The sequence below is a fragment of the Zunongwangia profunda SM-A87 genome (assembly GCF_000023465.1).
In the GTDB taxonomy this organism is placed as follows: domain Bacteria; phylum Bacteroidota; class Bacteroidia; order Flavobacteriales; family Flavobacteriaceae; genus Zunongwangia; species Zunongwangia profunda.
Genome location: NC_014041.1, coordinates 4,012,843 through 4,070,513 on the forward strand (window position 1 = coordinate 4,012,843; position 57,671 = coordinate 4,070,513).

The 57,671-nt window shown below is 35.3% G+C and carries 51 protein-coding genes, 2 tRNA genes and 1 pseudogene (1 of these 54 running past the window's edge); 29 read left to right on the plus strand and 25 right to left on the minus strand.

Going from position 1 to position 57,671, the window contains the following annotated elements; translation table 11 throughout:
* Window positions 1-440: 440 nt before the first annotated feature.
* The 4 genes from ZPR_RS17555 to ZPR_RS17570 all read right to left on the minus strand — a co-directional run bounded on the left by ZPR_RS17555 (window position 441) and on the right by ZPR_RS17570 (window position 3,549).
* Window positions 441-1,025 carry an NAD(P)H-dependent oxidoreductase gene (locus tag ZPR_RS17555; protein WP_041580094.1) on the minus strand — a complete coding sequence of 195 codons (585 nt, stop codon included), beginning with the start codon at window positions 1,023-1,025 and terminating at the stop codon, window positions 441-443.
* A gap of 63 nt (window positions 1,026-1,088) precedes the next feature.
* Window positions 1,089-1,697 (minus strand): Crp/Fnr family transcriptional regulator, encoded by a 609-nt coding sequence (locus tag ZPR_RS17560; protein ID WP_148211766.1) that lies wholly within the window; start codon window positions 1,695-1,697, stop codon window positions 1,089-1,091.
* 85 nt (window positions 1,698-1,782) lie between these two features.
* The gene (locus tag ZPR_RS17565) at window positions 1,783-2,325 is read right to left on the minus strand and encodes a DUF3575 domain-containing protein (RefSeq protein WP_013073106.1); all 543 of its coding nucleotides are present in this window, start codon (window positions 2,323-2,325) and stop codon (window positions 1,783-1,785) included.
* An 87-nt stretch (window positions 2,326-2,412) separates the two neighbouring features.
* A complete protein-coding gene (locus tag ZPR_RS17570; RefSeq protein ID WP_013073107.1) occupies window positions 2,413-3,549 on the minus strand; it encodes a helix-turn-helix domain-containing protein in 1,137 nt (378 codons plus the stop codon).
* 858 nt (window positions 3,550-4,407) lie between these two features.
* Here ZPR_RS17570 and ZPR_RS17575 point away from each other — a divergent pair.
* Window positions 4,408-5,115, plus strand: coding sequence for a hypothetical protein (locus tag ZPR_RS17575; RefSeq protein WP_013073108.1), 708 nt, complete (start codon window positions 4,408-4,410; stop codon window positions 5,113-5,115).
* A 527-nt stretch (window positions 5,116-5,642) separates the two neighbouring features.
* On the opposite strand, the gene ZPR_RS17585 is transcribed toward ZPR_RS17575, so the two are convergent.
* The 11 genes and pseudogenes from ZPR_RS17585 to ZPR_RS17630 all read right to left on the minus strand — a co-directional run bounded on the left by ZPR_RS17585 (window position 5,643) and on the right by ZPR_RS17630 (window position 15,666).
* Window positions 5,643-5,728: transfer RNA gene (locus tag ZPR_RS17585), tRNA-Leu, on the minus strand.
* Window positions 5,729-5,746: 18 nt separating this feature from the next.
* Window positions 5,747-5,819: transfer RNA gene (locus tag ZPR_RS17590), tRNA-Gly, on the minus strand.
* A 91-nt stretch (window positions 5,820-5,910) separates the two neighbouring features.
* Complete coding sequence (gene mutS, locus ZPR_RS17595) at window positions 5,911-8,511, minus strand: DNA mismatch repair protein MutS (protein WP_013073111.1); 2,601 nt, start codon at window positions 8,509-8,511, stop codon at window positions 5,911-5,913.
* A gap of 590 nt (window positions 8,512-9,101) precedes the next feature.
* A complete protein-coding gene (locus ZPR_RS17600) occupies window positions 9,102-10,373 on the minus strand; it encodes a gliding motility protein GldB-related protein (RefSeq protein WP_013073113.1) in 1,272 nt (423 codons plus the stop codon).
* A gap of 373 nt (window positions 10,374-10,746) precedes the next feature.
* Window positions 10,747-11,985 carry an ATP-binding cassette domain-containing protein gene (locus ZPR_RS17605; protein WP_013073114.1) on the minus strand — a complete coding sequence of 413 codons (1,239 nt, stop codon included), beginning with the start codon at window positions 11,983-11,985 and terminating at the stop codon, window positions 10,747-10,749.
* A 3-nt stretch (window positions 11,986-11,988) separates the two neighbouring features.
* Window positions 11,989-12,900: an alpha/beta hydrolase gene (locus tag ZPR_RS17610; protein WP_013073115.1), complete on the minus strand. Its 912-nt coding sequence runs from the start codon at window positions 12,898-12,900 to the stop codon at window positions 11,989-11,991.
* Between the two features lie 204 nt (window positions 12,901-13,104).
* On the minus strand, window positions 13,105-13,386 hold the full coding sequence (locus ZPR_RS17615; protein WP_013073116.1) for a hypothetical protein: 282 nt from the start codon (window positions 13,384-13,386) through the stop codon (window positions 13,105-13,107).
* 418 nt (window positions 13,387-13,804) lie between these two features.
* Window positions 13,805-13,960: pseudogene (locus tag ZPR_RS23480) on the minus strand (hypothetical protein); the annotation flags it as partial.
* A gap of 108 nt (window positions 13,961-14,068) precedes the next feature.
* A complete protein-coding gene (locus tag ZPR_RS23895) occupies window positions 14,069-14,191 on the minus strand; it encodes a hypothetical protein (RefSeq protein WP_013073119.1) in 123 nt (40 codons plus the stop codon).
* Between the two features lie 205 nt (window positions 14,192-14,396).
* Complete coding sequence (locus ZPR_RS17625) at window positions 14,397-14,816, minus strand: hypothetical protein (RefSeq protein ID WP_013073120.1); 420 nt, start codon at window positions 14,814-14,816, stop codon at window positions 14,397-14,399.
* Complete coding sequence (locus ZPR_RS17630; RefSeq protein ID WP_013073121.1) at window positions 14,797-15,666, minus strand: hypothetical protein; 870 nt, start codon at window positions 15,664-15,666, stop codon at window positions 14,797-14,799. The genes ZPR_RS17625 and ZPR_RS17630 overlap by 20 nt, the downstream gene beginning before the upstream one ends.
* A 171-nt stretch (window positions 15,667-15,837) precedes the next feature.
* On the opposite strand from ZPR_RS17630, the gene ZPR_RS17635 reads away from it, so the two are divergent.
* The 3 genes from ZPR_RS17635 (at window position 15,838) to ZPR_RS17645 (ending at window position 18,150) form a co-directional block, all read left to right on the plus strand.
* Window positions 15,838-16,224, plus strand: a complete 387-nt coding sequence (locus ZPR_RS17635) for a helix-turn-helix domain-containing protein (protein ID WP_041580095.1) — start codon at window positions 15,838-15,840, stop codon at window positions 16,222-16,224.
* Between the two features lie 106 nt (window positions 16,225-16,330).
* Entirely contained in the window at window positions 16,331-17,377 is a 1,047-nt protein-coding gene (locus ZPR_RS17640) for a hypothetical protein (RefSeq protein WP_083759791.1), read from the plus strand.
* A gap of 224 nt (window positions 17,378-17,601) precedes the next feature.
* A complete protein-coding gene (locus tag ZPR_RS17645; protein ID WP_013073124.1) occupies window positions 17,602-18,150 on the plus strand; it encodes a hypothetical protein in 549 nt (182 codons plus the stop codon).
* Window positions 18,151-18,460: 310 nt separating this feature from the next.
* Here ZPR_RS17645 and ZPR_RS17650 read toward each other — a convergent pair whose 3' ends face one another.
* Entirely contained in the window at window positions 18,461-18,976 is a 516-nt protein-coding gene (locus tag ZPR_RS17650; RefSeq protein WP_013073125.1) for an ABC transporter ATP-binding and permease component, read from the minus strand.
* Window positions 18,977-19,103: 127 nt separating this feature from the next.
* Window positions 19,104-22,349, minus strand: a complete 3,246-nt coding sequence (locus ZPR_RS17655) for a S41 family peptidase (protein WP_013073126.1) — start codon at window positions 22,347-22,349, stop codon at window positions 19,104-19,106.
* A 247-nt stretch (window positions 22,350-22,596) separates the two neighbouring features.
* Between ZPR_RS17655 and ZPR_RS17660 the strand changes: the two genes are divergently transcribed.
* Window positions 22,597-23,166, plus strand: coding sequence for an RNA methyltransferase (locus ZPR_RS17660; protein ID WP_013073127.1), 570 nt, complete (start codon window positions 22,597-22,599; stop codon window positions 23,164-23,166).
* Between the two features lie 651 nt (window positions 23,167-23,817).
* On the opposite strand, the gene ZPR_RS17665 is transcribed toward ZPR_RS17660, so the two are convergent.
* Window positions 23,818-24,105 (minus strand): deoxynucleoside kinase, encoded by a 288-nt coding sequence (locus tag ZPR_RS17665; RefSeq protein ID WP_394329750.1) that lies wholly within the window; start codon window positions 24,103-24,105, stop codon window positions 23,818-23,820.
* Between the two features lie 312 nt (window positions 24,106-24,417).
* Complete coding sequence (gene folK, locus ZPR_RS17670) at window positions 24,418-25,545, minus strand: 2-amino-4-hydroxy-6-hydroxymethyldihydropteridine diphosphokinase (RefSeq protein ID WP_013073129.1); 1,128 nt, start codon at window positions 25,543-25,545, stop codon at window positions 24,418-24,420.
* 110 nt (window positions 25,546-25,655) lie between these two features.
* Here folK and ZPR_RS17675 point away from each other — a divergent pair, with 110 nt between their 5' ends.
* Entirely contained in the window at window positions 25,656-26,363 is a 708-nt protein-coding gene (locus ZPR_RS17675; RefSeq protein WP_013073130.1) for a queuosine precursor transporter, read from the plus strand.
* A gap of 127 nt (window positions 26,364-26,490) precedes the next feature.
* Complete coding sequence (locus tag ZPR_RS17680; RefSeq protein WP_013073131.1) at window positions 26,491-29,190, plus strand: AsmA family protein; 2,700 nt, start codon at window positions 26,491-26,493, stop codon at window positions 29,188-29,190.
* A gap of 640 nt (window positions 29,191-29,830) precedes the next feature.
* Here the strand turns inward: ZPR_RS17680 and ZPR_RS17685 are convergent.
* A complete protein-coding gene (locus ZPR_RS17685; protein ID WP_013073132.1) occupies window positions 29,831-32,461 on the minus strand; it encodes a valine--tRNA ligase in 2,631 nt (876 codons plus the stop codon).
* Between the two features lie 132 nt (window positions 32,462-32,593).
* Between ZPR_RS17685 and ZPR_RS17690 the strand changes: the two genes are divergently transcribed.
* The 3 genes from ZPR_RS17690 (at window position 32,594) to murB (ending at window position 35,477) form a co-directional block, all read left to right on the plus strand.
* A complete protein-coding gene (locus tag ZPR_RS17690) occupies window positions 32,594-33,010 on the plus strand; it encodes a DUF1573 domain-containing protein (protein ID WP_013073133.1) in 417 nt (138 codons plus the stop codon).
* Between the two features lie 262 nt (window positions 33,011-33,272).
* Window positions 33,273-34,466: a pyridoxal phosphate-dependent aminotransferase gene (locus ZPR_RS17695; protein ID WP_013073134.1), complete on the plus strand. Its 1,194-nt coding sequence runs from the start codon at window positions 33,273-33,275 to the stop codon at window positions 34,464-34,466.
* A 3-nt stretch (window positions 34,467-34,469) separates the two neighbouring features.
* On the plus strand, window positions 34,470-35,477 hold the full coding sequence (gene murB / locus ZPR_RS17700) for a UDP-N-acetylmuramate dehydrogenase (RefSeq protein ID WP_013073135.1): 1,008 nt from the start codon (window positions 34,470-34,472) through the stop codon (window positions 35,475-35,477).
* Here murB and ZPR_RS17705 read toward each other — a convergent pair.
* Entirely contained in the window at window positions 35,474-36,055 is a 582-nt protein-coding gene (locus tag ZPR_RS17705; RefSeq protein ID WP_013073136.1) for a fasciclin domain-containing protein, read from the minus strand. The genes murB and ZPR_RS17705 overlap by 4 nt on opposite strands.
* A 132-nt stretch (window positions 36,056-36,187) precedes the next feature.
* Here ZPR_RS17705 and ZPR_RS17710 point away from each other — a divergent pair, with 132 nt between their 5' ends.
* From ZPR_RS17710 to ZPR_RS17735, 6 genes are all read left to right on the plus strand, one after another.
* Complete coding sequence (locus ZPR_RS17710) at window positions 36,188-36,391, plus strand: hypothetical protein (protein WP_013073137.1); 204 nt, start codon at window positions 36,188-36,190, stop codon at window positions 36,389-36,391.
* Between the two features lie 6 nt (window positions 36,392-36,397).
* Window positions 36,398-37,501 (plus strand): glycosyltransferase, encoded by a 1,104-nt coding sequence (locus ZPR_RS17715; RefSeq protein ID WP_013073138.1) that lies wholly within the window; start codon window positions 36,398-36,400, stop codon window positions 37,499-37,501.
* Window positions 37,492-38,061 carry an RNA polymerase sigma factor gene (locus ZPR_RS17720; RefSeq protein WP_013073139.1) on the plus strand — a complete coding sequence of 190 codons (570 nt, stop codon included), beginning with the start codon at window positions 37,492-37,494 and terminating at the stop codon, window positions 38,059-38,061. Before ZPR_RS17715 ends, ZPR_RS17720 begins: the two co-directional genes overlap by 10 nt.
* A gap of 75 nt (window positions 38,062-38,136) precedes the next feature.
* Window positions 38,137-39,015: a lipoyl synthase gene (lipA, locus tag ZPR_RS17725; protein WP_041579062.1), complete on the plus strand. Its 879-nt coding sequence runs from the start codon at window positions 38,137-38,139 to the stop codon at window positions 39,013-39,015.
* Between the two features lie 4 nt (window positions 39,016-39,019).
* Entirely contained in the window at window positions 39,020-40,018 is a 999-nt protein-coding gene (gap, locus tag ZPR_RS17730) for a type I glyceraldehyde-3-phosphate dehydrogenase (protein ID WP_013073142.1), read from the plus strand.
* Between the two features lie 43 nt (window positions 40,019-40,061).
* Window positions 40,062-42,293, plus strand: coding sequence for a tetratricopeptide repeat-containing hybrid sensor histidine kinase/response regulator (locus tag ZPR_RS17735; protein WP_013073143.1), 2,232 nt, complete (start codon window positions 40,062-40,064; stop codon window positions 42,291-42,293).
* Window positions 42,294-42,405: 112 nt separating this feature from the next.
* Here the strand turns inward: ZPR_RS17735 and lpxK are convergent, their stop codons facing one another.
* Window positions 42,406-43,407 carry a tetraacyldisaccharide 4'-kinase gene (lpxK, locus tag ZPR_RS17740; protein WP_013073144.1) on the minus strand — a complete coding sequence of 334 codons (1,002 nt, stop codon included), beginning with the start codon at window positions 43,405-43,407 and terminating at the stop codon, window positions 42,406-42,408.
* Between the two features lie 184 nt (window positions 43,408-43,591).
* Between lpxK and ZPR_RS17745 the strand changes: the two genes are divergently transcribed.
* The 5 genes from ZPR_RS17745 to ZPR_RS17765 all read left to right on the plus strand — a co-directional run bounded on the left by ZPR_RS17745 (window position 43,592) and on the right by ZPR_RS17765 (window position 48,498).
* On the plus strand, window positions 43,592-44,686 hold the full coding sequence (locus ZPR_RS17745) for a Nif3-like dinuclear metal center hexameric protein (RefSeq protein WP_013073145.1): 1,095 nt from the start codon (window positions 43,592-43,594) through the stop codon (window positions 44,684-44,686).
* A gap of 2 nt (window positions 44,687-44,688) precedes the next feature.
* Window positions 44,689-45,468, plus strand: coding sequence for a zinc ribbon domain-containing protein (locus tag ZPR_RS17750; protein ID WP_013073146.1), 780 nt, complete (start codon window positions 44,689-44,691; stop codon window positions 45,466-45,468).
* 165 nt (window positions 45,469-45,633) lie between these two features.
* Window positions 45,634-46,206 carry a hypothetical protein gene (locus ZPR_RS17755; RefSeq protein ID WP_013073147.1) on the plus strand — a complete coding sequence of 191 codons (573 nt, stop codon included), beginning with the start codon at window positions 45,634-45,636 and terminating at the stop codon, window positions 46,204-46,206.
* A 7-nt stretch (window positions 46,207-46,213) separates the two neighbouring features.
* Complete coding sequence (gene msrA / locus ZPR_RS17760) at window positions 46,214-46,876, plus strand: peptide-methionine (S)-S-oxide reductase MsrA (protein WP_013073148.1); 663 nt, start codon at window positions 46,214-46,216, stop codon at window positions 46,874-46,876.
* Window positions 46,877-47,016: 140 nt separating this feature from the next.
* The gene (locus tag ZPR_RS17765; RefSeq protein ID WP_013073149.1) at window positions 47,017-48,498 is read left to right on the plus strand and encodes a potassium/proton antiporter; all 1,482 of its coding nucleotides are present in this window, start codon (window positions 47,017-47,019) and stop codon (window positions 48,496-48,498) included.
* Window positions 48,499-48,507: 9 nt separating this feature from the next.
* On the opposite strand, the gene ZPR_RS17770 is transcribed toward ZPR_RS17765, so the two are convergent.
* Window positions 48,508-49,863, minus strand: coding sequence for an FAD-dependent oxidoreductase (locus ZPR_RS17770; RefSeq protein WP_013073150.1), 1,356 nt, complete (start codon window positions 49,861-49,863; stop codon window positions 48,508-48,510).
* A 271-nt stretch (window positions 49,864-50,134) separates the two neighbouring features.
* On the opposite strand from ZPR_RS17770, the gene ZPR_RS17775 reads away from it, so the two are divergent.
* The 8 genes from ZPR_RS17775 to ZPR_RS17800 all read left to right on the plus strand — a co-directional run bounded on the left by ZPR_RS17775 (window position 50,135) and on the right by ZPR_RS17800 (window position 56,166).
* Window positions 50,135-50,380: a hypothetical protein gene (locus ZPR_RS17775; protein WP_013073151.1), complete on the plus strand. Its 246-nt coding sequence runs from the start codon at window positions 50,135-50,137 to the stop codon at window positions 50,378-50,380.
* Between the two features lie 112 nt (window positions 50,381-50,492).
* The gene (locus tag ZPR_RS17780) at window positions 50,493-51,149 is read left to right on the plus strand and encodes a flavin reductase family protein (RefSeq protein ID WP_013073152.1); all 657 of its coding nucleotides are present in this window, start codon (window positions 50,493-50,495) and stop codon (window positions 51,147-51,149) included.
* Window positions 51,146-51,295, plus strand: coding sequence for a DUF2256 domain-containing protein (locus ZPR_RS23095; protein ID WP_013073153.1), 150 nt, complete (start codon window positions 51,146-51,148; stop codon window positions 51,293-51,295). The genes ZPR_RS17780 and ZPR_RS23095 overlap by 4 nt, the downstream gene beginning before the upstream one ends.
* A complete protein-coding gene (locus ZPR_RS17785; protein WP_013073154.1) occupies window positions 51,295-52,584 on the plus strand; it encodes a DASH family cryptochrome in 1,290 nt (429 codons plus the stop codon). The genes ZPR_RS23095 and ZPR_RS17785 overlap by 1 nt, the downstream gene beginning before the upstream one ends.
* Window positions 52,569-54,116, plus strand: a complete 1,548-nt coding sequence (locus ZPR_RS17790; protein ID WP_013073155.1) for a cryptochrome/photolyase family protein — start codon at window positions 52,569-52,571, stop codon at window positions 54,114-54,116. Before ZPR_RS17785 ends, ZPR_RS17790 begins: the two co-directional genes overlap by 16 nt.
* 165 nt (window positions 54,117-54,281) lie before the next feature.
* Window positions 54,282-54,437, plus strand: a complete 156-nt coding sequence (locus tag ZPR_RS23285; protein ID WP_139219220.1) for a lmo0937 family membrane protein — start codon at window positions 54,282-54,284, stop codon at window positions 54,435-54,437.
* A gap of 228 nt (window positions 54,438-54,665) precedes the next feature.
* Entirely contained in the window at window positions 54,666-55,424 is a 759-nt protein-coding gene (locus ZPR_RS17795; protein WP_013073156.1) for an SDR family oxidoreductase, read from the plus strand.
* Window positions 55,425-55,464: 40 nt separating this feature from the next.
* Window positions 55,465-56,166 carry a hypothetical protein gene (locus ZPR_RS17800; RefSeq protein WP_013073157.1) on the plus strand — a complete coding sequence of 234 codons (702 nt, stop codon included), beginning with the start codon at window positions 55,465-55,467 and terminating at the stop codon, window positions 56,164-56,166.
* 88 nt (window positions 56,167-56,254) lie between these two features.
* Here the strand turns inward: ZPR_RS17800 and ZPR_RS17805 are convergent, their stop codons facing one another.
* Both ZPR_RS17805 and kynU read right to left on the minus strand, forming a co-directional pair.
* Window positions 56,255-57,235, minus strand: a complete 981-nt coding sequence (locus ZPR_RS17805; RefSeq protein ID WP_013073158.1) for a leucine-rich repeat domain-containing protein — start codon at window positions 57,233-57,235, stop codon at window positions 56,255-56,257.
* Window positions 57,236-57,248: 13 nt separating this feature from the next.
* A protein-coding gene (gene kynU, locus ZPR_RS17810; protein WP_013073159.1) for a kynureninase crosses the window boundary here: on the minus strand, window positions 57,249-57,671 show its 3' portion. The gene runs 855 nt beyond the window's last position; the window shows 423 of its 1,278 coding nt (coding positions 856-1,278); the start codon falls outside the window, past its right edge; it ends in the stop codon at window positions 57,249-57,251.

Genomic DNA, 57,671 nt, shown 5'->3' on the forward strand with positions numbered 1-57,671 from the left:
CATACTGATAATAACTTCCTGATTCATTTTACCGCCTCTTCACAAATGGCTTTTAAGTTCTGCATTGCCGTTCTTTCGAGATAAGCAAACCAATATGTGATAGATCTAAAGAAATAGAAGAATGTAGATGATTTTTTTAACTGCCCTGGCAAAATTCATAAATTCAGCGGTCGCTTCGTTAGCATCTTTTTCATTCCATTCCTGAACCGACAAGAGCGTTTCCTTTATCGTTTCCCCACCAATATATCGATTCGCTGCTTTCTTTAAAACCTTAAATACGACTTCATTATTTAATATAAAATTTTTCGCTTCTTCATTTAAGGCTGCTTTTTTCAGGCTATCTGCCCCAAGCCTTAATAAGTTTTATTCATGTTTCATGACACTTGAATATTTTATGGGATTATACTTTTTAAAAACCGATTTAAAATCGCCTAATACCTCTATTTATTGTTCTTCCCTAATTGCTCTATTTTGGACAAATATTTTTTTCTGAATTCCTCACTCGAACTCTTTATAGGAGCGATATAACTAACTTTAACCGGATTGACTCCACAAAACTGAAGGGTTCCTTTTTTAAACTGATTCAGCGCCGGACTTTTCATAAAAAGACGATCATACCACTTTGGCGTATCGGCCGTCATGATGATCCTTGCTGTTTTCCCTTTTAATAGCTTTTTGGGGACCGACTTTCCCGGTTCATAATCAAACATAATTCCGGGTAAAAAAGTCCGATCAATAAAACCTTTCATCAGCGCAGGATAACCATACCACCACATCGGGAATACCCATACCAAATGATCTGCCGCTTTAATTTTTTCTATGGAAGACAAAAGATCTGGCTCTAAACTTACCCGCTTACGATAACCGAATTGCAGATTGGGATTAAAATCCAATTCCCGAATATTAAGTAAGTTTACTGAGGCATTGGACTCTTTCGCACCTTTTTGGTAAGCTGCTGCCAATGCACTATTAAAACTTTCCTGATCTGGGTGCCCGTTTATAATTAAAACCTGTTTATTTTTCATATCCTTCTTTCTTTGATGCAATACTACAGACATCAGGAAAGTGTAGAAAGGACAAATGTCTAATTATGAAAGTTGACTTCGAAGCCTACTTAAATGTCTTTGCGTGATCCCAAGGTAAGAGGCAATATACTTTAAAGGCACCTGCTGAATGATTTCTGGATGGTTGGCTATTAAATCGGCATAACGTTTTTCGGCAGATACCATTTGCAGCATCAATAAGCGTTCTTCCATTAAAACATAGGATTGTTCCGTAAAATGATTTGAAAACTTAAGCCATCCGTAACTAGAACGTATTAATTCCTGATACTGCTTTTTTTGTATCACTAATACCTCAACATCAGTTAAGGCCTGAATATATTCGAATGTCTTTTTCCCTGTAAGAAAAGAAGAATAGGCCGTAATAAATGTATTAGGAAAAGTTAAACAATAAGTAACCTCTTCATCCTTGCTGGAAAAATAGTAGTTTCTAAGCGTCCCGGAACTTATAAAAGCGATCCAGTCGCAAGTTTTCCCGGCTTCTATAAGCAGTTCATTTTTCTTGTAAAATTTAGGAGTAAAAACCGCTAAACCTCTTTCTATATCATCTTCCGATAAATCATTAAAAGATCTAAAAATTTTTTCCAGCATTTCTTTCATCCTGATGGTATTTCGGTTAACACGAACCTTTTTCAACTACTCTTTAGTGGTTTAAGCACATGTTTTTATGAGCCTCGCCATCTGAATTTTCAATAATTATTTATTCTCCTATTTATATACATTAAAATCGATAACCTAATTTAATCCCATAGCGAATAAGCTGGTCGTGATCCGTTTTATCAGCATTAAAAAGTTGTCTTCCATAACCAAAATTAAATTCAAAAATAAATCCACTTTTCGTAATCCATTTGCTACCTAGCCCTATACCTAGAGATAAATCATACACATCTGGATTTTCAGTATATGTGAGCGGCTCTTCAGTATCATAGACTTCTTTACCGTCAATTGAACTGAACGTTCCAAAACCTTCCAGGAAAAACCCTGCTGCATATTTCTTACCAAAATACCTTCTGTAATAAGGTGTAAGGGAATAATTCATATCCTCATCAATTTTGTCCGTAAACATATAAAGACCTGAAACCCCTAAAGATGATTTACTATTTAAATTCCTCTCATAAACTGCTTCAACTGATCCACTAATTAAAGGTTGAATTATATCAACTTTTATTTCGTTTTGTTTCTTATACTGATTGCTCGTACCATTCTGCGCATTAGTAGCAAAAAATGAAAATAACAATGCTAAAATAAATAGGGATTTTTTCATAAGTATGATTTAAATTATTTGAAGGCAAATTTCAAATATCGTGGATTAGAAAATGTTCCAAAAGCTTAAAATTCTATAAATTGGGACTTATTTTACTGAGTTCTTATACTCATTTGGTGTCTGACCAGTAACTTTTTTAAAGGCTTTGTAAAAAGTAGTTTTCGAAGTAAACCCAGCTTCTAATCCTATGGCCAACAAACTATAGTTTTCATATTCAGGATTTGAAATCATTTCCTTTACAGCCTCAACTCGATATTGATTGATGTAAAAAGCAAAGTTGTCCCCTGTTACCGTGTTTATAATTTGTGAAACATATCCTGTACTTATACCTAGTTTTTGAGCAACTTTTTCTCTATTTAATGTATTATCGGTATAAATGTGATCATCTTTGCAAAGTATTTCTAGTTTTTGAAAATAAAGATTATCTGCCGTCATAGATTCCCTATATGCTGCTGGCTCACTATTTTCTACAAATTCCTTATTGGTATACGAAAGAGCTAAATCTTTATTCAGAAAATTATGAATTGCATCTTTGTTTTTGGCTAGTTTGCATTTATAAATACCTATATAGGCTGTCCAATGAACTATCAAGGTAGCAGCTATCGCTAGTACATTCATAGTAGAAGAAATATCATATTGAAAAAATAAGCCGGCTAGGCAGGTCATAAGCCAAGCAAATAACAATGTAGAAACAATTGTCAATAAAGTAATTATCCACTTTTTTTCCTGTGAATTTTCTAAATATCTTATCATAAAATAAGAGTACAGCGGCAGGAATGGAATAAAAATAATGGCTAAAATAAGATGAATCAAACCGAGTATTTCGATTAGATCAATACCAGGCCCAGGAATGGTATAAAGCCCTGTAACGCGATCAAGATCGTATGCAATATTAAGGATAGCAGAATAGGCAAATGGAATAAAATACAAATATCCTTTTTGTATACTTTTCACAGTATCATCAATCCTGTTTATCACAAACAGGAATAGGAAAGCAGGGATTAGAAACACCCACTCGATGTGCTCAATAAAGCGCAGCATAGGATAAAAACTAGATGCTTTTTCGATTTCAAAAACATGATTCAATAAAATAATTGAAAGCGTAAATATCAGATATGCCAGATATTTATTTGAATTACTATTGAATAAGGAAGACTTTAAAATAAGTAAGCCCAGAACAATCCCCTGAAATATTGCAATATTTAAAAACGTTGTATAAATCAAATTTTAATAGAAAAGTTTTTTGAGATTTGTGTGGAAATATTATTCTTTAATCGGTAGCTAATTTAAGTCGAATTGACAAAACGAGCATATTTTATACTATGACTTCCTTAGAAGATTAAGAAATGATTAAATCAAATAATCCATTTTTAGCTTCAAATTTATTCCAGAAACTAATTATAAATCTAGATAAGTAACTAAAAATCAAAAAACATAAAAAAAGCTATTATTTAAGGAGCGGGACTTGAACCCGCACGAACGTTGCTGTTCATTGGATTTTAAGTCCAACGTGTCTACCAATTCCACCATCCGAGCATAACATTATATATACTGAGCGAAAAATCAAAGAAACATAGAACGGATAAATGTGCCAATCCAAAATGGAGGTAAATGCGAAGGGTAAACACCACAAAGCTTCTTTACAATTTTAAGCCAGGCATCTATCTATTTGCCTCTTAGAGGTACCAATCTTTTACTTTTATATGCACTACGTAAAAAAACATTGCAAACGGTGAAATTTCAAACCTTAAAGGGCTCAGAAATATAAACTTTTAATGGATGGGTTACAAAAATCATTCACTGTATATAAGATAAGGTACTTAAAACTACCCAGTAACCAAAAAGTAAGAGCCCTAAACGCATCACTCGCTAAATGCAAAGCAAGTAACCCGATTATTTGAACTAGCGGCATCTGAAGATTCTAAACCTAATACAATACGCACCTAAGTAAATTTAAAAAAATTAATCAATTGATTCATTAAAAAGTAAAACATTTCACCTTAGGGTATTTTTCCATTTTTCTTAGTCCTTTTGCTCCTTATTTATATAATGCTAGATTTACAAAAATTCATAAAATATACAATGGGAAAAAAATATTTTTTAATTACTTTAATCACTCTAATAGTATCCTGTAGTTCTGACGATATTACAAATAAAAGCAACCAAAATGAAACTGAAACTGGGTTGACGGAAATAAGTAAAGTTTTAACTAATAGAAAATCTGATTCTGATTTATCACCGTTATTCTTACGATTGGGTGTTACGTCAGTTACGACTTCAAATAATAAATTATCTGCCAAAACTCAGAAAACATTTAATTTTAGGGGGAAGCATATAGACTTTTCTGTATTCTCGGTCAAAATTGAGAAAAATTTCATTACTTTAGAACAAGATGATGAGTTTAAAATAGGCATTCTAAATAAAAAATCTTATTTAATAACCACAGACTATAAAGGTCTTTTAAAAAAAGCAAGTGCTGAAATTTTAAAACAGAAAGAAGTATTTGCGTTGATCGCTTATTTAAATGAAATCACTTACAACCAGGATCAAAGGGTTTCTTCTAAAAATAGTAATTCAACAATGAAATCTGAAGGTTGCAATTTTTTCACAGAACAAGGGTTTAGCGTTGGTGTGGGAGTTAATGAAACATCAGCAAAAGCTGATTTAGCCTCATCAATGGAAGACGATATCGCATCAGGTGCCACTGAAGGCTGTACTAAAATTGGAGAACCAGAAGCTGTTGCATGGACTAATGGTACAGTTTGGGTTCAAACTTGGTGTTGTAAATAAAAAATAAAATGAATATGAGACTTTTAATGATTTGGCCATATCAAATTGTACTTTTTATAGTCGCTATTTTAGGATTGTTTCTACTTGCTTTTACGCTATTAATGAGAAAAGAGAAAAAATTAAATTTTTTTCTTTGGCTTATTTTAATAATCGTAATTCCTATTTTTGGCCCACTAACATATATCGCTAATTATTTTTATATAAAAAAATCTAGCATAAATCAATTTCATGAACTATAGAAAGTTATGAATCGTCGTAAAATTTAATAGGTTTTAAAGATTTCATTGAATCCTGTGAAGCTAGCTTCACAGGATTTTTGCTATGTATTAAGTATAAACCTAGGTATTTTTAAATGAAGACCCTGGATGTGGTCTTTTATTATTATAAGTATCTATCGATTGCCTGATTAATTTTTTGAATTGTTTCAAGCGGTACTGCATTTATTAGGCTTGATCCGAAATACCGGAGAAAGAAAAGCTTATAAAAACAAAAAACCCTCTAAATCAAAAAGATAAAGAGGGTCTTTGTACTCGGAGCGGGACTTGAACCCGCACGAACGTTGCTGTTCATTGGATTTTAAGTCCAACGTGTCTACCAATTCCACCATCCGAGCATAATATTATATATACTGAGCGAAAAACGGGATTCGAACCCGCGACCTCCACCTTGGCAAGGTGGCGCTCTACCAACTGAGCTATTTTCGCGTATTTAAAAGAACTTTCGGTTTTTACCGATGCGCAATTGTTTATTGCGGATGCAAATTTAGCACATTTCTTAAAACGACAAAGCTTTTTTTTAATTTTTTGCGTTTTCTTGCTTCTTTTTTTGTTTTACCGAGAGCATTCGCTTGATCTCATTTAGTTTCATCAAGGCTTCCACCGGCGTAAGTGTATCAATATCAATATTTAACAATTCATCACGCAAATCTTCCAATAGAGGGTCATCCAGATTAAAAAAACTGAGCTGCATTTCTTCTTCAGCAGATTTTTTTAAAACCTCACTGCTTTCTTCCATTTTATGGGTTTGTTCGAGCTTCTGTAAAATTTTATTGGCACGATGTAAAACTTGCTGTGGCATTCCCGCCATTTTTGCTACATGAATTCCAAAACTATGTTCGCTCCCACCGGGAACCAACTTCCGCAGAAAAAGGACATTATCCTGTAATTCCTTTACAGATACATTATAATTCTTAATTCGGCTAAAAGTATCACACATTTCATTTAACTCGTGATAATGTGTGGCAAATAGCGTTTTTGGGCGTGATGGATGTTCGTGCAAGTATTCACTAATCGCCCAGGCAATCGAAATCCCGTCATAAGTACTGGTACCACGACCAATCTCATCTAAAAGCACTAAACTACGCTCAGAAATGTTATTAAGGATATTAGCGGTTTCGTTCATCTCTACCATAAACGTAGATTCACCCATCGAGATATTATCGCTGGCACCAACTCTGGTAAAAATTTTATCCACTAAACCAATATTAGCCGATTTTGCCGGCACAAAACTTCCCATTTGAGCCATAAGTACAATAAGTGCCGTTTGACGTAGAATAGCCGACTTACCACTCATATTAGGCCCGGTAATCATAATCACCTGCTGTTCCTCGCGATCTAATAAAACGCTGTTGGTCACATACGATTCTCCAATAGGCAATTGCTTTTCGATCACCGGATGGCGACCGTCTTCAATTTGTAACTCGAATCCCTCTTCAATTTCAGGCTTGCTATATTGCTCGATTTTGGCCTGCTGTGCAAACGAGCATAGACAATCCATCTGCGCGATCAACTGCGCGTTTTGTTGTACCGGCTGAATATAATCGTTCATCCAAAGCACCAGTTTCGAAAATAATTCCTGCTCTAATTGCAGAATCTTCTCTTCAGCACCTAAAATTTTCGCTTCGTATTCCTTTAATTCTTCGGTAATATAACGTTCCGCATTTACCAGCGTTTGTTTTCTTACCCACTCGGCCGGCACCTTATCTTTGTGCGTGTTTCGCACTTCGATATAATAGCCGTACACATTATTATTCCCAATCTTTAGCGAAGTAATCCCGGTAGCAGCACTTTCACGCTCCAACATATTATCCAGGTAATCTTTTCCTGAAAATGCAATATCCCGCAATTCATCTAATTCTTTATGAAAACCTCTGGCGATTACATTTCCTTTCTGAATCAAAACCGGTGCTTCCTCATTAATACTTTCGGTTATTTTAGACCGAAGTAATTCGCAAGCATGTAAATTATCACCAATAACTTTTAAGGCTTCGTTATCACATCCTAAAGCAGTTTCTTTAACCGGAATAATGGCTTCTAAAGAATTTTTAAGCTGAATGACTTCTCTTGGTGAAACTTTACCGGTGGCCACTTTGGAAATTAAACGCTCTAAATCGCTCATTTCCTTGATCTGCTCTTGTATTTTATATAAGACCTCAGGATGATCTAATAGAAAACCAACAACTTCGTGACGTTTTTTTATTTTTTCTGAATTCTTTAAAGGCAACGCCAACCAGCGCTTTAACAACCGACCGCCCATAGGCGAAATCGTCTTATCGATTACCTCTAAAAGCGTTACCGCATTAGCGGCTGTACTGTGATATAGTTCAAGATTCCTGATGGTAAATCGATCCATCCAGACATACTCTTCTTCCGCAATCCGGCTAATCGCTGTAATATGCTGAAGTTTGTTATGCTGCGTTTCTGCCAGATAATGTAAAATAGCTCCTGAGGCGATAATTCCTTCTTCCAAGTGAGATACCCCAAAACCTTTTAAAGAAGCGGTTTTAAAATGATTATTTAGCGTTTCACTTGCAAAATCATTTTTAAACACCCAATCTTCAAGATAGAAAACATGGTAATCTTCGCCGAAATCTAATGCAAAATTCTTTTTATATTTCTTCTGAATTAAAACTTCACTCGGACTAAAATTCTGAAGTAATTTATCGATATATTCCTGAGTTCCCTGCGCGGTTAAAAATTCACCTGTTGAAACATCCAAAAACGAGATTCCAAGGTTTCTTTTTCCGTAGTGAATCGCACAAAGAAAATTATTCGATTTACTGTTTAATACCTCATCGCTTAAGGCTACACCCGGAGTTACCAGTTCGATCACACCACGTTTAACGATTTTCTTGGTCATTTTTGGATCTTCTAACTGATCGCAAATCGCTACCCGTTGTCCGGCCTTTACCAGTTTTGGTAAATACGTATTTAAAGAATGATGTGGAAAGCCCGCAAGTTCACTACGCTCACCGCCATTATTTCTATTGGTAAGTACAATATTTAAAATTCGGGCGGCCACCACAGCATCTGCTCCAAAAGTTTCATAAAAATCCCCTACTCTAAACAATAACATTGCATCGGGATATTTAGCTTTTATCGCCAAATACTGCTTCATTAAAGGGGTCACTTTTGCTTCTTTTTTTGCTGCCAAACCATGAAAATTTTAGAACCGCTAAAATACAGAAACCTGCTTGCCAATCGATAAATTGAAGCCTCATTTTTATTCACAAGTTTTTTACAGTTAGATGTTGTGAGTAGTGAGTAGTGAGTAGTGAGTAAGGTTTGCATTCTTAGCTGAATTACAAACCTGAACAAGAATTTTATCAACCGCCTGTCGGCAGCCAGGCTTGATTTCTTGCTCCTGAGTTTTGATTCTCTATTTCCTAACTCCTAATTAAAAAGATTTCTCGACTTCACTTTGTTACGCCCACCTGCCGGCAAGGCAGGCTCAAAATGACGAAGAACTGTTTTTTTGCTTTCCCTTATTCTATTGAAATCTATTCATTATTTCACGAAATTACCATTCACAAACATAGGATGACATACATTGAAGTCATTTCGACTGAAGCGCAGCGCAATGGAGAAATCTCTTTAAGGATTTAAATTCAAAATAATGTCATAAATCATTATTCCCACGTCTTGCTTTTATTATCAATCCTCTCACATCTCTACTCTTATTCTCCTACTAAAACATTTCAGATTACATCACAGCTGCTGTAGTTTCGATTCCCATTTGCTATCGGCTAAGAACTTTCGATAATCCTGAATGGTAAGCATATCCTGAATCGCCTGCTTTTTATCTTCCGCATTTTCGTAATAGGATTTACAGATTTCATAACCAATCCAATATCCTAAATCTGGATAACTATCTTTTGAAGCTTTACTATAATTGCCAATCCAATTGCTGTAGCGATCGTAGTACATATCCTTATTAAAGTCGGCCCAAATTTGTTTTTCTTTCCCTTTGGCCCAATCAAATATTTTCCTATTTGCAGTTTCACCGCTAATTAATTCTCCTATAAAATCGGCCATACCTTCACTTATAGCATAACCAAGGGTAATAGTATCATTTTTAAGGCCATCTTGCTGAAAATGTATTAATTCATGTGAAACGATATACGGAATATTTTCTGATTGATTCATCAATAATTTATCTCCAAAATCCAGTTCTTGCGTATTCACATCTTCTCCATCACTCATCTGGTTTATTCCAATAAGCAAACCAGCAGATGAAACTGTTCCTCCACTGGTAAATGCCCCCATAACAAAATAAACATCCGGAAATTTAGCCGATGGGTAAATCTCCTTAAGTTCTTTAAAACTTTTTTGGATATCCTTTTTATACTCATCTACTTTAAGCGTATTCTGTCTTATGGTTTGATAAAGTTTAGGATGACTATTAATATGCTTTATAAAATAATCTTTAGACCTTACTTTCAATCCCATATAATCCTGCATTCCTGGACTAGCTTTTTCGAAATAATATTGGTTATAAATGCTCGCTGCCTGATTTGAGCTATCCTGCGCTAAATCATAAGCCTCCCAAAAATTGTGGACATCCTGTACTACAATATTTGCCAATTCTGGATCTGTATTAAACGTATCTGATTCTGAAAGTCCACTAATCAATTTTTCCCATCTCTGGTCTTGATGTAAAATCTCCAAATCCGAATCTGATAAAAGATGAGATTTCTCTGCTAAACCATAATCAATTGCTTTATCTAACATTACAAAAGCACTATCTATGCTTTCCTGTAAAGCCAAACAGCACGCAGCATTATAAGCTGCGCTCTTTTTCTGAACTTTGAAATCGGCAACTTCAATAAATTGAATATAATTTTTAGTTGCTAACGCATAATCCTTGGATTGGTAATTTCTATCTGCTTCTTTTTTAATCCTGAAAGGATCTATTTTCTCTTGAGCGTTTAATTGATTGATTAAAATTGAAATAAATAAAAGAAGTACTATTTTCTTCATAAGATGTTTTTTCTAAAGACGCACAACTATCAAATTCGTTACAACTAAAAACTGCATGGACCACATAATTTATTGCCTACGATTTCTAATACAAATCAAAAACCAAATGTAATATCAGGAGCCGAACTCAGCATGACCAACCTTTCCAGATTAGGTTAGCGCTTCGTTAACTTTCAATTTTACGAGAAATTTTCGATAGACCAGGTTTTATTCAAAATTCAATATTTTTGATCCTGTTTCCAGGTTCTTGCTTCGTGATCTTTTCTGTAACAGCGAAGCGGTCTAATTCCTCATCACCCAATTCTAACGCTTACATCTGCACATCACCGCATTATCAAATCAGCACATTTTCAAATTGATCATTGATCATTGTTTATTGAATCTTGATTTTTCCAACAGATCCGTTTTCCGTAGGAAATAATTCATATTCAAAATCGGGATGTAGTCCTTTTTCTTTACGATGTGAAACATAAATAATTGCCGTATCACTTTGTGCCGCAATATGATTGATAAGATTAGTAATTTTTAAGGCACTTTTATCATCCAGCCCGGTAGAAGGTTCATCCAAAATCAATAATGGTGGATGTTTAATCATCGCGCGGGCAATTAGCAACATCCGTTTTTCGAGATTCGATAAATCATTAAAGACTTTTTTTGCTTTCTCCTGAAATCCTAAAGTCTCCAACCATTGCTTTGCCAATGCTCTTTGTTTATCTGAAGGTTTTTGATACAATCCAATACTATCTACCAATCCGGATATTAGCATTTCCTCTACGCTATTTCTACGAATAAAAAGTTCAGTAATCGAAGGTGAAAAATAGCCGATTTTCTTTTTGATTTCCCAAACCGATTCACCGCTACCTTTTTTCTTTCCAAAGAGAAAAAGATCGACGCCATAAGCTTTTGGATTATCGCCATAAATCATACTTAAAATGGTGGTTTTACCCGATCCGTTTGGTCCGGTAAGCTTCCAGAATTCGCTGCGTTTCACTTCCCAGCTAATATTGCTTAAAATTGGCCGATCTTCATAAGCAACATTTACATTTTTTAATTGTATCAAACTTTCCGGAATACCTTCAAAAACCTTTGGAGCCGCCGGAATCCTTTTTATTTCTTCTAAAAATCCCTGCTTGTTTTCAATAAAATCAGCTTTATTTTTAAAAACCGTATTTCCGGCTCCATCAAAATCGAGAATAATATCTATAAAAGGGAGAATATCTTCTTCTCTTCTAAAGATTTGCACAAGGATGAAATCTGATTTTACTTCAGCAAGCCGCTCTTTAAAATTCGCTACAGATTGCACATCTAAACAATCAAAAGGATCATCTAAAATTAGATATTCCGGCTGCTTTTTCAGTAAATATTCTAATAGCGCTTTTCGCTTTTCACCACTGGAAAAAGTACGCAGACTGCGGCTTTCATCTTTTACTAAAACCGAATTTCCATGCTTTTGATCGTCCTTTATAAAATTTTGCAGAACAGCTTCAGAATGTTCAAAACCATTTTTGTGTTGCAATCCCTCAAATCCGGGTACTTTTTTATCTTTTTTAAGATCGTCTATCAGTCTGGAAACCAGTTTGTGATCTCTCGCATAAATCGCTAAATGTCTCATAAATTAATTTAAATTCCGCAACCAATCGGTTAATCGATCACTCCAGCTTTGCAGGTAATAAATTTCGTTTGCCAGCGAGAATCCATGACCACCTTTGGGGTAAATGTGCATTTCGGTGGGCACCCCATGTTCTCTTAAAGAGGTATACATCCTAAGACTATTTTCTACCGGCACCACATCATCATCGCCGGCATGTATAAGAAATACAGGAGGCGTATTTTCGGTTACCTGAAGCTCATTGGAAAATTGTTTTTCTAATGCTGCAGTTGGTTTTTTACCTAACAAATTATCATGAGAGCCCTGATGGGTTATTTTTGAATCCATGCTAATTACCGGATAGACTAAGACCATAAAATTGGGACGAATTTCTTCGGAATCTGTACTATCTATTGCGGAATAAAATGCTTCCTGATAATGCGTTCCCAAAGTGGAAGCCAAATGTCCACCGGCCGAAAATCCCATAACACCAACTTTGTTTTTATCGATATTCCAGTCTAAAGCATTTGCTCGAAGTATTCTAATACCCCGCTGCGCATCCTGAAGTGGTGCTTTAAAACTTTCCTTTACTGAAGCTGAACCTGGTAATCTATATTTTAAAACTCCGGCTGCAATTCCTTTTGAGTTCAGATATTTAGCAATCTCGGTACCTTCCCAGTCATAAGCCAGACCAGCATAACCACCACCGGGACAAACCAAAACTGCCTGCCCGTTAGCGGATGCTTTTGGCGGAAGATAAACTTCTAATGTTGGCTTTTGGACTTTTGTAATCCAGGTGATATCATCCTGATTTATGTCTTCCTTTTCATCAGATTTTTGCTTATTAGGCATTTCATCTTCCGGCCAAAGAGGAAGGGTTGATACTTGTGCGGCCAAAGAAAAGCTAAAAAACAGAACGAGAATACTAAAAGTTTTCATTAAAAATTGAATTGTTTAGTATAAATGTAATTAATTATCCGGGGATAAGGTAAAAAAACGGAAGCAAGAAGTAAGAATTACGAAGTTAGAAATAGAACTTAACGCAAAATTCAGGATCTAAAATTACTGCCTTTTATACTTGCTCGATTGTCTCTGAGGGATTCAAAACCGCATTTGTTATTGTGTATTATTTTATGAGTTTTTTTATCTATCCCAACCATCTATCACATAGTTTTTTTCAGTCAGTTTTTTTTCAATTTCGGAACTTTCTGATTTAAACCATAATTCAAAGCGAGTGGGATAGTAGTTTTTAAAAGTTCCTTCGTCAATTACAGTATTTCCATCGTAAAGTTTATAATTATCGCCTAATTCAGATATTTTATTTCTCGTCCGATTACTTAATTTCCATTCCGATAATTGTATGTTTTGAGTCAATTCAAACGCTTTTATATAAATTTCTCCTTTTTCTGTTGGTCTATGCCACATATAAAAATCATAACCACTATATCCGTCTCCAATAACAAGAATTTTTTCCTCAGTTACAGTGATTTCTTTCAGAGAATCTATTTGTTGATTAGTTAGAAATTCAATTGGTTTTTCAAAGGCTAGGTTTTTTGGAATTTGAATATTATAAAATTTTGTTTCTTCATAATCTTCTACAAAAAGTACAATAATAATCCAGCCGATAAAAAGTCCAATTAGGATTAAAATTCCGAAAATTATTTTTTTTTGTGATGGTCATATTAAATATTGTAGAACTACCAGTTACCGAATCTAAAACTCAAATTGGGCATTTTCAAACTCTTTTTAGCAGAAACCTCACAGGTTTTGAAAACCTGTGAGGTTTGATTTTCAATTTAAATACTAAAATTAGCTTCAGTTTAAATATCAAACTTTCAACGTCTTACTGATAACCCGCTGCCTGAAGATTAAATAATTCGGCATATAATTTATCGTTTTCCATCAATTCTTCATACGTACCAATTTCTAGCACCGCGCCATTTTTTAAGACCATGATTCGGTCGGCAATTCTCACCGTACTAAATCGATGCGAAATCATGGGGCGCAAACAAGATTGTGTCCACAGACACACATCTTGAATTAGCACGCAATTTGATAAAAAGTACCTATTTCAAATTCGTGTACACTTCTTATCCGAAAGCCAATTCTAGGAATTTTCCGTAGTAACTTTATTTTCTAGTTCTATATCTTCCAATAATTCCGAGAGCTTATCGACTAAAGCCAATTCTTCCGATGGTATAAGCTGGGTTACAAAACGAAGTACTTCCATAACATTTTATTTGGGATTGGGTACTTCTAGATCACATAATTGTTCATTCTCTTCTAAGGCTACAATACATACCTTAATTAGGTTTATGATCAAAAACATGAGATCCAAGTAGCTATCAACTCTATAAGTGCCCTTATAACATTTTCCTTTTCTACTGGTGTCAGGGGTTAAATGCATCATATGATGTTGCTTCAATTCCAGAAGCTTATTGATGAGTTTTTCCTTTTTCATAAGGTTCTTGGTTTTTAATGATTTGTTTTTTGAGTTTCTTAGGGAAATGAATGTAGTCCGTATCATTTTCCAGTATGGCTATAATTTGTTCCAATTGAAACATATCACCATCGGGCATTAGTTCAATGACCATTTCTATAACTAATTGAACACTGGAATTTTTACTTTGGTGGCTTAAGTTTTTAGAATGAAAATCACCTTCACCATCTAAGGCTAAGACACAGACTTCCAGTAGTGATGTAATGCGCATGATGTAATCGGTATGATCTCCAAAGCGAACGGTGGCGTTTCTAAAGGTATGACGCTTCGTTTCTTCTTTTTTTAAACCATAGGCTGTCGCTCCGATTCTCTTTAGCTGTTTTAATTTTAGTTGATCAAGTTTTCTCGTTTTCATGGGATGCTGTTTTTAAAGTTTGTAATTGGTGATTAACAATGGGTAAGAGATAATCTAAAAGACATTGGCAATAAGAATACGCCATGTGAAGGTCTGTTACTGAAAATAAAGAGCTACTTCGGTAGCGAAGTTCAGTATGATGAAAGCAAAAGATTCTTTTTAGTGGGGACTGTTCAAAAAGTTGTTCTGAAAAAATATTAGGTGGTATTTCATGGCAAAATTGAACAAGTTTAAATAAATAAACGGGATGATGATGTTGCGGATGATAATGCAGAAACGCATAAATACTGCCTAAGCAAAGTTGCTCAAAAGATAATCGTATTAAATGAGCGCTTAATAGTTCAGTGTTTTCATTAATAACACTAAAATTTAGACAATGCTTGGCTATTGCCATTCGATCTTGTGTGTAGTTGGTTATGCCCTTAATATCCAGTTCAGGGATTTGGCTGAGTTGTAAAGGAGCTAATTCAAAAAGAGAACCCTCAACCAAACCACCTGATTGGATTATTCTAAAAAAGAAGTATTTATTATGATCAGAAGCTGCTATAAGTTGCTTCGGCATATAAAGTAGCAAGCTAATGGTATATTTTCCGCCGGAATCTTGACGAACAATATCTGAAAGGTTAGCAACCGAATTGGAGGGAATATGCTTGCTTAATAGCAGTAAATAAAAATGATAGTGTTGCTGTTGCTTGGAAGCATCATTATTCAAAGAATTATGAATTCCCTGTGCCGATGATAGCATACCGAAATAGTATAAACTTGTAATTTCGATATGCTTTTTGAGGATTTCCGTAATTTGGGTTAACGCAAATTCTATAACTTTGGATGGATGCAAGTTGGTAAGCATAGATCAAAAGGTGTTAAAATGAAACTTTAGTGATGATCAATGAGCCTTCAAGTTTTAAAAAGAAGCGACCGTAGCGAACCAGAATAACCAGTAAAAAACAATAAAGAACTTGTTTTTTACTGCAAAGAGTGAGGAGTGCAACTTTTAAAAAGAATGTTTATCTTTGAGATTATGAGCACAGCAACAAAAACCAGTCATATCGGTAGAAAAATCAGCCGAATCAGAGAACTTCGAGGAATGAAGCAAGAAGCCCTTGCCGCAGAATTAGGGATCAGCCAACAAAGTGTGTCAAATCTCGAGAAAAGCGAAAACGTTGATGAGGGTACACTAAAGAAGATATCTGAAGTTTTAAATGTATCGCCTGAAGCAATTCGTCATTTTACAGAGGAAGCTGTTTTCAACATTATTAATAATACATTTAAAGATAATAGTGCAAATAATAATAACTATTTCTGTACCATAGATCCAGTTGAAAAGATAGTGGAACTTTACGAACGTCTAGTTCAAGCAGAAAAAGAGAAAAATGCTTATTTAGAGAAGTTGTTAGATAAGAAATAGTGAAGAAGAAAATATTTAAGATTTGAAAAAGTGTCGATAACCAGATAATATTCCGGTAAATCGGCACTTTTTTATTTTTAATAACTGTTAGGCACAAGCTAAAAAAATGACAGATAGTTCAATTAAAGACTTATATCTATACGATGAATTAACAGCTTCAATTAAGTTGATTAAGCTTGGTTTCGGGGAGTTTCAAAATTTAGATTCTATAAATGATTTTTATCACTTACCGTTTCAGCTACTTTCAAGTGGGTTAGAAAGGCTTATGAAATGTTTTATTTGTTTAGGGTATTATGAAATTCATAATGAATATCCTGACAGTAAATATTTAAAAAAATGTGGAGGGAGAAACGGCCACGATTTAAATGAACTTAAAAACAACATTCTTTATAATTATTTTAAAAACAGAGAAATAACTGCACTAAAAATTGATGAAAAATTTTTAAAAGAAGATAGTGATTTAAAGGAATTAATCTATCTGCTCTCAGAATTCGGAAAATATGCTAGATACCATAACTTAGACATCATTACATCTGCATCCAAACCAAGTATTGATGTTAAAAGACTTTGGGAAAAATACGAAACTGATATTCTTCTTGCTGATCCAAGTTTATTAGAGAAATTATCTGATTTTGAATATCAAAAAGAAGTTCATTCATATGTAACACAATTTATTATAAGCAAACTCGAAAAATTTGTTCGTGGTATTAGTAGACAATTTACAATAGGTCAATTGGGCGAAAAAGCTCAACAATTCTCATCTGTATATTACGATTTCATATTACTTAAAGATGAAAAAATAGGGACTACAGATTACAGAAAACACACAACACGATTTAAACAAAAAGAAAAAAATGCATATAAAAGAACTACAATAGATAATATTAATAGAAAAATCAATCCAGATATTAAGTTTAAAAAGATATTAAAAGATGATTTCGTTGGAGATTGGCCTTTTTATGCAGAAGAAGTTATAATTGAATGTAGACAAAAATATTGGTGTACTATTGAAATTGATGGAATCGATTATGCTTTGAATGGCTCTGCTTCTGACCGATATAAATTAGACTCTGTCATCGATGCTGGAATGTCAATTAGAGGAAAATCGATTAGTCCATTTATAAATATGGCATTAGAACTAAACGAAAAATAAAGCGAGTAGCTAATCGAGATGATGGCACCGCCACAATAGACAAAGTGATCCTCCCTAACACCAAAAATAATTATGTTCAAGGCGGTATCATATACTTGCACTCACTAGAATAATATTATATCTTAGGAATGTAAAGACGTCCATTTTGAAAGTACAATTTATGAAGTAAGTATTAAACTTTGGATGCTACATGACTGACCTCGTATTTTAATAAATATTATGTAATGAAACCTCAAAAACTAGAAATAGGCTTATTAAAGTATATAAAATCCTCTAGTAATACCTATGGTTATGTCGAATTACGTGATTTCCTACTTTATAATTTTCCTCAGAAAAGTGATATGGCAGAAAGGATAGAAATAAAGAGATTTTTAAAATTTCTAGAAGGAGGAGAATATATTGAAATAAAATCAAAACGAGGTATAAGTATTATTGTAGAGGCAGGGAGAGCAGTTCCAAGAAATGAAATATCGGTAATCGCAAAAATAACTCCAAAAGGCTTGGAATTATTAGAAAGAGAAAAAAATAATTTTTTAAACAAGTTTGGAATAATTAGTGCGTTTGGTCTAGGTGTTTTATCACTTGCTTATAGCTATTTCGAATCAAAAAAATCTGAAGATCTTGAACTTAAAATAAATAAATATTTAAATGATATCTCAGTTATCGAGTCTAAACTTAAGGAACAAAATGAACTATCAAAAGCAAATAGAAAAAAAATTCTATATCTGAAAAAACAAATCGATGTAACGATTAAATCAGAAGAGAATAAGTAAAAACTTTACCTAACAAGCAAGAGTATGTCTAATTACTGATAAATTCTTCTTTAATATTTCTTGTTTGACCTAAGTTATTTTAAGCGGATATAATTTGGTAAACCAGCCATTATGACAATAAAAGAAAACGAAGGCAACACTTTATAGTACTTTTTATGTATTTTTATAGGAATAAGGTACCAAACAACTTCACTATGTTCTAATTATAATGTGAGTTAATCGTGAGTTCCAAAACTGGAAACCATGGTAAACCTTATAAATACTGCGGGTTTCAGAATGTTACAAGCGTTCTGCGCCCCCCCACAAGCAATTAAATAATTACTATTACATCTTCGCCTTGCGTCAGGATATTAGACATTAATCCTACTCTTCCGGTAGTTTGGCGCCTTGCTCTTTCCAGCTTATCATAAAATTCTGAATCTTCTAATTGATCCAAATTCAGTTCGGCTGTTTTTTCAATAATCTTCACTGAAGTATTTATCGAATATTGATCGCCCAACAAAGCATCGGTTAGGGAAACTGCCCTACTCAGTAAATCCGATAAAACCGCTAATCCCAATTCCGCAACAACAAAAATCCATAATCGGGAAAAATCTTTTACTTCAGCATCGATTTGTACCACGACCTCATCGATAATAATTTTCCCGACCCACAGCAAGGCTAACGGAATTACTGCACTTAAGATCCGGCTAGCAATATTGGCAAAAAACAACAACGGATTTACTTTTCGAATCTCTTTAAAGAATCGCGGTACAAATTTTAAAGAAGCAAAACTTTCTTTAAGATTGATCTTATTGGGTTCTAAAGACTTTTTTGGTTTTGGCAAATGATTCTGTTTTTATTACGTTCTTAAAAATGGTCTTGTAATTTACTAAAACCTTACTTGGGAGGATATAATAAAAAAGCCCCGAAAATGAATTCGGAGCTTTTATATTTTTTGGCTTCATAGAAATTTACTTTTCCTTTGGAGTAACCTGATCTAATAAAATTTCTATTCCTTTTTCTAATTGCTGATCGCGACCTTCGCTAATCACGCCCGGCATATTTTTCACTATAATATCGGGTTCGGTTTGGTTATTTTCCATCCATTCACCGGCTTTATTTTTAGCACTTACCGGAACAACTCCCCAATATGTACCATCGGCAAGACCTTCCCAACCGGCAAAACTACAGGTTCCTGGTACCGGCATTCCAATAGTAGTCCCGATATTTAAATCGGTATACCCACTGGCATAACAATGCCCATCTGAATACATACTTTCATTAAATAGAGAGAGTGTTGGCTTCGTCCATCGTGAAGTTGGTTCTCCTCCTACAACTTTATCTTCAGTTTCATAAGTGATAAACGGAGTTCCTGTAAAGAAAGCTGCAAGATCTGCAACCAGATCGCCACCTCCATTAAAACGGGTATCCACGATCACGCCTTCGGTTTCAAAATATTTCCCCATCATATCCTCGTAGATCGAGCGATAAGGCTCATCGCTCATTCCCGGAATATGTACGTACCCCAGTTTCCCGTTACTTTTTTCTTCTACTTCTTTTCTATTGATTCTTACAAAGCGGTTATACAACAAACTGCGCTCTTGCCCTAAAGAGATAGGCTTCATGGTGATTTGCTTTGGCTCTTTTGCTTCAGGGTCTTTAATCTCCAACAACACAAATTTGTTGGCTTTATGATTTAGGTATTTTGCAATGTCCTGATCATTTTCAATCGTTTCGCCATCAATAGCCGTAATCACCATTCCCGGTTCGATATCATAAGCCGCTTTATCTAGTGGACCGCCTTTGATAACTTCAGCAATTTTAATTCCGTTTCCTTCAAAATCATAATCCATAAAAATACCAAGCGATGCGGTTTCGTCGCCATCATTGCTTCGGTTACGGTATCCCGCTCCAGAATGCGAAACATTTAGTTCGCCTAGCATTTCGGAAAGCATTTCAGCAAACTCATACGAATTACCAATATGCGGCAGGTATTTTTTATACTGAACGTACAACGAATCCCAGTTTTTCCCGTGGAATGTTGGCTCATAGAAAATATTCTTCGTTCTTATATATACATGATCGAACATTTTTTCACGCTCAGCATCTTCATCATAATACATATCTCCGGCAATCTTAATTGCTTCTGACTTTTCTTTATCCACATCGATTTTAGAAATATTTCCACCGCTTAACAGATAAAGATTTTCCTGTTTTTTATCCCAAACTAAGCTTCCCCCTCTGGAATTTAGTTTTACCGACATTTTGGTTTCACCGGTGCGAAGATTGGTTTCCCAAAGATTGTTTTTATCCTCGAAACTTGACAGGTAATAAATTTTCTCTCCATCTTTAGAAAGCACGGCATCACTTAAGCTGCTGGAATGCGTGGTAAGACGTTTTTTTCTCTCTTTCATCCCGTCCCAATCAAACTTTAGATCTTTAATTTCTTCCTCTTTCTTCTCTTTCTTATCTTTTTTATCCTCTTCTTTGTCCTCATCTTTCTCGGCTTTCTGAGCTTCTTCAATAGCTTTCATGAGCTTATGATCTTCTTCAGACATATTGAATTTATCATAAGCTTCCTGGGTAAAAAACATCGAATAAACATCGGCCTCTGTTCTTCCGCTAGTGGCGTAACTTTTTAGCCCATTGCGGTTACTAAACCAAAGCATCTGCTTACCTTCGTTTACCCATTTTGGGTTATAATCCTGATAGCCACTTTCGGTTAAATTTTCCCGTTTACTACCATCTGCAGCCAGTAACAACACTTCATTATTACTTAATAATTTTCCCCAGTCCATCAAAATCCACTTGCTATCAGGACTCCATGTAAAATATTGATCACCATCACTCATGGTAAATAGATCATCCGAAGTTAAAAGGTCGATTTCTTTTCCCGAAGACAGCTCTTTTACTCGTAAGTTTCTTCGTCCTGAAATATAAGCTAGCTTTTTACCATCAGGAGAATATTTAGGGATATAACTATCGGTATCGGCTTCAATTACCGGTTCTTCTTTTAGTAAGGTTGAAGCATAGAAAAAAGGTTCCTCTTTTCTTACAATTTCGGTTTTATAAATATTCCATTTTCCATCTCGCTCACTGGAATACACCAGTGATTTACCATCAGGTGTAAACGACACAAAACGTTCCTGATTTGGCGTATCGGTAATTCGCTTGGTTAAAGATCCATCTACCGAGGTTACAAAAACCTCTCCTCTGGCTACAAAAGCAATTTCTTTACCATTTGGGGAAACATCCATTTCCTGTACACCATCTTTAATACTTATATAATTATCATTATTGTCTACAGGCTGTGTTCTGATATTTACATCAACTTTTTTAGGCTCCTGCCCTTCCCTCATGGTATATAACTCACCATCGTACCCAAAAGCCAAAGTTCCATTTCCAAAACTTAAAAAACGAACAGGGAAACTTTCAAAACTGGTTAATTGCTCGGTTTCCTTAGGATTTTCTATGGATAACTTATGCACGTTAAAATTTCCACTTTCTTCACTTAAGTAATATAAATTCTCTTCTGAATCATCAAAAATAGGCTGGCGATCTTCTCCTTTAAACGACGTAATCATCGTATGCTTATCCTGATCAACATCGTATGTCCAAAGATCACGGGTTACTGAAGATACGTGATGTTTACGCCATTCGTTCTCGCTACCAACTTTATCGTGATATACCATGGTTTTTCCATCTTTACTTATCTGAACATATTCTGCCGGTATTGTAAAAATCTGATCTACACGTCCACATGTCGTAGGAACGCGATATAATTCGGGCTGATAACTTGCTGGAAACTGCCGATGTGTTGCCAAATCCTGGCGAACTGCACCAAAAATAACCGATTTGTTATCTGCAGAAAAACTAAAAGGTTGCTCATCGTTGCTATGATACGTTAGTCGAGTTGCCGGGCCGCCCAAAGCATCCATCACAAAAACATCAAAATTCCCATAACGATCTGAAGCAAAAGCAAGCTGTTTACCGTCTTTACTCCAAACAGGCATATAATCATGAGCTTTATGAAATGTGATCTGTTTTGCATCGCCACCACTTGTAGCAACGGTATATAAATTGCCTTTATAAGTAAAAGCAATAGTTTCCCCATCTGGAGAAATCGTTTGGTATCGAATCCATTTTGGGGTAACCTGGGCAAAACTTTGCCCTACTCCCAAAAGTATTGCGAAAAGTGAAAAGAGAATTTTCCTCATGTTATGAATTATTACAAAAGATTTAACTTAATATTCCAAAGATGCCAAAAAAAGCTGAGCTTTGAAACAGCGGGAACTTGCAGCATTTAGCACTATCGCTTAGCTTTTGACAAAAGTTTTATTTTTTCGCAAAATTCCATCAAATCACAATTGATTTTTCAGCAAATCGTTTTTCAATTATTAATTGTGAAATTTTCACAGTTTTAAAACAGGTACTAAAGCCAACAAAAATTTTTATTTTTGCGATATGAAAAACCGGAAGATCAAAAACAGTGAGCTCAATCGTAAGTCGGTTGAAGAATTTAAAGAGGCTAGAAAGACTCCCATTATTGTTATTTTGGACAATATTCGAAGTCTGAATAATATTGGATCTGTTTTTAGAACTGCCGACGCGTTTTTAATCGAAAAAGTTTATTTGTGCGGAATTACTGCTAAACCGCCTCATAAAGACATTCAGAAAACAGCCCTTGGCGCTACTGAAACGGTGGTTTGGGAACATGTTGAAGACACTTTAGATTTAGTCGAAAAACTGAAAGAGGATAACATAAAAGTATTTTCTATCGAACAAGCAGAAGGTGCCGTAATGCTCAATAATTTTAAGCCTGAAATTGGTGAAAAAATAGCGGTAATTTTTGGGAATGAGGTAAAAGGTGTACAGCAAAAAGTAGTTTCGGCTAGTGATGGCGTAATTGAAATTCCGCAAGCCGGAAGCAAACATTCTTTAAATATCTCTGTAAGCACTGGTGTAATCCTGTGGGATTTGTATTCAAAACTAAAAGCCGCCGATTATAGTTCTGCCGGTGGACACGGACATTAATTTAGTAGTGAATATTGAGAGCTTAGAACGCTTATTTAGAATATAGCAGTCAGAAAATAGAGTATAGAAAAGAGACAGCAGGAATCAGGAAACAGGAATCAGGACAAATCTTAACTTTTGAATTGACTGTAAACTGTATATCGTAAACTTTTTCGGAACTCGATCGAAATGACAAAGATTCTTCTCATTTCCACTGTATCGTAACGAAACGGAGAAGTCTTAACAATCAATTAAAAAAACTTCTCGATACAACAAATTTCTCCATATCATTTCGAAATCTGTCACTCGAAGTGACATCATCTTACTATAAACTAAAGTGATTTTGAGGGACGAAAAATTATATCAAGAACTGTAAAGCGCTGCGCTGTTAGAATATGGACTAGAGGGAAGAGACTGCTAAGAGGTACGATTCAAGAAACAGGAATCAGGAGTATTTAATTTTAAATCTCAATTTTGAATTGACTATAAACTTATCATAGACTTTTTGGGAATTCGATCGAATGACAAATATTCTCCTCATTTCCACTTTATCGTAACAAAACGGAGAAGTCGTTAACAATCAACTAAAAGAACTTCTCGATACAACAAATTTCTCCATTTCATTTCGAAATCTGTCACTCGAAGTGACATCATCTTACTATAAACTAAAACCTATAGCTTAATTTCTCCTAATAATTTCAAGTAATCTTTGCGATTGTTTACAAAATCCAGTTCAGAAATATCGATAATCTGAACTTTCATATTGGTTTGAGACTTTATAAAAGAGAGGTAGCTTTTATTGATATCCATTAAATATTCAGGCTGAATATTCTGTTCGTATTCCCGCCCTCTTTTTTTGATATTCTGAAGTAATTCGGTATTTTGATAAAGATAAATGTACAAATCTGGCTTAACCAACTCTTTAAACATTAAATGAAATAACTTCTCGATACAACAAATTTCTCCATTTCACTTCGAAATCTGTCACTCGAAGTGACATCACCTTACTGTAAACTAAAGTGATTTTGAGGGACGAATCAGGAATCAGGAGTATTTAATTTTAAATCTCAATTTTGAATTGACTATAAACTTATCATAGACTTTTTGGGAACTCGATCGAAATGACAAAGATTCTCGTTATTTCGACTATAACGTAGCGAAATGGAGAAGTCGTTAACAATCAACTAAAAAAACTTCTCGATACAACAAATTTCTCCATTTCATTTCGAAATCTGTCACTCGAAGTGACATCATTTTACTATAAACTAAAACCTATAGCTTAATTTCTCCTAATAATTTCAAGTAATCTTTGCGGTTGTTTACAAAATCCAGTTCAGAAATATCGATAATCTGAACTTTCATATTGGTTTGAGACTTTATAAAAGAGAGGTAGCTTTTATTGATATCCATTAAATATTCAGGCTGAATATTCTGTTCGTATTCCCGCCCTCTTTTTTTGATATTCTGAAGTAACCTTTCGGTATTTTGATAAAGATAAATGTACAAATCTGGCTTAACCAACTCTTTATACATTAAATGAAATAACTTTTGATACAGCGAATATTCATCTTCTTCTAAAGTGATTTTAGCAAAAATCAGGGATTTAAAAACGTCATAATCAGAGATCACAAAATCCTTAAACAAATCGTACTGCGCCAAATCATCAGATAATTGCTGATAGCGATCGGCCAAAAAAGACATCTCTAGCGAAAAAGCATAGCGCTCCTGATCTTCGTAAAATTTTGGTAAAAACGGATTGTCCTTAAAACGCTCTAAAATTAGTTTGGCGTTAAAATCCTGAGAAATCATTGTCGAAAAACTGGTTTTACCGGCTCCAATATTCCCTTCCACCGCAATATAATTACAGGAACTAAACTTGTTATTGAGCTTGGGTGTTTCAAGTTTCGCATCGATTTTAGACAATCCAGCATCATCCTTTACTTCGAGCAATAATTGCTGAATTTTCTTTTTTAGTACAGGATGCACTTCTTTAGAAGCAATATCATTTAAAGGTTGTAATACAAAACGTCGATTTTGGATTTGCGGATGCGGCAAAGTCAAGGTTTCTGTTTCACTCACTTCATCTTCAAAAAGCAAAACATCCAAATCTAAAGTTCGATTTTGGTAATTTCTAGTATCATTCCTTTTTCGGCCAAAGTAAGCTTCAATCGCTAATAATTTCCGTAGTACCTCTTCCGCAGAAAAACGTGTAGAAACCGAAATACAGGCATTAAGAAAGGTGTTTCCGGCAAAACCCCAGGAAGCGGTTTCATACACCGAAGAAATTTTTAGAATTTCACCAACATCTTCAAATATCCTGTTTACTGCATTTTGTAAAATATCAAAACGCTCTCCTTCATTGCTTCCCAGCGCTATATGTACTATCTTAGGGGATTTCAAACTGTAATTAAGAAAAGTTTAATAAGGGGTATGCTATAATTTCACAGCAAATTAAGCAAAACAAATGCACATACCCTTAATTTTGTTGGTAAGTATTTTAAAAAATAAATTTGGCAAAACTCTACTTAAAAGATAAACTAACGGCCTATAGATTTTACCTGATTCTAGCCGCTTTGTTCATTGCATCTCTGGTAGTTTCTAATTTAATATTTCAGAAGTTTTTTAGCTGGGATTTTTTCGGCCTTTATACTTTTGAAATTTCGGTGGGTATTTTGCCATATCCGGTTACGTTTTTAATTACCGATCTTATTAGTGAGGTGTATGGGAAAAAGAAAGCTAACCAGGTCGTGACCGCCGGAATCTTTGCCTCGCTCTTTTCTTTATTGATTATTTATACCGCAGATGCTGTACCGGCAACAGACTGGTCCCCTATTGGAAATGAATTATTTCAAAAAGTGTTTGGAGCTACCGCCATTGCTGTAATTGCTTCGATGCTGGCTTACTTACTGGCTCAATACATCGACATTCAGCTTTTTCATTTTTGGAAAAAACTCACCAAAGGGAAACATCTTTGGATAAGAAATAACTTTTCAACTTTTCTTTCCCAATTTGTAGACACCTTTTCCGTGCTTTTCTTGTTGTGTAGCTTTCATAAAATTGAATGGGATCGTTTTGGTGCTCTTTTACTAAGTGGGTTTTTATTTAAAGTAATTGTAGCGATTTGCGATACACCTTTTCTATATGCCGCGGTATATGCAATGAGAAAACGATTTAAGCTTGCGGAAGGGGAAGAAATTATCCTGGAAGAACAAGATTGATTCGGTATTACTTTTGTATGAGTAACTAGCTCGAGGCATTTATTAGAAAACAAGTTTATTTCTAGGCAAACATTGAAATATTTAATCTCGATTATCGAGAAAAAACTACTACTTAACCTTAATTGCGATGAAAAAAGTATTTAAAATTATAGGAATTACGCTACTTGTAATTATTGTATTATTGATTGCAGCCCCGTTTTTATTTTCTTCACAAATAGAGAATTTCGTTAAGAAGACGATTAATAATAACGTAAATGCCAAGGTTGAATTTGCTGATATCGACCTTAGTTTATTTAGAAGTTTCCCACAAGCTACCGTGGTTTTAAGTGACGTGAGCGTAATTAACAACGCTCCTTTTGAAGGCGATACTCTGGCCGATGTTAAAGAAGTAACCTTGCAAATGAGCATCAAAGAACTTTTTAAAGGGAGCGAAGAACCAAAGAGAATAGACCAATTTAAAGTTAATGATGCTTATATTAATATTTTGGTAGATTCACTGGGCAGAGCCAATTATGACATCGCTAAAATTGATACTACCGCAACCACAACAGGAACCCCTGCAGACACCACCGGCGGTTTTAGTTTAGACCTTCAGCATTACGAGATCAATAATTCCCGATTACACTATAAAGACGTTGGGGCTAAAATGGCCTTAAAATTAGAAGAATTAAATCACCAGGGAACCGGAGATTTTTCGTTAGACCAAACCGAATTGGATACCGATACTGAAGCTATCGTTTCTTTTGAATTTGATAGTATTAACTATTTAAACAAGAATAAAGTAGATCTAGATGCCGTAATCCAAATGGATCTGGAAAATATGAAATATACCTTCCTTGAAAACGAAGCGCATATCAATCAATTACCATTAACTTTTAATGGCTTTGTGCAGGTTGATGGGGACGATACGAATATTGATCTTACGTTTAAAACACCATCATCTGACTTTAAAAACTTCCTGGCGGTAATTCCTGAAGTGTACGCCAAGAATATCGAAAACGTTGAAACCAAGGGAGATTTTGTGGTTGATGGAATGATTAAAGGTACCGCAAACGACAAATACATTCCTAAATTAGATATTAAAGTCACCTCAAATAATGCCTCTTTTAAATATCCCGACTTGCCAAAAAGTGTGCAGGACATAAATCTCGATCTACGTGTTTTAAACGAAACCGGAATTGTAGAAGATACTTATTTAACTTTTAAAAATGTAAAATTCAGAATCGATCAGGATCGTTTTGCGGCTAATGGAAGTGTAAAAAATCTTATGGGTAATATGTTAGTAGCCCTAAATTTAGACGGAACCCTAAATTTAGCAAACCTTGATAAGGCTTATCCTTTAGATATGGATCTTGATCTAAACGGAATCCTTACCGTAGATGCTTCTACGAGTTTTGATATGAACAGTATCGAAAAAGAACAATATCAAAATGTAAAAAGTAGTGGTACGGCAGGGATCAAAAACTTTAGCTACAAATCCCCTGAAATCCCTAATGAAATTAAAGTCTCTAGCGCCAAGGTGAATTTGAGTCAGGGTAATGTCACTGTTCCAGAACTTGATTTAACCACTGGTCAAACCGACTTACAGGCTACAGGAACTATTCAGAATTTAATGGGCTTCTTGTTTACAGATCAGGAATTAAAAGGGATCTTCAATGTAAAATCAAACACTTTTGCAGTGAATGATTTTATGGTTGCCCAAACCGAAGAGAAACCAGTAACAACTTCCGAAGAAAACACGTCTGAAACATCAAAAACCGAAAAAGTAGCCACCGGTGAAGAAGCGATAAAAATACCGTCTTTCTTGGATGTGGTACTTACCTTCAATGCAAACAAGGTTCTTTACGATAATCTAAAACTAACCAATGCTAAAGGAAAATTGATTATCCGTGATGAAACCGCAACCTTAGAAAATATCACTACAGATATTTTTAACGGAAATATCGCTCTTAACGGTCATGTTTCTACAAAAACTGCAACGCCAACATTCGATATGTCTTTAGATCTAAATGCGATAAGTATTGCTGAATCTTTTAACGGACTGGAACTTATGCAAGGATTGGCACCTATCGCCAACGCATTGCAGGGAAAAATACAAACTAACCTAAATTTAAAAGGAAATTTAAACAACGATCTTACCCCAATTTTAACCAGTTTAGCCGGTGATGCTTTAGCTCAAATATTAACCGCGGATGTAAATCCAGAAAAAATGCCGCTTTTAGCGAAACTAGACAGTCAACTCAATTTTATCGATCTTGATAAAGTTGATTTAAATAATCTAAAAACAAAATTATCTTTTAAAGATGGTGCGGTAAATATTCAGCCATTCGATTTTAAAATTAAAGATGTTCTGGTACAGGTTTCGGGTAGCCATGGTTTTGATATGAACATGAATTATAAACTGAATTTAGATGTTCCTGCTAAGTATTTAGGAAACCAGATTGGAAATACCTTAAGTCAGCTAAGCGGATCGAGTTTGCAAAATACCAAAGTTGAAATTCCTGTTGGTTTAAGCGGAACTTTCCAAAGTCCGCAGATCAATTTGAATATGCAGCAGGCCATTAGTAGTTTAACGCAGAAAATTGTTGAAGAGCAGAAAAATAACCTGAAAGAAAAAGGTACGAATGCCTTAAATGACCTGATTAATAAACAACTGGGTAAAAACAATCAAAACCAGCAGTCTACAGATAGTACGGCAACAAAGACTCCACAAACAAAAACCGATTCTACTAAAACAACGCAGGAGAAAAAAATTGAAGACGCTGCAAAATCGATTCTGGGCGGATTGCTAAATAAAAATAAGAAGAAAAAGGACACGGCGCAGTAGTTCTGCTCGCAGTCACGGTAAACAATTTACAATGCTAATTACCGTATACATTATCAACCCTCACAGGCCTATTCTGGATAGCTATGATCTGTGAGGTTTTTAATTTTAATAATAAATTCATGTTTCGGTCAAAAAGCTTTAGAACCTCAGTTCGATCTAAGAAAATTTCGGAGACTGAGTGAAATCTTGGCAAAAGATTTTGTATCGAAGTTTCCATTTTGGTAGCATTTCGATACAAATTTTCCTTGAAAATTCACTCAATGAACCAAAATGCCTGCAAAAACTTTTATATCAAACTCAGGTTTAGAATAAAAGTAGATTATTAGCTTTCAGAAAAAAACTTACCGAATTCTCGGATTCTAGTTCTTAGCGAAATCATCGCATAACACATTCCCCAATTAAACAACCTCAACGCTATATTTTCTCTATTCTAACAGCAAGTGATCTGCTTAGAGAGAGTTTATAGTTTACAGAAAAGCGATATGCTTTTAGCCGTTAGTTTTCAGCTCAAAAAATCAAATCCAACATTAAAAATTTTATCTTGATTATTGTTTTCTTCTCTCTACTCTAAATTTCATTTTTACTACAAACAAAAAGCCCCACAAAGTTGTGAGGCTTTCATGTAAGGCTTTATGTTTTTCTATTTCAAACTCGCTAAACTTGTCTTTAAAGCTTCAATTTTAGCTTCTGCATCTGCTTGTTTCGCTTTTTCAATAGCAACAACTTTCTCTGGAGCATTGTTCACAAAGCGCTCATTAGAGAGTTTTTTATTTACTGAATTTAAGAAACCTTCGGTATATTTTAATTCTTCCTCTAGCTTGGCAATTTCAGCTTCCACATCGATTGCTCCACCAACCGGAATAAAATAATCATTTGATTTTACACGAAAAGATAAGGCTCCTTCTACCTGTTCATTTACATAATCCAGGTTGGCGATATTGCCCATTTTAGCGATCACTTTATCAAACGAGTCCGACACATTATCATTGTTCTGAACCTTTAAATCGATCTCATTTTTAAACGCAATATTTTTATCTTTTCTAATCTTACGCACCCCAGAGATTACCTCTGAAGCAAAAACAAATTCATTGATAATTTTTTCATCATAAGCTACTTGCGCTGGCCATTGCGCTACAATTAGAGCTTCCTCTGGTGTTCTTTCACTGATGGTCTGCCAAATCTCCTCTGTAACAAAAGGCATAAAAGGATGAAGAATTCTTAAATTATCTTCTAGAATAGCGATTACCGAATCGAATGTCATCTTATCTATCGGTTGCCCATAAGCAGGTTTTACCATTTCTAAAAACCAGCTACAGTAATCGTCCCAGATTAATTTATAGGTTCCCATTAGCGCATCACTAATTCGATACTTAGAATAATGATCTTCAATTTCTGCTAAACTCTTCTGGAATTTTGCTTTATACCAGTCGATTGCGATTTTAGAAGTCTCTGGTTGCTTAGTCGCTGCTGAAACTTCCCATCCCATAACCAGGCGGAATGCATTCCATATTTTATTAGCAAAAGCACTACCCTGCTTACATAGATCCTCGTCGAACATCAGGTCGTTTCCTGCAGGAGAACTAAGTAGCATTCCCACACGAACACCATCTGCACCGTATTGGTCAATCAACCCTAGTGGATCTGGTGAGTTCCCTAAAGATTTAGACATTTTACGACGTTGCTTATCACGAACAATTCCGGTTAGGTACACATTTCTAAATGGTCGTTCCCCTCGATATTCATAACCCGCGATAATCATTCTTGCCACCCAGAAGAATAAAATTTCTGGTGCGGTGACTAAATCATTGGTTGGATAATAATAATTTATTTCGTCATTTTCTGGTTCCAGTATCCCGTTAAAAACACTCATTGGCCATAACCAGGAAGAAAACCAGGTATCTAAAGCATCTTTATCCTGAGTAAGATCTTCAGCTGTTAAACTTGAATTTCCTGTTTTTTCCTGTGCTTTTTGAACTGCATCTTCAAGCGTCTCTGCTACTACAAAATCATTAGTTCCGTCACCAAAATAATAAGCCGGTATTTGATGTCCCCACCAAAGCTGACGAGAAATATTCCAATCCCGTACATTTTCCATCCAGTGACGATATGTACTTAAAAACTTCTCTGGCACCAAATTAATATCATCTCCAACAACCGCATCAATAGCCGGTTGTGCTAGATCCTTCATTTTTAAAAACCACTGGTCACTTAGTTTGGGTTCGATCACCGCACCGGTACGTTCGCTGGTTCCTACTTTATTAGTATGATCTTCGGTTTTCACTAAAACACCAGATGCTTTTAATTCAGCAACAATTTCTTTTCTTACCCTAAAACGATCCTTCCCTACATAATGCATCCCAAAATCATTGAGTGTAGCATCCTCATTAAAAATGTCAATAATTTCAAGATTATGCTTATCCCCCAACATTTTATCATTTTCATCATGCGCCGGAGTCACTTTTAGACAACCAGTACCAAACTCAATATCTACATACTCATCTTCAATAATTGGGATTACTCTTCCGCAAATAGGCACAATTGCTTTTTTACCTTTAAGATGTGTAAAACGTTCGTCGTTAGGATTAATACAGATGGCAGTATCGCCAAGAATAGTTTCAGGACGAGTAGTAGCAATAGTTACAGATTCATCACTTCCTTCGATCTTATAGTTTAGGTAATATAAATGTCCTTGTTTTTCCTGATAGATCACCTCTTCGTCAGAAAGCGTAGTTTTTGCTTCAGGATCCCAGTTTACCATCCTAAATCCGCGATACACCAAACCTTTTTCATAAAGATCCACAAAAACTTTAATTACAGAAGCAGACATATTGTCGTCCATTGTAAATTTTGTACGATCCCAGTCACAAGAAGCGCCTAATTTTTTAAGCTGATCCAGAATAATACCTCCATGCTTATGTGTCCATTCCCAGGCATGTTCTAAAAACTCCTCACGAGAAAGATCGTTTTTGCTAATCCCTTCGTTTTTAAGTTTTGCCACAACTTTTGCTTCGGTAGCGATAGAAGCATGATCTGTTCCCGGCACCCAGCACGCGTTAAAACCTTTTAAACGCGCTCTTCGTACCAATACATCCTGAATAGTATTATTAAGCATATGCCCCATATGCAGGACTCCTGTTACGTTTGGTGGCGGAATTACAATCGTATAAGGTTCTCTTTCGTCTACCTCTGAATGGAAGTATTTATTATCCATCCAGTATTTATACCATTTATCCTCTACTTTATTTGCACTGTATTGTGAAGCGATTGCCATATTTGGTCTAGTTTTTGAAAATAAAGGCAAAAGTAATTATAAGTGGAGGATTTTAAAAGAAGTTGAATTGAATATAATTTTTGAATCTGTTGTAATTCAGCGTATCTTTACTCTTCCGAAAATTATTGAATTATGAAAAAACTAGCATTAATTGCCATTTTAGCCTTTGTAGGATTTAATTCTGCTATGGCACAAAAAACTGCCAAAATGCAGTTTAAGTCTGAAACAATAGACTATGGTGAAATTAAAAAAGGAAGCGATGGCGTTCGTGTATTCGAATTTACAAATACAGGAGACATCGATTTGGTGATCACCAATGTAACTTCCAGCTGCGGCTGTACGATTCCTAAAAAACCAGATGGACCAATTAAACCGGGAGCATCTGGAAAAATTGAAGTAAAATACGACACCAATAGACCTGGACCGATAAGAAAAACGGTTACCGTATATTCTAATGCTGAAGAGCCTACCAAAGCCTTAAAAATAAAAGGTAGGGTTTTGGACGATGAAACCCCCAAAACCGATGGTGGTGATACGGATACCAAATAACCAGAAATCACTGTAAAATCTTAAAACTCCCGAAATTTCGGGAGTTTTTTTATGTCTCATAAAATGTGGCGCTTAAAAGTAAACTGCCTTAGGGCAAGCCCATCAGTCTGTCAGAAAATTATTTTTATTTCAAGGTATCTTGATAACTATCCTTACAGCACCGGAACATTTAATATCAATTATCGAGTCAAATTTCAATAAAAGCTTCCTTAGATTCTTACTTAAATTTTGCATTTTTGCAACGAATATAAAACGCACAAGAATGCCTTCAATTTCTAAAAAAGGGCTTAGCATGCCCGAATCTCCGATAAGGAAATTAGTTCCGTTTGCAGAAGCGGCAGCCAAAAAAGGTAAAAAGATCTACCAGTTAAATATTGGACAGCCCGATATTAAAACTCCTGAAATTGCTATGCAGGCCGTAAGGGATAACAGTATAGAAGTTTTATCTTATAGCCATTCTGCAGGTTTTGCAAGCTATCGTGAAAAACTGGCTAAATATTACGAAAGAAATGACATTCACGTCACTGCAGAAGATATTATTGTGACCACCGGTGGTTCTGAAGCCCTTTTATTCGCAATGGGAACTATTACAGATCCAGGAGACGAAGTGATCATTCCTGAGCCGTTTTATGCCAACTACAATGGTTTTGCGACATCAAGCGGAGTAACAATTGTACCAATTAAATCTTCTATTGAAAACAATTTTGCCTTACCTCCAATTTCGGAATTCGAAAAACTAATCACAGAAAATACAAAAGCCATTCTTCTTTGCAATCCTGGCAATCCAACAGGATATTTATATACAAAAGAAGAAGTACAACAAATCGCCGATTTGGCTATAAAACACGACCTCTTCGTTGTCGCTGATGAAGTGTATCGAGAGTTCACTTATGACGGAGTAAAACATAATAGTATTATGAGCATTCCTGAGTTAGCGAACAACGCAATTATGGTAGATTCGGTTTCTAAGCGTTTTAGTATGTGTGGTGCTCGTATTGGTTGCTTGGTTTCTAAAAACAAAGAAGTAATCACCACCGCAATGAAGTTTGCTCAAGCACGACTTAGTCCTCCAACCTTAGCTCAAATTGCCAGTGAAGCTGCTTTAGATACACCGCAAGAGTATTTTGAAGAAGTAAATAAAGAATATACTTTACGAAGAAATATTCTTGTAGAAGGTCTTGAAAAGATTAAAGGTGTAAAGGTGGCTAAACCTAAAGGAGCCTTTTATTGTATCGCAGAACTGCCAATAAAAAGTGCAGATGATTTTGCGCAATGGTTGTTGGAAGATTTTGAATTCGAAGGTGAAACCATAATGGTGGCTCCTGCTGCCGGTTTTTACTCTACTCCAAATACGGGATTAAACCAGGTGCGTATTGCTTATGTATTAAAAAGAGAAAATCTTGAACGTGCCTTACAAATCTTAGAGGTGGCGATTAAACAATATACCAGTAAATAGGATATGAAGGTAATCCACAATGTCTCTTTAAAGCCCTACAATACCTTTGGGATTGATGTTAGAGCCAGTAAATTCATCAAAATCCAAACGATTGAAGATTTAAAAAAGATTTTAAGGAAAACCTATGCCGAAGAACTTTTTATCCTGGGTGGCGGTAGCAATATGTTACTAACAGGAGATATTCATAAAACGGTACTCCAGATCGATTTAAAAGGAAAAGAAGTTCTAGAAGTAAAAGATGATTATGCCATTATAAAAGCTCATGCCGGCGAAAACTGGCATGAGTTTGTTTTATGGACGCTAAAAAATGATTTTGGCGGATTAGAAAACCTCTCCCTTATCCCGGGAAATGTAGGAACCTCTCCCATCCAAAATATTGGGGCTTACGGCGTAGAGCTTAAAGACAATTTTGTGTCTTGCGAGGCCATTAACATCCAGACTTTAGAAAGTCGAACTTTTACGCTTGAAGATTGCGAATTTGGGTATAGAAATTCCGTTTTTAAAAATAAACTGAAAGCACAATACATTATCACCAGTGTACATTTTAAACTAAGTACCAAAAATCATCAACTTAAAATAGATTACGGTGCTATCCAATCTGAATTAGAAGGCATCGAAAATCCAACTATAAAAGACATTTCAGATGCGGTAATTCGAATTCGGGAAAGCAAACTTCCCAATCCTGCCAAGATTGGTAATTCTGGTAGTTTCTTCAAGAATCCTGTAATTTCTATGGAAGTTTTTAAAAATCTACAACAAGATTTTCCAGAAATCCCAAATTATCCCATTAGTGAATGCGAAGTAAAAATTCCTGCAGGGTGGCTTATTGATAAAGCAGGATTAAAAGGCCATCGTGATGGCGACGCCGGTGTACATATAAAACAAGCATTGGTTTTAGTAAACTATGGGAATGCTAGCGGAAGTGATATTTTAATGCTTTCGATAAAAATCAGGGAAATTGTCAAAGAAAAATTCGGGATTGACCTGGAACCTGAAGTGAATATCATTTAATTCCGCCCCACAATTCTGTTTATTTTATATAAAAATCCGTTTGAAGCTTTGGCCGGCTTAGCCAATTTCAGCAATTCTCCAGAAGCCGATTTTATATAAACATCGCCATCTTTTTCTATAAATTTTAACCTTGAGCCTTCCATATTTTCTACTAATAATTGATGCCGATTTTCGAGAATTTCAGCTTTTAATTTTTCGTAAGGCAAAGCGCGATTCAGTATGAATAACTTAGAGAATCCTGCCGATTCATTTTCGTCGAATTCATCATAATTTATAGTTTCAAAAGCTTCATCTTCCGGAGCAAAAACAGTGTACGGCCCACGTCCCTTCAATAAAGTCGCCACAAGATCTCCATTTTGAAGCACTCGATTAAAACTAGAAAGCTTAATATCTTCTGCTGCGATAATAGCTATACTTCTTGATTTGGTTATTGCTTTCATTCGCTTTGTATTGCTAACGCTAAGCAAACTATCTTCGAATTTCACCTCGTCGATCATATTTTGCCGCTGTTTTTCTTTTATTTTACCGCAAGAGACCACTAAAAAAAGAGCTGTAAAAATTAATATTATCTGTTTCATACTTCTAAAGTACAGCCACTTAAAATCTCAAAACGGTAAAACTTCGTTAAAGAATGTAAAGCAATTACTAAACATGCGACTTATTTTAAAAAAGAGCGAATAATTCGTATTTTTGCATTACAAGATTTAATTATGGAACTATTTATTATAACAGCAGTTTTATTAGGATTAGCCTTTGCAGGTATTGCAATTAAAATATGGGGAAAGAAAGATGGGGAGTTTGCAGGAACCTGCGCTAGCCAGAGTCCATTTTTAAATAAAGAAGGTGAACCCTGCAGTTTCTGCGGAAAGATGCCAGACGAGAAGTGTAAAAATCCAAAGCAACCGTCCAATTAATGCTGAATGGCAACAGTTCTATTTGCCCTTTTTCTTCTATTCGCGGCAATTAATATAGGTTATTTTCTAGCTTTTTTTAATTTTTCGGGAGCAGCAACTTCTGAGGCCAAACCAGTAACATTTCCTGTTTCGGTAATTGTTTGCGCAAAAAATGAAGCTGAAAATTTACAAAATTTCCTGCCTTCCATATTAGAGCAAGACTACCCTGATTTTGAGGTAATAGTTATTAACGACGCCTCTGCAGATCACACCCTGGATATTATTGAAGAATTTCAACAATTGGATCCCCGAATTAAAATCGTAAATGTTGTAAATAACGAAGCATTTTGGGCCAATAAAAAATACGCGCTTACACTGGGGATCAAAAAAGCGCAAAATGAGCATTTAATTTTTACCGATGCCGATTGTGCGCCTCAATCAATTCATTGGCTTAGACATATGGCCTCAGGATTTTCTGAAGAAAAATCTATCGTTTTAGGGTATGGTGGATACTTTCAATATAAAAAATCGTTTATCAATAAGTTAATACGTTTTGAAACGCTTTTAACTGCCATACAATATTTTTCTTACGCAAAACTTGGTAATCCCTATATGGGTGTAGGTAGAAATCTTGCCTATACCTCTAGCCAGTTTTATAAAATGAATGGTTTTGCCTCACACTTACAAGTTCGATCTGGCGACGATGATCTTTTTGTAAACGAGGCTGCCACCAATAATAACGTAGTGCTTTGCGATCATCAGGAAAGTATTACCAGAAGTGTACCCAAGACCAGTCTTTCTGGATGGTTTAGACAAAAAAGAAGACATGCCTCTGTAGCGAAATTTTATAAATCCAGGCATAAATTTTTATTAGGATTATTTTACGCCAGCAGATTGCTATTTTGGGTCTTGTTGATTATTCTATTGGTTTTTAAATTATACTGGCCGTTCACTTTAGGTGTCTTGGGATTAACTTTAATAATAGAAGGCATCGTCTATTTTCAGTCAGCTAAAAAATTAGATGAAAAAGATGTAATTTGGATATTTCCTATTCTCGAACCTTTCCTAATCCTAGCGCAATTAGGTATATTTATAGCAAACATTATTTCAAAACCCTCACATTGGAAATAAATCAGGAGTTATTATTACAAAAAATCCAAGAGGCAAAAAAAGGAAGCCAGTCGGCTTTTAACTATTTGCTTGATAAATTTTGGAACGATGTTTATGGATTCCAGCTAAAAAAAACACAAAATGAGTATGAAGCTGAAGACATTACCGTACAAACCTTTTCTAAAGCTTTTAAAAGATTAGAAACTTTTGACGAAAATTACTCGTTTAGTACTTGGCTTATTGCGATTTCTAAAAATATTCATGTAGACATCCTTCGGAAGAAAAACAGCCAGTTACGCATCAATACTATTTCTGAGTCAACTGATAAAGTAAATACGATTGTAGACGAAACACCTTCTATTGAGGACAAGCTCATTACCGAACAAAACCTGGCACAACTCCTTCAGGATATCAAAAAATTAAAACCACATTATCAGGAAGTTTTAAACCTTCGGTTTTTTCAGGAGAAATCGTATAAAGAAATTTCAGAATCTTTGGGCGAACCTATGAATAATGTGAAGGTTAAATTATTAAGAGCCAAAAAATTACTTTCAGAAATTATTGAAGACCGAAAAAGCTAGTTAAGTTTTTAAACTAGCTACGTCTAATTATGCAATTAGATAGAATATTGTATCTTTGAAAAAGAGATTTTTGCTATGAGTACAGAGACACTTACACCTACAAAAACAACACCTAAAGGAAAACCAAAATGGCTTAGAGTTAAGCTTCCTACAGGTAAAAAATATACCGAATTACGTAGTCTTGTAGACAAATACGACCTACACACTATCTGTACTTCGGGGAGTTGCCCGAATATGGGAGAATGCTGGAGCGAAGGCACTGCCACTTTTATGATTTTAGGTAATATTTGTACTCGCTCCTGCGGTTTTTGTGGTGTAAAAACCGGCAGACCGGAAACGGTAGATTGGGATGAGCCAGAAAAAGTAGCACGATCTATTAAATTAATGAAAATTAAGCATGCGGTGGTGACAAGTGTCGATCGTGATGACTTAAAAGATATGGGATCTATCATTTGGGCCGAAACGGTAAAAGCGATTCGCCGTATGAATCCTGAAACCACCCTTGAAACGCTTATCCCCGATTTCCAGGGAAATACAAGGAATATAGACCGTATCGTAGAAGTAGCTCCTGAAGTTGTTTCCCATAATATGGAAACCGTGCGTCGCTTAACCCGTGAAGTTAGAATTCAGGCAAAATACGATCGCTCCTTAGAAGTTCTACGCTATTTAAAAGATCAAGGTATTAATCGTACAAAATCGGGAATTATGCTTGGTCTTGGCGAGACAGAAGAAGAAGTTATCCAAACGCTTCACGATCTTAAAGACGCTAACGTAGATGTGGTAACCATCGGGCAATATTTACAACCCAGTAAACGCCACCTGCCTGTTAAGCAGTTTATCACTCCAGATCAATTTAAAAAATACGAAGCTATAGGTTTAGATTTAGGGTTTAGACATGTAGAAAGTAGCGCACTGGTAAGATCTTCTTACAAAGCACAAAAGCATATTAACTAAGAAAATGCCTAAAATTAATCTTGGAATAAACGGTTTTGGCCGCATTGGCCGAAATTTGTTTAGATTACTTATTGATCATCCTCAAATAAATGTAGTCGCGATAAACGACCTGGCCGATGCAAAAACATTAGCACATTTATTAAAGTATGATAGCATACATGGGATTTTTAATGCTAGCATTTCTGCACAAGAAAATAAGTTAATCGTAAACGGAAAAACGATCACTGTTTTTAACGAAAATCATCCTTCTACAATCGATTGGAAGTCTACTGCAGTAAATGTAGTGGTCGAAGCTACCGGAAAGTTTAAAACGCGACCAGAACTCGAAAAGCACCTAAAAGGATCCGTAAACAAAGTAATCTTATCGGTTCCACCACAGGACGACAGCATTAAAATGGTGGTTCTAGGAGTAAATGATAATATTTTGGACGGTAGCGAAGACATTATTTCAAATGCATCCTGTACTACCAATAATGCAGCACCCATGCTAAAGCTTATTCATGAAAATTTTCAAGTTGAGCAAGCTTATATCACCACAGTACATTCGTTTACTTCAGATCAAAGTTTACATGACCAGCCACATCGGGATTTAAGACGTAGCCGTGCGGCAACACAGTCTATTATTCCTACCACAACCGGAGCTGCCAAAGCACTAACCAGTATCTTCCCTTATTTAAATGATGTTATTGGAGGCTGCGGTATTAGAGTTCCAGTACCCAACGGATCACTTACGGATATGACAATCAATGTTTCGAAATCAACTTCCATAGCAGCAGTAAACAGGATTTTCAAAACAGCGGCAGAAACTAGTTTAAAAGGCATCTTAAGTTATACTGAAGATCCCATTGTTTCTAAAGATATCTCTGGAAACACTCATTCTTGCGTTTTTGATGCTCAAATGACATCTGTAATCGATGGTAAATTAATCAAGCTTATTGGCTGGTACGATAATGAAATTGGATATTCAAGCAGGTTGATAGATTTAATTTCAACTTTCTATTAATTTAAGTATCTTTAGTTCCAATTTTAAGCCGTTTAGCTATAAAATGGATAAATTAAAGCTTACGTATATCCTGCTTTTTTCGTGCTTTTTAATTTTTTCATCTAGTGCCCAAAATCAGAACAGAGAAGAAATTACCCGTCAAATTGATAGCCTGCTAAGGAGTGCAGAACTTTCTGTAAACAGATATGAATTCGACAAAGCCAAAAATGAACTTAACCGATCATTAGAATTAGCCAAGGACAGTAATCATAAGAGGTATGTTGCTTTAAGCAGTAGTATATCCTCCAAACTCGATTATATTCGTCATAATTACAGTGATGCTACAACGTCACTAAATAGAGCTATCGCCATCCAAAGAGAAATTATGGATGAGACCGGTCTTGCTTACAGCTATCTTAGTTTCTCTAAAATCTTAATTTCCCAGCAAGAACGGCAGCGCGCCATCGATTATTTAAATCTATCTGAAAGTCATTATAAAAACTCTAAGGAAAAAAACCTACAGGATTACCTAGCTCTTTTAAACCTGCAACGCGCTATTTTATTTTTAAATTTAGATGAACAACCTAATAAGGCTTTTTTATATTTAAAGGAAGCCCGAAAAAATTTAGATTCCCTTTCCAATCCCTACGAGTATGCCCGGCTTCACTATTATTTAGCCAAAACAGAACTGAGTAGGAACAATTTTGATGCGGCCATTCGCTCTGCGAATATTTCTTTGGCCATTTCAGAGCAGCATGAATTTAATGGCATGATTATGAGCTGTTATGAAATTCTTAGCCAGATCTATGAATATAAAGGGGATAGTTTGGAGGCGCTGCAATATTTAAAACTTTCGAATATTGAAAGAGATAATATCTTTGATATTAATAAAAAAGCTCTGGCGCAAGATCATTATAGCAAATATGGTCGTGATGCACTTAAAAGCGAAATCAAGGAACTTTCTGCTCAAAAAGAAGAAAACGAGCGTTCTTTAAAAGTAAATAAGCTTACCACCATTTTAAGCGTGGCCCTTATCACCATTCTGTCTTTACTTACTTTATCGTTATATAAAAACAACAATCTTAGAGCCAGAGCCAATGGTTTACTACAAAAGAAAAACCGTGAACTTACTTTAGCGAAAGAAAATGCTGAAAGAGCAACTACAGCCAAGGCACAATTTTTAAGCACCATAACACACGAGCTAAGAACTCCGCTTTACGCTGTTACAGGCTTAACACACTTACTGCTAGAAGAAAATCCTACACCTAATCAAAAAGAACACCTTAATTCTTTAAAATTTTCAGGGGAATATTTGTTGAGTTTAATCAATAACATTTTAGATCTCAACAAACTTGAAGCAAACAAAGTGGAGATTATAAACTCTTCCTTCGACCTAAAAAAGAGAATTTCTGATGTATTGATAGCCCTTAAAAATTCGGCTGACGATAAGAATAATAAAATCCATTTCGACTTTGAAAAAACAATTCCAAATAGATTAAAAGGAGACCCATTAAAACTATCACAAATTTTAATCAATCTCATCGGGAACTCTATTAAGTTTACTGAAGACGGAAACATATGGATAAAAGTTGGTCTTCTAAAACAGGTTAAAGATGAAGTATTGCTCCATTTTGAAATCGAAGATAACGGCGAAGGAATTTCTAAAGAAAAGCAAAAAGCAATTTTCGAGAATTTTACCCAGGGCTCTACACAAATCAACCGCAAATTTGGGGGCACCGGCCTTGGACTTTCTATTGTTAAGAACCTACTTAGTTTAATGGAAAGTGAGATTAGTCTGGAAAGCGATTTAGGAAAAGGCTCTAAATTCTCTTTCGATTTAAAATTTGGAATTGTTGAACCGGCTTTAAACACTGAGGAGCAACAAGAAGAAAAACCGGCTACAAAACAAGATTATCTGGAAGGCAAAGAGATATTGGTGGTAGAGGATAACAAGATTAACCAGATGATCACTAAAAAAATTATAGAAAAAAATAAAGCAATTTGTAGAGTTGCCGATAATGGTAGTACCGCCATCGAAATGGTTAGAGAAGGAAGCTTCAACCTTATCCTAATGGATATTCATATGCCGGGAATTAGCGGTATTGAAGCCACAAAAGAGATTAGAAAATTTAATACTGAAATACCGATTATCGCTCTAACCGCAGTAACCTTAGATGAAAATCTTGATGAATTTTACCTTAATGGTTTTAATGATATCATTCCGAAACCTTATAAAACTGAAGAGTTCTTTGCTAAGATCAATAAGTATCTAGCCAAACAGGAATCCAAAACTTAATTTGATCATTAAAATTTGTTTAAAGAAAGGGCTATTCTTTATATGCTATAGAAAAGACCTGAATAATTTGAATTGGCAACAAAGATTGTACGTTCTAAATTTATTATTTATACTACTCCTTAAATTCAGTTATAAACCTATTAACCCTGTTTAAAAACTGTTCTTCATTTTCTACAAACGCAGTTTCTATAGGTAAATAATAAAGCGGAACGGTTATGTTGTCTTTTAAACGCATAAAATCCTTCTCGGTGGTAAGAATACATTCTTTGGTATTCAACTGCGCTATTTCTACTTCGGTAAAGTTGTGATGGTCTGGAAATTTTCGATGCTCAAAGTGTACATTTTTGGCTTTTAAATATTTAGTAAAAGGCGCTGGTTTAGCAATCCCCGTTACCACTGTAATAGTATCACACAATTCGCTTAATGGATACTGATTTTCACCATCTGAAATAGTTTCAGCATATTGAATAGTAGAGAAAAATAAATTTTGATATTGTTTAATTTGAAGCTTAAACCTTATGTGCTCTCTTTCTTTAAGCGTAATGTTTTGAGGACATTTAGTAACGATAATCACCTGTGCCCTATCCGCACCAGAATAAGTTTCTCGAAGATTTCCGGTAGGCAATAAAAAATCATTAGCATAAAGATCACCATAAGCGGTTAGTAAAATATTAAAACCAGCTTTTACTTTTCGATGCTGAAAAGCATCGTCTAAAAGCACAATTTCTGCATGTTTTTTCCTCAATTCTGCAATACCATTTCTACGATCGGCATCTACGGCTACCATAACCTCTGTAAATTTATTTTTAAATTGTAAAGGTTCATCTCCGGTTTGTATAGCTTTCTCCTTCCCATTCAACAACAAAAACCCATCTGTCGATCTTTTATACCCTCTACTCAAAACCGCAATGTTTTTATAGGTCAATTTACGTAGTAAGTATTCTATCATTGGTGATTTTCCTGTGCCGCCCGTACTTATATTCCCCACGCAAATGACCGGAAAATCATAACTGGTACTGTTTAAAATCCCGGCATCAAAAAATTTGTTTCTAAACCATACAACTATACCATAAACAACGGCAAAAGGAAAAAGGAATTTTCGTAGTAAATCCATATAAGGCAGGCTATAATATTTATCTTTGAATCTTAATTTTGCTAAGCGTTATAGTTTTTCGCATTAAAGCTATAGCGATTTAAAAAATCGTATTCACTTTAGCATCAATACATCGCTTCTAAAGTTACCCGATCTTTACTGAATTAGCAAAAAGAGCTAAAAAAGGCAATTAAAATTTAAAAATATGATTATTCAGGATATCATAAAAGAAATTGAGGAATTTGCTCCTTTAAATTATGCTGAAGACTTTGATAACGTAGGCCTTTTGGTAGGTGATAAAACCGCTGTAGTTACCGGAGCACTTATCACCTTAGATACGCTTGAAGCTACCGTAGACGAGGCTATTAGCAAGAATTGTAATCTTATTGTAAGTTTTCATCCTATTATATTTTCCGGACTCAAAAAAATTACTGGAAAAAATTATGTAGAGCGTGTTGTTTTAAAGGCCATAAAGAATGATATCGCAATATATGCAATCCATACTGCTTTAGATAACCAGTATAAAGGAGTTAATGATATGATCTGTGAAAAAATTGGACTCATAAACCGTGAAATCTTAATTCCCAAAAAAAACAGTATCAAAAAACTACTCACCTTTGTACCTGCAGATGATGCTGAAAAAGTTCGAAAAGCGATCTTTGATGCAGGTGGAGGCAGTATTGGAAACTATGACAACTGTAGTTTTAATGTAAATGGAACGGGAAGTTTTAAAGGAAACACCTCCTCTAATCCTGTGATTGGAGAACGCGGAAGCCTTCACTTTGAAAAAGAAACTCAAATTGGTATCACATTCCCGGCTCATTTAGAAGGCAACATTCTAAATGCTTTATTTACTTCCCATCCTTATGAAGAAGTAGCTTACGAGATTACCAGTCTGGAAAATAGCAACCAGCATCTTGGGATGGGAATGATTGGTGAATTAGAAAAACCGCAGGAAGAAAAAGCCTTTCTAAAAACAATAAAATCAACTTTTAAAACCGGCTGTCTACGCCATTCAGAATTATTAGAAAAGCCGATAAAAAAAGTGGCTGTTTTGGGTGGTAGTGGCGCTTTTGCGATCGAAAATGCGAAAAAAGCAGGGGCAGATGTGTACATCACAGCAGATTTAAAATATCACGACTTTTATAAAGCCGAGAAAAATATAGTGCTGGCCGATATTGGACACTATGAAAGCGAACAATTTACAAAAAATTTACTATATTCTTTTTTAACGAAAAAATTTAGTAATTTTGCACTTATTTTAGCAGAGACAAATAGCAATCCTATCAAGTATATTTAAGTATGGCAAAGAAAAATGATCTTACTGTAGAAGAGAAGTTAAGAGCTTTATACGATCTTCAGTTGGTAGATTCCAGAATTGATGAAATTCGAAACGTGAGAGGCGAACTTCCTTTAGAGGTACAGGATTTAGAAGATGAAGTAGCCGGATTGAATAAACGTTTACAAAAATTAGACGGTGATATCGAGGTGATCAACAACGATATCAAGAATAAGAAAAATCTTATCGACGAGTCTAAAACTACTATCAAAAAATATTCTGAGCAGCAAAAAAATGTTCGTAACAACCGTGAATTTAACGCTTTAAGCAAAGAAGTTGAATATCAGGAATTAGAAATCGAACTTGCTGAAAAACACATCAAGGAATATAAAGTTCAGATTGAGCAAAAGAAACAGGTGATCGAACAAACTAAAGAACGATTAAAAGATCGCCAGGCACATTTAGATCACAAAAAAGGTGAACTTGATGCCATCCTCGCCGAAACTGAAAAAGAAGAGCAGGCGCTTATTGACAGATCTGAACAGTACGAAAATGAGATCGACGCTCGTTTAGTAAAAGCTTACAAACGTATTCGTAGCAATGTAAAGAATGGATTGGCAATTGTACCGGTAGAACGCGGTGCTTCAGGAGGTTCTTACTTCACCATTCCACCACAGGTTATTATGGAAATTGCTGGTAGAAAGAAAATTATTACCGATGAGCACAGTGGCCGTATCCTTGTTGATGAAGATTTAGCAAAAGAAGAAAAAGAAAAAATGGATCAACTTTTCCATAGCATGTAATCGCTTAAAAGCTGATTAATATTAAAAAAACTGCTTAAAAATATTGAATATTTTTAAGCAGTTTTTTTATGCATTCAATCCATCAATCCCATTGATTAACAAGGATTTCACAATAATAAGTGCGCAAAAAGTTAACTTTACTGTATAACTAGTACTCATAATTTAATGAAAAAAACAATTTTACTTTTACTTCTTTTTATAGCTTTTTCCTGTAAAAACACCAACAACGATAAATCTGAAATAGCACCTAATGAGACTGCTCCGGTAGAATCTAACGAATCTGCTGCGGATAAAGAAAGTGATATTAATCGCTATGATAATATCGATAATCTTGAAGAACCTGTAGACACTTCTAAAACTAATAGTGGCGCCGGTGAAATTTCAGGAAGATACCTTAAGCAGGGAGAACTAGATGAAGCCTGCAACTGTTATTGCATAGAAGTAAGTCTTACCGGAAATTCAGAATTTTGTCTTCAACCAGATCGTATGTATATTAACGTACGGTTTGAAAAAACAGGTAATGGTTACGATGCCTTTTATGTGAGCCCTTCTTCTAGAAATAAGGATAAGAATTTACCATGGGAAGATTTTTCTAAAAAAGATGCCATTGCCAGCCTTAAAGCTACAAATGATGGCCTGAAACTTGATTGGATAGGTTTTAAAATTAATGGCCAAATCGCTACAGACTATGCCATTTTTGGAAAGAAAACCTTAGAAGGAAATTTTACAAAAAACTAATTATAACATGAAATCAATTTTCTTAACTGCCGTATGTATATTATGTTTTGCCTGCGGAAATAATGCCCAAAATAAACCGGCTACAAAACCTGAAATTGCCAATGCCAAACCCGTTGAAGTACCTTTAGAAAATGGCATGGCTAAAGCCTATTTTGCCAGTGGTTGCTTTTGGTGCGTGGAGGCGGTTTATGAAAGCGTAAAAGGAGTGAAAGAAGCTGTTTCTGGATATTCAGGCGGTCATACTAAAAACCCTACTTATGAACAAAGCAATACCGGAAGAACCGGGCATGCCGAAAGCGTAGAAGTTATTTATGACCCAAAAGTTGTAAGCTTTGAAACTCTCGTAAAAGTGTATTTTGGATCCCAAAACCCTACTCAGGTTAATGGGCAGGGACCGGATCATGGTTCCCAGTATCGCTCTATCATTTTTTATCAAGACGAACAGCAAAAACAAACTATAGAAAAAATAAAAGCTGAAGTTGCTAAGAATTACGATAAGCCCATCGCGGCAGAAATTTTACCATTTCAAAAATTCTGGATCGCCGAAGATTATCACCAGGACTATGAAAAATATCATCCCGAAAATCCATATATCCAAAAAGTCTCAATCCCAAGGATTAACAGGTTTAAGAAAAAATTTCCAGAGCTATTAAAAAAAGAGGTGCAGTAAAAGTCCAAAAACACTAAAAAAAGCAACCCGAAATTATCGAATTTCGGGTTGCTTTTTTTTATTTTAAGTGCAAGCATCTCATCATTTAAAGATCAATTATCGAGTAAAAGTGTATTTTAGTAAAAAAATTAGAGCACCCCATGAGCATCACCATCGAGAACATTCTTTTAATAGGTTCACTACTACTTTTTATAAGTATTCTTGCTGGTAAAACATCGTATAGATTTGGTGTCCCTACTCTGGTTTTATTTCTCTCTGTAGGAATTTTAGCTGGTAGTGAAGGTATTGGGGGCATCTACTTTAATGATCCAGAGATCGCGCAGTTTATCGGGATTGCTTCCTTAAATTTCATCTTATTTTCAGGAGGCTTAGATACGAACTGGAAAAGTATAAAACCGGTCGTTTGGCAGGGAATTTCATTATCTACGCTTGGGGTCTTATTTACAGCGCTTGGAGTGGGCACTTTTGTTTGGGCTATTACCGATTTTTCTATCTACGAAGGATTATTACTGGGTGCCATTGTATCTTCTACAGATGCGGCGGCGGTTTTCTCTATATTAAGATCAAAAAACCTGGCTTTAAAATCTCATTTGCGCCCCACATTAGAATTAGAAAGTGGTAGTAACGACCCGATGGCCTATTTTCTAACTATTGCTTTTCTCGGGTTAGTTTTAAACCCCGAACAAAGTATTTGGAGTATTATTCCACTTTTTATTCAGCAAATATTAATTGGTGGTTTATTGGGGTTTATTTTCGGGAAACTTTGCAAAATCGTCATCAACAAAATAAAATTAGATTTCGACGGACTTTATCCTGTACTGGCCATCGCGCTGATGTTTATTGTTTTTTCAGCAACCAATTTTATGGGAGGTAATGGTTTCTTAGCTGTATATTTAAGTGGGGTTTATCTGGGGAATCAAAACCTTATCCGGAAAAAGACCATCATGCAAATGTTCGATGGGCTTGCATGGCTCATGCAAATCGTTCTTTTCCTTACGCTAGGCCTATTAGTCTATCCAAGTCAGATTGTACCAGTTGTAGGCATTGGAATCGTAATTTCGATCTTTTTAATTTTCATTGCAAGGCCAATAGGTGTATTAATAAGTCTTTCATTTTTTAAAATGAAAATGCGGCGCCGCTGGTACGTAAGCTGGGTTGGGCTACGCGGCGCTGTACCCATCGTATTTGCTACTTATCCATTACTTGCCGGTGTGGATAAGGCTAACTTTATTTTTAATATTGTATTCTTTGTATCCTTAAGTTCAGTAATCATCCAAGGAACAACTTTATCTGTTGTAGCAAAGTGGCTGCATGTAGCACTTCCCGATCGGGTAAAACCAAAAAGCCAGGTTGAAACTTTCTTATCTGATGGAGCAAAATCCATCATACGGGAAATTCTTATTCCTAAACATAATAAAGCGGTAGGAAAACGAATTGTAGAAATTGGATTTCCCAAAAAAGCGATCATCGCCATGATCTCAAGAAACGAAAAATTTATAACTCCTAAAGGAACTACTGAGATCGAAGCTAATGATATCCTGATCATTCTTAGTGAAGACGAACGTACAATGACGCACGTTTATGATACCTTAGAGATAAAAGAAGGAATAGAAGAAATTTAAATTCCGCTTCTAAACAGGAATTTCTTCTCCTAATAATTCCAGGATTCGTTCCTCGATTTCCACACTATCCCATTTAGTTTCAATATTTGGTATTTTTAAAACCTCCGCCATAATTTTTTCCTGCTTATCCCCTATCTTTAAAGCTTCCGCATAAGGATGAGCTGAAAAAGTTACTCTGGAATAAAGCGGCACCCAGGCACTGGGATGGTTTTCAGCAAATTTCTTTTCTATTTTTTTCTGAAGTAAAAACTTAGGATTCGCCGTTTTGCTACTCATTTCTACAAAGTTCCTGTAGCTTAATTCAGCAATGGCATCGCTATTGGGTTTTCGTGCAATTTGGTATTCAGAAAAGATCTTATCCCAGTCATCGCCGTATTCTTCCATCTTATCAAAAAGTACTGAAATATCTTCAAAGCCAGCGTTCATTCCCTGTCCGTAAAATGGTACAATGGCATGCGCAGAATCACCAATTAAAGCTATCTTATCATCGTATCGCCAGGGAAAACATTTTATAGTAACCATGGCACTGGTAGGATTCTTGAAAAAATCATTTTTTAAATTGGCAATATCTTCTTTGATATCGGGAAAATATTCTTCAAAAAAGCGTTCTGCTTTCGCTTCAGTATTGATACTTTCAAAAGAAATTTCACCTTCAAACGGCATAAATAAGGTACAGGTAAAACTACCGTCCAAATTAGGCATGGCAATCAACATAAATTTGCCACGTGGCCAGATATGAAAAGAAGCATGATCTAATTTGTGCGAACCATCGGGATTTGCAGGAATCGTAAGTTCTTTATAAGCCACATCTATAAAATGTTGCGAATAGTTAAACCTGCTTTGTCGCTGCATTTTATGCCGAACCCTAGAGAATGCACCGTCAGCACCAAAAATAAGATCGAATTTATACTCGGTCCATGGGGTTGTTTCTGCAGTACCGGTATAGATTTTCGCCTGATTTAGATCAATATCCCAAACTTTCTCTTCAAACCTAAAAACCGCACCTGCTTCTTCCGCAAGATCGATCATTTTTCGGTTTAAAATCCCACGGGAAATCGAATAAATCGCCTCTCCTTCTTTTCCATATTTCTGAAAATAAAGAGGTTTCTCATTTACATGCATAGCTCGTTTATCCAGAGGTAAGGCGATTTTCCTAATTTCGTCCTCCAGACCTATTCTCTGCAAAGCATTCCATCCTCGATTAGACATTGCCAAATTGATGGACCTGCCTGAAAACTCTACCTTTCTGACATCTGGCCTACGATCAAAAATAGTTACCCGATGACCGGCTTTTCTTAAATAAATCGCCAGTAGAGAGCCTACCAGGCCAGAACCTACGATTGCAATATTCTTGGATTGTTGCATGAATTATTTGAAGTACGCGATCTGCTTTTTATAAAGAAAACAAATACAATTTACAATACAAAAATACAGATATTTTATGAAACACCTTGTCCTTTAGCATTTATGAAACATTTGAGCAGTCTCCACTACAAATTATAAAGCAAAACTTTAAAATTACCTAATCCGCAACAATTCATAATCTTTCACTAAAAACCTACTAAAATTGGTTAATTGCTTGATTTTAAACAATTCAAAGAATTACTTTTAGTAATACAATTAAAATTCAAAAATTATGGATCAAGAAAAAATTGATAATATGCGTTCGACGCTAAGTAAACTGGAAGACATTAAAAACAGTCAGGAAAGTATTATCGATAAAATAAACCATGTGATTACAGATTTGTTTGAGCATCCTGATAAAGAATTAGAAAAAGCTATGGAAGAAGCCCACCAGCGATCTTCAGATAATATAGAGGCTGTAAATGAAGCAATCGAAGATTACGAGATGAAAATTAATCAATTAGAATTGCAGGATTAATTTAAAAATCTGTTAACAGCACGTCTAAAAACAGAGTTGTAAATTGAGGTTAGTTAAAAAACTAACCTCTTTTTTTATTAATATTAAGTAGTACTTCAAAATAAAATTCCACATGAAACATGTTAGCGCCAGCGAAATAGAAGGTATGGAAAGAATCTTCAGGTTAAACCTTATCAATAGCCTCTCTGGGTACAAAAGTGCCAACCTTATAGCTACAAAATCGAAAGAAAAGGGAGCCAATGTCGCCGTTTTTAGCTCGGTTACTCACCTTGGTAGTGATCCTGCACTTATCGGTTTTGTGACGCGACCAGCCACCCTACCTAGAAATACCTATAAGAATATTAAAGACACTAATTATTTTACAGTAAATCATATCCACCAGGATATGATTGCAAAAGCACATCAAACCGCGGCAAAATATGAAGAAGCTGTCTCTGAATTTTCTAAAACCGGACTGGAAGAGGAATATTTAGATGAATTCTTTGCTCCCTACGTAAAACAATGTGCCGTTAAAATTGGTTGCGAATATGTAAATGAATATCAGATCAAAGAAAACGGAACTGCTTTGGTTATCGGAGCTATCAAGCATGTTTATTTTGATGAAAGCATCCAAACTCCAGATGGCTGGCTACGATTAGAAGATGCCGGCACTGTTGCAATTAATGGCTTAGACGGCTATGCGCTACCGGCGCTGTTAGATCGATTTCATTATGCAAGACCGGGACAGGAAATCAAAAGTTTTTTCGATAAAAATGCCCCTAAAGATTGAAGTATGTAAAGAAAGAAAACTTACCACAAAAAAGCTGTCCGGTTTGCAAAAGGCCATTTAGCTGGCGTAAAAAATGGGCGAAAAAATGGAATAATGTAATTTATTGCAGTGAAAAATGTCGAAGAAATAAAGTAAGAACAAATTAATGAGTACAGGATTAATCTGGTTTGAAAATAATCTGAGGGTAAAAGACAATAAGGCATTATTTGAAGCCTGCGAAAAGCATGAACAGGTTATTGCTGTATACTGTTTTGACCCTAGGAAGTTTAAAAAAACAAAATATGGATTTCCAAAAACAGGGAAATTCAGAGCTAAATTTTTAATTGAAAGTATTAAAAATCTTCAGGAAAATTTAAACCAATTAAACATTAGTCTACTCATTTTTCTACAAAAACCGGAAGAAATTATTCCTGAAATTGCAAGAAATCATAAGATTGAAGCGATTTACTTTCAGGAAGAATGGACTACAGAAGAAAAACAAATTATAGCGGCGCTAAAAAAGAAACTTCCTACTATCGATTTTCAATCGTTTTACACGCAGTTTTTATTTCATCCAGAAGACATTGCTTACGGTGATTTTAATGAGATCCCAAAGGTTTACACTGAGTTCAGAAAAAAATGCGAGCAGTATGTTGATGTTCGTAAAGAAATTGAAATTCCAAAGCAAAAGCCGGAAAGTAATCGTATCAAAAATACTTCAAAAACACCTAATCTTAAAGAACTGGGATTGGAAGATTATCAGCAAGATTCCAGAACGGCTTTTTCGTTTAAAGGTGGTGAGGACGAAGCATGGAAAAGGATCGATTACTACTTCTGGAAAACAACAAAACTTTCAGAGTATAAACAAACTCGAAATGGATTATTGGGTAAAGACTACAGCTCTAAACTTTCAGCTTGGCTAGCCAATGGTAGTATTTCCGCAGTAAGTATTTTTCACCAAGTCAAAAAATTTGAGCACGAAATCACCAAAAATCAGGATACCTACTGGCTGATATTTGAGCTTATTTGGCGGGATTTTTTTAAATACACCTCCCTAAAACATGGCAATTCAATCTTTAAGCTATCTGGGATTTTAGACAAGAAGCTCGATTGGAAATTCAGCATAGAAAGCCTGCAACAATGGATTAACGGCGAAACCAAAGAGGACTTTGTAAACGCGAATATAAACGAAATCGCGGCTACCGGCTTTATGAGTAATCGTGGCCGGCAAAACGTCAATAGTTTTTGGGCAAAAGAATTAAAACAGGATTGGCGGGCCGGTGCTGCTTATTTTGAAAGTGTTTTGGTCGATTATGACGTACATAGCAACTGGGGCAACTGGATGTACAATAGTGGTGTGGGTAACGATCCTCGAGATCGAAAGTTCAATATCAAAAAACAGGCAGACCTTTATGATCCTGATAACCAATACGTAGATACATGGCTAAAAAAGTAAAGAAATTACGCTTAATTTTAGGGGATCAGTTAAACCATCAGCATAGCTGGTTCCAAGAAGAACAGGACGATACGATCTACGTCTTAATGGAAATGCGTCAGGAAACCGATTATACGGTTCATCACATTCAAAAAGTAGTAGGCTTCTTTTTAGCGATGCGAAATTTTGCTGAATACCTTACCAATAGACAATATGAAGTTATCTATTATCATATTAATGATAAAGAAAACAACCAGACTTTAGCTGAAAATCTAAAGCAACTCATTAAAAAAAATGATATTGAAAAATTCGAATATCAATTGCCTGATGAGTATCGTCTTGACCAACAGTTAAAAGAAATCTGCAAGTCACTTTCAATCGATTCTGAAGCTTACGATACCGAGCATTTCTTGACTACGCGGAACGATCTCGAAAAATTCTACGACGGGAAGAAACAAATGACCATGGAGTATTTTTACCGTGATATGCGGAAGAAATATGATATTATGATGGCTACAAAAAATGATCCTGAAGGAGGCAAGTGGAATTTTGATAAATCGAACCGAAAAAAATGGACAGGCACACCTGAAATTCCGCATGAACGCGGTTTCAGAAAAGATGTTTCCCATCTGGTAAAAGAGATCGAACAGGCTGGTATCAAAACCATGGGAAACATCAATGAGAAAAGTTTTAACTGGCCAAGCTCACGAGAAGACAGTCTTTCAGTTTTAAATTATTTCTGTAAAAATCTTTTAGTACACTTTGGTGATTTCCAGGATGCGTTGCATACAGATCATGCCTATCTCTTCCACTCCAGATTGTCCTTCTGCATGAATACAAAAATGCTAAGCCCAAAAGAAGTGATCGATTCGGCTATTAGTTATTATTATGAGCATAAGGACAAAATTGATATTTCTCAGGTAGAAGGTTTTGTACGGCAAATTTTAGGTTGGCGGGAATATATGCGAGGTATTTACTGGCTAAAAATGCCAGGATACCGAAGAAGGAACAAACTGGACAATCAGAATGAATTACCACCATTTTACTGGGATGGTAAAACAAAAATGAATTGTTTGCATCATGCCATCACGCAAAGTTTAGATAATGCGTACGCGCATCATATTCAGCGTTTAATGATTACCGGCAATTACGCCTTACTTACCCAGTGCCACCCCGATGAAGTTGATGCCTGGTATTTAGGAATTTATATCGATGCGATCGAATGGGTTGAAATTACCAACACCCGTGGAATGAGCCAATTTGCCGATGGGGGAATCGTAGCTACAAAGCCTTACGTATCTAGCGGAAGTTACATTAATAAAATGAGTAACTACTGCAAAAACTGCCATTATAAGGTGAGTAAGAAAACGGAAAACGACGCCTGTCCCTTTAATAGTTTGTACTGGAATTTCCTGGATGATAAAAAAGAATTCTTTAAAAACAACCAGCGAATGAACATGATGATGAGTTTACTAGAGAAAAAAGATGCTAAAGAAATCTCTAAAATTAAAGAACGTGCAGCCCTAATTATTAAAAACCCTACAGATTTTTAACAAACGAGTTAATTACGAGTTAAATAGCTTTTAGCCCGGCCTGCTATTCTATAAATTAGACTTAACTAACTGGTGGATAAAAGCTCATAGCGCTTGATTAACTAACCAAAAAATTAAAATTCGAAATTAACTAATGTGGCCCTAAGTCACTAAAAACCAACTAAAATGAGAGATATAATTTGGCTAATCATCGTACTATTAATTATTGGATGGCTTGTAGGTTATTTTGCCTTCCCAGATTTGGGAAGTATTATACACATCCTAATTGTACTAGCGGTAATTTTACTACTTTATAGATTGCTTACAGGACGCAGATTATAATTTATTATGAAATCGAATCTATCGAAAACCTCCAAATATTTGGAGGTTTTCTTTTTTATATATTTACTAGATAATCGGAAATTAAATGCCGCATCCCAATAGTTATTGGGATGCCACTAAATAAGTATTTTCTAATAAATTATTTCATGGACTTTCCATGAGATAGCTTGACATGAACTAAGATTAGTCACTATAACTATAAATCTTCACCCTAAAAAACTGAGCTACATGTGGAATTTAAACAATAAAATCGCCTTGATTACCGGGGGATCCAAAGGCATTGGTAAAGCATGCGTAGAAGAATTTGCCCGGCTGGGTGCCAGCATCATTTTTACCGCAAGAAAAAAAGAAGATATCGTAAGACTTGAAAACGAATTAAGGGCAAAAAATTATGATGCAACAGGCCTTGTTGCCGATGCTGTTGTAAAAGAAGATCAGGATAAAATTATCACTACCATACAAGAAAAATGGGGTAAACTGGACATTTTGGTAAACAATGCGGGAATCAATATTAGGAAGAAAGCTTTGGAATATACCGAAGAAGAATATCGCAAAGTAATCGAAATCAATCAATTTTCAGTCCTGGAGATCAGTCTAAAACTTCATCCTCTTTTAAAAATTTCAGGAAATTCAAAAATTATCAATATCGCATCTGTTGCAGCTACGCAGGATGTTGGCACTGGCGTACCCTACGCCATGTCTAAAGCCGCCATGCTTCAGCAAACAAGAAGCTTAGCCGTAGAATGGGCAGGCGATGGCATTCGGGTAAATGCAGTTTCTCCTTGGTTTACCTCGACCCCACTTACCAAAGGACTATTAAAAGAGGAAGAGCGAATGCAGCCTATCATAAGAAGAACTCCGCTAAAAAGAGTGGCAGAAGCTTCAGAAATGGCAAACATCGTCGCTTTTCTCGCTATGGATCAATCTAGTTATATTACAGGCCAAAATATTATTGCTGATGGTGGAATGAGTATTAATGCTATTTAATTGTTTTGTACCTTTAGAACTTACAGCTAAACCATTAATTATGAAAAAAATATTTTTTCCCCTTTTAGTGATGCTAAGTATTATTTCCTGTAAAAATACCGAAAGCGATAAAAGTGATTCTGAAATGACTTCTGCAAATACTACAGTAGCTGCCGCAGAAGAAAAAGACGGCATCGCCAATACCATAGCGATAGCTAATGGGTTCGATAAATTTAAGGATGCTACAGAAGTTGAATTTACTTTTAATGTAAAAGTAAATGACACTGTGCGCTCTTCGCGCCACTGGAAATGGAATAAAAAAACCAGTGAGATTAGTTTAACCGAAGGGGATAGCACTAAAACTTATACCAAAAACGATTCGATTCCTAAGAATAAAGTAAGTATCGATCAAAAATTCATTAATGATTCTTACTGGCTGCTATTTCCTTATCAATTGGTATGGAGCGACCCAAAACTTACTGAAGAAAAAGAAGTAGCTGCTCCGATTAGTGGTGACACCCTTAACAAATTAGAGGTTGCCTATAGCACTGATGGTGGTTATACTCCAGGCGACACCTATGATATTTACTACGGAAACGATTACATGATCGAGGAATGGGTCTACAAAGCTGCGGGTGGTGATCGACAAATGGCGACAACCTGGGAAGATTATAAAGAATTTAAAGGTATTCCCATTGCAACCATGCATAAATCTGGCGATGGAAGTTTTCAACTCTATTTTACTGATGTTTCTATAAAGTAGTTGGATTTTATAAAATATTAAGGCCAGAGATTTATGTAAAAACTAATGGATCTCTGGCTTTTTTTATTAGTACTATAGGTTGCTATTTCTATAATTCTTTCCAGTTGGGTGATCTAAAATCCTCTTCTACTACAGTCTTTAGAACTTCAATCTCCTTGTTGCTTATCTTATGATTTCCACCGGTTAGTAGTAATTTTAAATTCTTTAAATCTTTAAGTTTACTAATACTTTCAATATCATTATCTGCAATCCCGAGTTCCTCAAGATTCTTAAGGTTTTCGATTCCCTCTACAGTCTTGATTCCCGTATGCCACAAATACAATATTCGAAGTTGATTTAACTGAGCTACTTTGCTTATAGTATTCAAAGGATTATCTGAAGCAATAAAACTTGTGAGATTAGGAGTTCGATCTAAGAATTGTAGTTCACTTATAAGGTTAGTAGAAACATCCAAGCTTTCTAAATTGCTATGTAACTCTTCAAATTGAAGTTCTGATATTCTATTTTTCGAACTATCCAAACTTCTCAATCGCTGCATCGATTGGATCTTAATTGTTCCTTTTATATTATTATCGGCAACGATAAAATGACGCAGTTTTCTATGAGCTTTAAACTCATTTATTTCTTCTATAAGATTTCCGCTTAAATTAAGTGTGGTAAGAAATTTGCAGTACGCTAAATTAGCTACCTTTCTTATTGCATTATTACTCAAGTTTAACCAAGTTATTTTATGCTGATCGGTAAAACAATCGATATTAGAAAGGTTATTATTACTTAAATTCAATGCAGGTAGGGTTTTAAGCTTTTTTAGAGCAGATATATCTTGTATTGAATTTCTTTCCAGAAATACTCCGGTTAGATTAGACAATTCGGCTATCGGAGCTATATCTTTAATTTTATTTCTTCCTAAATTAATTTTTCGAAGATTAGACAAATATTGTATTCCTTCTAAATTTTCAATTTGCTTATCCCTGGCATCCAATTCGGTTATAGTACCTAAATCTTCTGTTTGAGTTTGTGCGACAACTTTTTTTAAGTTATTATCCTTAATTTTCTGTAATCCATCCATATTTTCCTCTTGCTTACTTCTCTAAAATACCTCTTTTCAAGATTTGGCCAAATTCGTACATATCTTCATAAGAACAGTAAAATGGTGCCGGCGCTAACCTAATTACATTAGGTTCACGCCAATCTGGGATTACACCGTTTTCCATTAAGTAATTAAAAAGTTCTTTGCCCTCACCATGCAAGAAAACAGATAATTGTGTCCCGCGTTCTTCCTGATTCGACGGAGTGATGATTTCAAAACTGCTTTCCACTTCTTTATCAATTTCGTGCAATATAAATTCGAGATAAGCCACAATTTTATTTCGCTTTTCAATAAGAGCATCCATGCCAACCTCATCAAACATTTGTAACGAGGCCAAATAGGGTGCCAACGCTAAAACCGGCGCATTACTAATTTGCCATGCATTTGCTCCATCTTCTGGCTGAAATTCGGGTTC

Coding starts and splice junctions, on each gene's coding strand:
- ZPR_RS17750 (WP_013073146.1), top strand. CDS start 44,689: ATGGCAAAGAAAAATGATCTTACTGTAGAAGAGAAGTTAAGAGCTTTA.
- murB (WP_013073135.1), top strand. CDS start 34,470: ATGAAGGTAATCCACAATGTCTCTTTAAAGCCCTACAATACCTTTGGG.
- ZPR_RS17575 (WP_013073108.1), top strand. CDS start 4,408: ATGGGAAAAAAATATTTTTTAATTACTTTAATCACTCTAATAGTATCC.
- ZPR_RS17735 (WP_013073143.1), top strand. CDS start 40,062: ATGGATAAATTAAAGCTTACGTATATCCTGCTTTTTTCGTGCTTTTTA.
- ZPR_RS17800 (WP_013073157.1), top strand. CDS start 55,465: ATGAAAAAAATATTTTTTCCCCTTTTAGTGATGCTAAGTATTATTTCC.
- ZPR_RS17795 (WP_013073156.1), top strand. CDS start 54,666: ATGTGGAATTTAAACAATAAAATCGCCTTGATTACCGGGGGATCCAAA.
- ZPR_RS17555 (WP_041580094.1), bottom strand. CDS start 1,025: ATGAAAAATAAACAGGTTTTAATTATAAACGGGCACCCAGATCAGGAA.
- gap (WP_013073142.1), top strand. CDS start 39,020: ATGCCTAAAATTAATCTTGGAATAAACGGTTTTGGCCGCATTGGCCGA.
- ZPR_RS17785 (WP_013073154.1), top strand. CDS start 51,295: ATGAGTACAGGATTAATCTGGTTTGAAAATAATCTGAGGGTAAAAGAC.
- ZPR_RS17565 (WP_013073106.1), bottom strand. CDS start 2,325: ATGAAAAAATCCCTATTTATTTTAGCATTGTTATTTTCATTTTTTGCT.
- ZPR_RS17705 (WP_013073136.1), bottom strand. CDS start 36,055: ATGAAACAGATAATATTAATTTTTACAGCTCTTTTTTTAGTGGTCTCT.
- lpxK (WP_013073144.1), bottom strand. CDS start 43,407: ATGGATTTACTACGAAAATTCCTTTTTCCTTTTGCCGTTGTTTATGGT.
- lipA (WP_041579062.1), top strand. CDS start 38,137: ATGAGTACAGAGACACTTACACCTACAAAAACAACACCTAAAGGAAAA.
- ZPR_RS17630 (WP_013073121.1), bottom strand. CDS start 15,666: ATGCTTACCAACTTGCATCCATCCAAAGTTATAGAATTTGCGTTAACC.
- ZPR_RS17680 (WP_013073131.1), top strand. CDS start 26,491: ATGAAAAAAGTATTTAAAATTATAGGAATTACGCTACTTGTAATTATT.
- ZPR_RS17660 (WP_013073127.1), top strand. CDS start 22,597: ATGAAAAACCGGAAGATCAAAAACAGTGAGCTCAATCGTAAGTCGGTT.
- ZPR_RS17615 (WP_013073116.1), bottom strand. CDS start 13,386: ATGTGGCATAGACCAACAGAAAAAGGAGAAATTTATATAAAAGCGTTT.
- ZPR_RS17790 (WP_013073155.1), top strand. CDS start 52,569: ATGGCTAAAAAAGTAAAGAAATTACGCTTAATTTTAGGGGATCAGTTA.
- ZPR_RS17765 (WP_013073149.1), top strand. CDS start 47,017: ATGAGCATCACCATCGAGAACATTCTTTTAATAGGTTCACTACTACTT.
- ZPR_RS17770 (WP_013073150.1), bottom strand. CDS start 49,863: ATGCAACAATCCAAGAATATTGCAATCGTAGGTTCTGGCCTGGTAGGC.
- ZPR_RS23285 (WP_139219220.1), top strand. CDS start 54,282: ATGAGAGATATAATTTGGCTAATCATCGTACTATTAATTATTGGATGG.
- ZPR_RS17685 (WP_013073132.1), bottom strand. CDS start 32,461: ATGGCAATCGCTTCACAATACAGTGCAAATAAAGTAGAGGATAAATGG.
- ZPR_RS17625 (WP_013073120.1), bottom strand. CDS start 14,816: ATGAAAACGAGAAAACTTGATCAACTAAAATTAAAACAGCTAAAGAGA.
- ZPR_RS17780 (WP_013073152.1), top strand. CDS start 50,493: ATGAAACATGTTAGCGCCAGCGAAATAGAAGGTATGGAAAGAATCTTC.
- ZPR_RS17775 (WP_013073151.1), top strand. CDS start 50,135: ATGGATCAAGAAAAAATTGATAATATGCGTTCGACGCTAAGTAAACTG.
- ZPR_RS17745 (WP_013073145.1), top strand. CDS start 43,592: ATGATTATTCAGGATATCATAAAAGAAATTGAGGAATTTGCTCCTTTA.
- ZPR_RS17645 (WP_013073124.1), top strand. CDS start 17,602: ATGAAACCTCAAAAACTAGAAATAGGCTTATTAAAGTATATAAAATCC.
- ZPR_RS17605 (WP_013073114.1), bottom strand. CDS start 11,985: ATGAGACATTTAGCGATTTATGCGAGAGATCACAAACTGGTTTCCAGA.
- ZPR_RS17635 (WP_041580095.1), top strand. CDS start 15,838: ATGAGCACAGCAACAAAAACCAGTCATATCGGTAGAAAAATCAGCCGA.
- ZPR_RS17655 (WP_013073126.1), bottom strand. CDS start 22,349: ATGAGGAAAATTCTCTTTTCACTTTTCGCAATACTTTTGGGAGTAGGG.
- ZPR_RS17755 (WP_013073147.1), top strand. CDS start 45,634: ATGAAAAAAACAATTTTACTTTTACTTCTTTTTATAGCTTTTTCCTGT.
- ZPR_RS17610 (WP_013073115.1), bottom strand. CDS start 12,900: ATGAAAACTTTTAGTATTCTCGTTCTGTTTTTTAGCTTTTCTTTGGCC.
- ZPR_RS17695 (WP_013073134.1), top strand. CDS start 33,273: ATGCCTTCAATTTCTAAAAAAGGGCTTAGCATGCCCGAATCTCCGATA.
- ZPR_RS17715 (WP_013073138.1), top strand. CDS start 36,398: ATGGCAACAGTTCTATTTGCCCTTTTTCTTCTATTCGCGGCAATTAAT.
- ZPR_RS17690 (WP_013073133.1), top strand. CDS start 32,594: ATGAAAAAACTAGCATTAATTGCCATTTTAGCCTTTGTAGGATTTAAT.
- ZPR_RS17640 (WP_083759791.1), top strand. CDS start 16,331: ATGACAGATAGTTCAATTAAAGACTTATATCTATACGATGAATTAACA.
- ZPR_RS17600 (WP_013073113.1), bottom strand. CDS start 10,373: ATGAAGAAAATAGTACTTCTTTTATTTATTTCAATTTTAATCAATCAA.
- ZPR_RS17805 (WP_013073158.1), bottom strand. CDS start 57,235: ATGGATGGATTACAGAAAATTAAGGATAATAACTTAAAAAAAGTTGTC.
- mutS (WP_013073111.1), bottom strand. CDS start 8,511: ATGAAGCAGTATTTGGCGATAAAAGCTAAATATCCCGATGCAATGTTA.
- ZPR_RS17710 (WP_013073137.1), top strand. CDS start 36,188: ATGGAACTATTTATTATAACAGCAGTTTTATTAGGATTAGCCTTTGCA.
- msrA (WP_013073148.1), top strand. CDS start 46,214: ATGAAATCAATTTTCTTAACTGCCGTATGTATATTATGTTTTGCCTGC.
- ZPR_RS23895 (WP_013073119.1), bottom strand. CDS start 14,191: ATGGAAGTACTTCGTTTTGTAACCCAGCTTATACCATCGGAAGAATTG.